Genomic DNA, 57,522 nt, shown 5'->3' on the forward strand with positions numbered 1-57,522 from the left:
GATCGGGTTGAAGAAAGGCAAGGCATGGACGCCGCCGAACAGGCCTTGTAGCCTCCCGTCGAGCAAAGCTCTCAACTCCGGGAAACCGCCTCCGCTTAACCGGTCGACGTAGGTGATAAGTTGTACACTGTTTTTCATACGGTGCTCTTCGTCTGGGGGCCTCCACTGAGGAGGGCGCATGGGTCATTGGGGTCTCTCAGTTGAACTGCCGGTGATGAGACGACTTTCTCCAAGCAGACCCTGTTCGTCCATGATCGGATGCGCAACGGAAACGATATGGGCGTTGATGCGTTTGAGATCACGCAGGATGTCGAGATGAAGGGAGCTGGTCTGCAGGCTTTCGGTCCGTCCGTCACGCAATCGTTCGAGGTGTCGCTCCGAAGACCGTTTCTCCATGTGGCGCACCTCGATCTTTCGCTCCATAAGTTGTTTTGCGAGGTTGACGTCACGGGTGATGAGAATCGTCTGGGCGATCCTGAGATTGTCGATGGTCAGCTGGAAAAGCTGCTGAAGCTCGGCAAAACCGTCATCGGAGAATTTGAGGCCCTGACCGATCTTCTTGGTGACCTCCGGTAAAAGGCCCTTTTCGATAATGTCACCGATATGCTCGAGGTTGATGGCATAGTCGATGATGACGATGGAACGGCGACCCTCATCTTCAGACAGTCCGGCTCGCCCGAGTTTCGAGAGATAGACTTTGACCTCTTGCTGCAGCCGGTCGACCTGACGTTCAAGCGGCGAGATATCCCTGAGCCTTGCGGCATTGTTCCGCTCGAAGGCGTCCGACACTTTCAGGAGCATTCGTTCGATCAGATCTCCGACACCAAGCACCTCGCGTGAAGCGCTGGTGAGGGCCACGATCGGCGTCGAAAGTTCATCCGGATCCAGAAATTTGGGTGTGTTCTCCGTCTGGGCCTCCTCGGGAATCAGGATGGTCATCCAGCGCGCGAGGAGTTTGGAAAATGGCCAGGCCAGAAGCGCCAGAGCGATGTTGAAGGCCAGATGCGCATCGACTGGTAGCTTGGCGTAGGGGAGGGGCAACATCGAAAGCCAGTCGGCCAAAATGCCGGCCGCAGGCAGAGTGAGCACGCAGCCTATCGCCCGAACGATGAGATTGCCCAACGTGACGCGTCTGGAGGCTGCCGGCCCCGACAGAGCAGCAATCACTGGCGGGATCGCGCCTCCCAGATTGGCCCCCAGAACCAGAGCGACAACAAGGCCACCAGACAGAAGGCCGGTCGTAGCCAATGACAGAATGAGGACGACCGCGGCAAGGCTTGAGGATGACACAAATGCGATCACTGCGGCTAAGATCATCGCGACAGGCCACGCGTCGTCGAGCAGCCCGATGAAGGCTCCAAGCGCCTGAGAATGACGTAAGGGTTCGGTCGCTGCGCTGAGGAGATGCAGCGAGAGCAGCATCAGCGCGATACCTATCATTGCCGTGCCGGCGCCTTGGCGGGAGGTTGAGCCGCCTCGGTAAAGAACGATGCCCACAACCAATAGAAACGGCGAAATCCACTCAATGCCGGTCGCAACGATCCAGGCTGTGACAGCCGTACCGACATTAGCCCCAAGCAGCACGACCTGCGCCATGCGTGGCTTTATCAATTCCCGCTCAACGAACGACGAAACCATAAGCGCGGTCGCTGTGGAACTCTGAAGCGCAACGGTCGCAACGAAACCCGTCAGGAACGATCGGACGCTGCTTTTCGTCCCGGTAGCGAGACTGGTTCTTAGCTTTGAGCCAAGCGCGCGCGATGCCCCATCCTTCACCTGAGCCAGGCCGAACAGAAGCAATGCAACGGCGCCGGACAGGTTTATGATGACGATCAGTGATTCCAATTCTGACTCCGCAACTGAAAACAGGCTAGTCCGTGGGCCTTCAATGGTTGACCTTCTGCAGTCAAATCAAGGTGCCGGTGGGCAACCGGGAGGAATGCTGCCCACCGGCGGCCCGCCCACGCCGCCGCGCGGGCAGGTTACCCGACATATCATGCACGGTGTCATTCTGCCTTGAGCCGGCAGTCAGCCGGCTAGAAACAAGGGGCGACGATGCGGTGAATGTCCTCGGTAGCCGCGACGATATTCTGGCCGGCTACCTCGTGCGATCCGCTGGTTACCACAAGGAGGCCCGCTTCTTCGCAGATGACGGATCCTGCGGCGATGTCCCAGATACTCGTGTTCTTTTCGACATAGCCATCGGTCATTCCAAGTGCCGCGAACCCAAGACCGACCGTTCCACACCGATATTCCGTCACTCCCCATCCTGCCTCTCTAAGTGCGAGCTCGACCTCGGCAACTTCTCTGGCGGGCCAGCGAACACTTTCACCGACAGAGGCGAGACGGACGGAAGGGAAGTCGACCCTTCTTTGGTAGGGAGCGCCATTTTTAAAGATGCCCGTCCCTGTCGCGGCCCCAAGTCGTAATCCAAGGCACGGATAAGCGATAACGCCGACACGGGATAATCCGTTCTCCACGAAGCCGATTGAAACTCCCCAGAGCGGGGAGCCGCGCAGGAAGTTCACCGTGCCGTCGATGGGATCGATAGACCAGAATGCGTCCGATCCGCCTCCGCCCATCTCTTCTCCCATCACGTGGTCGTCGGGAAACCATGTAACAAGCGTCTCTCGAATAAGTGCCTCAACGCGCCGATCCGCTTCCGAGACAAACTCGCTTGCCGTCTTCTCCTCCGCAACGAATTGGCTACGCTCGTGAAAGAGCTGTAGAGCCAACGCCGAAGCCTCGGTCATGATCGTGTTTGCCGCATCCAGGCGTTTGAGATAATCCATGGTTTGACCTTCAATGCGCGTCAAGAAGGTCAGGGATATCAGTCGAAATGGTTTGCGCTCCAAGATTAAGCAATCTCCTGGCAACAAGCGGATCGTTAACGACAGAAACCGCAAATTCAATGCCGCTGTCCGCCAGCACCTTCATTGCTTCGTCGTCCAGCACGTCTTTCGTGACGTGAAGCAACTGGCATTTTGTCTCTTTGAGTAGCGCAACCGGATCCTTTGGAGGAATGCATACAAAGTATGCCCGTGGCACGTCAGGCAGGATGCGGGCGGCAGCGTGGATCGAGCGAATCGAGAAACTTCCGACAAAGAGTCGTTCGCGATCTTTCGGCCACAAGGCTTTTAGCACATTGAGCGCAATCTCCGCAGTTTCGATGTCGTCGCCCGGTGTGGGCTTCAATTCAAGCTGCAAGCCGACGTCAAGGTCGAGAACGGTTTCGATCAACTCCTCGAGCGTTGGAACCTGAATGCCCGAGAATTCCTCGCCAAATGACGCGCGGGCATCGAGACGTCGGATCTCTTCAAACGTCATGCCTGCGACAAAACCCTTGCCATTTGTCGTGCGGTCTACAGTATCATCATGGATGATGATCGGCTTCTGATCACGCGTCAATTTAACGTCGACCTCAACCCATCTGGCGCCTTTTTCAACAGCAGCCCTGATCCCTGCAAGCGTATTCTCAGGCGCAAGGCGAGGTGCGCCGCGATGGGCGATGATGGGTTCGGGAACAACGAAATGGCGGCCGGTGTCTGTTGCGCGTTTGAGCGCCGAGCTCTGAGACATGGAAGATCCTTGCTTATACGAAAAAAGGACGCGAAGAGCGGCTGAACCGCCCTTCGCTCTTCGGTTACTGAAGGGTGACGTTCTTGATGAATTCGTTTTTGATATCGTCACTCAGCGGCTGGGCTGCCCAGGTGAAGCTGGCCTTTCGCTGCGTGGCAGGAACGAGCGCTGCGGTGCCGTCTGCATCCGTGTTTTGCGGGGCCGAGCCAAATTCCTGAGTGAATTGAGTTTGGGTCTTCGCACTGGTCAGCCAGTTGATGAAGACAAGGGCTGCAGCCTTGTGCTTTGCATTGGCCGGTATGAACACGACGTTGCCTCCGCCGGGCATGCCGAAATCAGGGACGTAAACTTTAATAGTCTTTGGCACTTCACCCCTCTTCTGGAGCGCAGCGATATAGTCCTCCCATCCCGCGACGATCGTGAATTCACCCGAGGTGAGCCGGGTCACGCTGTCTGCATAAGACGCGGTTATCACGAACTGGTCTTTTCTCTTGTTGAACCAGTCCCACGCCGGCGCGAACTTTCTCTGTGTCTCTGAATTGGTCGTTCCGGCGGCATAATCCACATCAGGCGCAAATTGGCGCACGACACCCTCAATGAACGCTGGTCCTGCGCCCCCGTTTTCAACGTTGAATCCGAGTTCTCCGGGATGATTTTGCAAGAACGCCGAGAATTGGTCGAGCGTACGCGGAAGATCGGCTTCCTGGGTCCTGGCGGAATCATAGGCAATGACTGTCTGGTTGCCCCAGAACGCCACTGCATATCCCTTGCTATCCGTGCCCTCGATGGAATAGCGAAGCTTGGCGGCCTCGGGCAGTTGCTTGCTCAGCGGCCCATAGAAGCTGTCTTCAGGGAGTTTCTTGATTTCCTTGCCGGCGGTGGAAAGGACGTCGATATCGCCCTCGGCGCGTCCCCTTTCGGCAAGGAATTTGTTCATGTTGGCTTTCGAATCTCCATCGGGGATCGTCACTTTGATCCCGTATTCAGACTCGAATTGCTTCACCTGTTCGCGAAACTTTGCTTGATTGAACCAGTTGAACCAGGTGAGTTCGCCCTCCTTCTTTGCCTGCGTGACGATTTCATCCCACGACATCGACTTCAAGTCCTGTGCCTGGACCGGCACGCTCATCGTCAGTACCGCTACACTTATTGCGGCGAGTTTCTTCAGCATCGCACTTTACCTCCCGTTTGGATTGACTTGCTTGGTGGTCACCCTCGTCATCCCTTGCCGGTGATTGCCGCTGGGTTATTGCTTGCGAGGAAGCGTTCGACGAGCAGCATCAAAAGGACGTTGGGGATTACGAGGATCAGGGAAACGACCGCGGCATTGGGTCGAATGAAGTTGTAGCCAAGATAAGAGTAAAGAATCGTCGGGACGGTCGTGAAATCCGGTGCGCCAACAATATAGGCGATGCCGAATTCTTCGATTGAGAGGATGAAGACGATAATAAATGCAGCGATCAGGCCAGGTTTAATAATTGGCATATAAGCCGTGCGGAATACTGCGATGCGAGATGCACCCATGTCGCGTGCAGCATCGATGAGGTCCTGTCGAATAAGTGAGAACGACACCGTCAGAATGCGGATCGCATAAGGCAGCAGAACAACCGTGTGTCCGATCAGAATACCCAGGAACCTCGAATAGAGCCCGAGATTTATAAGCAGCGAGGAGAAGAAAATTGCGACCACAAAACCCGGCAGGACGAGCGGCAGTAGCGTCAGCGCCTGCAACACCGGCTTTCCCGGAAATTCCAGCCTGCCGAAGGCATAGGCCGTGGGTAGAGCAAGGACGAGAGTAACCGCGGCAACGCAAGGGGCCAGCGTATAACTGTTTCTCAACGCCTCCGGCAGCGCCGTGGTATTCCAGACCTCAATCCAGCGTGAGAAGGAAAGTACCGGCGGCAAAACGTCAGGATAGGCCCATGGATGATTGATATCGACAAGCGACCACAGGGCCGCCATTGCAAAGGGCAGGAGAAGCCATACTGCCCCGACGATAATGACGGTTGCAACAAGAAGGCGGTTAAACCAGTGATGGTTCTTGAGGTACATGCTCGCCATCGTCATGCCCTCCCAAGACGGGATAGAAGCTGCGCAACACCGGCCAGCAGGATTGCCCCGAAAAGAGAAAGGGCCATCAAAAGCATCGCGACGACTGCCGCAAGGTTCCACCCGTCAGCGCTTGCGTCCTGTGTCCGAAGCATCAGCTGCGCCAGCGAGTTGATGGTGGTCGGTCCGGCAACGACCTGGAAGGAAAAGTCACCGGCAGCTCCGATGAAGATGAGGACAAGAGCCGCCTGCAAAGAGCGTATTGTGAGTGGCACGATGATCTTTCGGAACCGGTCCATAGCGCCTGCGCCCAGATCTCGGGCAGCATTGAGAATGTCATCCCCGATCGACTGTACAGCGCCGGTGAGAAGAAGCAGTGCAAATGGCATCTGCTTCCAAACCTGAAGGAATATCACGCCGATGCCATAACTGTCGTTTTGCATTCGGATCGGCCGGGCGACGATGCCGAGCTTCACCAGCGCGAGATTCAAAAATCCCTGAAATGAGATAAAGTTGATAAACAGGAATGCGGCGACAAGCCCGTGAACGAGCAGTGGTGCTTTCAGAACAGCACTTATCACTCCGGATCCGAGAAACGGTTTGCGAAGCCATAATGCAAGCGGATAGGCAACCGCAACTGCAAGGACTGAACTGATGATTGCAATCCGGGCGGAATACCAGAAGGCGCGCCAGACCTGGCCGTCCGACAGCATGGTCTGCCAGAACCGAAGGGAAAATCCGCTTGAACCAGCAAAATTCAGAAAGCCGAACGATTGTGAGACGGCCATTCCGATGACGACGCTGGTGAATACGAGGATGACGCCAAGACCGGGAAGAAGGAGAAGATAGGCCTGCAGACTGTTGCGGAGGGTCATTCGACGGCCTCCTTCAGGAAACGGATCTTCTCCGGCGCAATCTCGAAGCGGTATGTGGAAGCTTCGTTGATGGATGACTGTCCGAGCACCTGAATTCGGAAAGTGCTCTCCTGTTTTTCCGGAGCAGCGACTGTGAGGTCAGTGAGGTTGCCAAGGAAGCTGCGAGTTCGCACCTCGAAGGAATAGATATTGGCGCCCGGGCCATCGTCCGGGCGACTGACGGCATCTTCCGGTCGCCAACTGGCGTAGACACTTTTAGCCACTGGCGGCGTTTCCGAAGCGATCAAAGTCTCGCCAAGCGGCGTGGTCGCTCGATAGTGACCGGTCGCGTCGTCCCGTCCGGTGACATGAGCAGCCATTATGTTTGCCGTCCCGACGAAGTCGGCGACAAAGCGGTTGACCGGCTGATAGTAGACCTCGTTCGGTGTGCCACTCTGTTCGATCTTTCCTCCGTTCATGACCACCACGAGATCGGACATCGCCAAAGCCTCCGATTGATCATGTGTGACATAGACTGCAGTGAAACCATGGGTTTTCTGAAGTTGGCGGATCTCGAAACGAACCTGATCGCGAAGCCGGGCATCGAGATTGGAAAGCGGTTCGTCAAAAAGGATGACGCCTGGTCGCACGGCCAAAGCACGCGCGAGCGCGACACGTTGCTGCTGTCCGCCCGACAGTTGGCCGGGTAGCTTGCTTAGTTGAGTTTGGAGTGACACTTGTGCAGCGGATTCGGCCACGCGCTTCTCGATCTCGGCCTTTGGTGTCCGCTTTTGTCTCAACCCGAAAGCGATGTTCTCAAACACCGTCATATGCGGGAACAACGCGTAAGACTGGAAACACATCGCGGTGTTCCTCCTCTCCGGAGAAACGCCGGTCATATCGTCGCCATCGATCCCGATCCTTCCATCGTCAAGATCGATGAAGCCGGCAATGGCGCGCAGTAGAGTGGTCTTCCCGCAGCCGGAAGGTCCGAGCAGCGTTACGAACTGCCCTTGCTGAGCTCCAAACGTTATCCCCTTCAGGGCTTCATAAGACCCAAATCGGATCCTTGCATTGGCCACATCGAGTACGCTCATTTGTCCTCCCAGACTGGTAATTCCTTTATAATGCGTTGTGTATAATAAAAATTAGCGCCTGAAATGCAAATGAATTTTCGATCATATTGCCGATATTTCGCGCAAGCTACGAAATTCATTGGATAAAAATCTCTGAAAGGATACCGGTGTCCAAGGCGACTTGAAACCTAGGTTAGTTTCACATACGCTGCTTATGATATTCGAGTTGGAGCTACGTAAGAAGGCAGTTGGAGAATGGCGGACAACTTATCCTTGGTTCCGGTCAGTCCGCAGAAGGCTTTCAGCAAGCCACTCTCGCAAAATGAGAGAATGATCCTCGAGATCATCCGACGAAATAACGGGATAAAGAGATCGGCGATTGCGTCGATGACCAATCTTACCCAACCGTCGGTCCACCGGATCATTGATAGCCTGATTGAGAGCAGCTATCTGATTTTCGGGGACACCGTCATTGAAGGGCGAGGCAAGCCAAGCAAGGGGCTTCAGCTTAACGCCAGGGCAGCTTACTCGATCGGTATTTCGGTGAACACTGACAGCGCCTCGTTTTGTCTCTGCGATCTGCGCTGCAATGTCATCCACGAAGAAATACTCGACATCCCTCCTACTAATCGTTCCCGAACTCTGGTGCTCCTTAAGGAGCGTGTCTGGCGGGCGATGAAGTCTAACGATGTGCCACGTGACAAGCTTGTTGGAGCGGGCTTCGCGATGGCGGGTTTTTTTGTTGGCCGGGATCACTACTTCAATGCACCGGAGCCGCTCGCTGATTGGTCTCTGGTCGATCTCCAAAGCGAACTGGCCGCGCTTTTTGAGGTGCCGATCTGGACCGAGAACAACTGCACAACAGGCGCGGTGGGCGAAGCCATTTTGGGTGCCGGCCTGACCTATCCGACGTTCGGATATCTCTCTTTCAACTATGGTTTTGGGGCAGGCGTGGTCGTTGACGGGAAACCCGTATTCGGATCTTTCCGCAACGCGGGCGAGATTAGCCGCATTTACACGACGGAGGAAGGCGTGCATCGGCCGGCACTGGGAGGGTTGTTGTCGCAGCTTCAGCAACGTGGTGTCGTCGTGGAAGGAATCAGAGACCTTCGTAGAAACTTCGATCCCGAATGGCCGGGTGTACGCAAGTGGGTTGAGGAGGTTTCGCCATTCCTCAATCGCGCCATCGACGCAATGTGGGCTGTCATCGACCCGGCTGCGATTGTCCTTGGCGGGGAATTGCCCAAGGGACTGGGGGACCTATTGCTAGAGGTTCCACCAACTCCGCGCTTTGTTCGAATGAACACCCCCCCAGAGTACCCGCGAATTCTTCTAAGCGAGATTGAAGGCGATCCCGCCGTGATTGGTGCGGCGCTTGTTCCACTAAAGGAGTTGTTTTTCAACTAACCGGATATCTGCGGTCAGGGGATCCTTCGCGGGCACCAGACTTCCTCAGATGAGCTTTCTACGAATTGCGAGCGCGGTGAGATGGGCTTTGCTTCGGACATCGAAGCGCTTCATGGCCTCGCGGAGCTTGACGCGGACGCTGTTGTATTTGACCCCTTCGACATCAGCGATCTCTTCCATTGTCTTGCCGACGGCGATCCATCTCAGATAGGTCGCCTCTTTCGGATCGAGCCATGCGGCATCTTCGGCGGTGGGCGTGATCAGAAGGAAGGAGATGCGGGCATGGAGCTGCCCGACGGCCGCCGCTGCTGCAACCGCATCGATTTCCCGATCAAGCGAGATTGCCGGCCTCTCCGACGCCAGCGTGAACATCGACATGGAACCGTTGGCGGTCCTGATGGGAATGGTGATGCCCGAGCGAATACCGAAGTCAGCTGCTTGCGCATAGAAGGCGCGCTCTTCCTTCGATAGCTTCGGCCTCTCCTGTTCGCCCGACCAGGCAAAGACATGCTTCATGGATCGCGCACGTTTGACGACCGGGTCGAGCGCGTCGAATTTCTTGTCGAAATAGGTTGATTGCCACTCGCGGTGATAGTTGGTCACCGCGATGACATGCTTGTGCTGGATATGGAGATAGGCGTACCCGGTGAAGCCGAAATGTTCGGCAAGGTCGGCAAGGCCATTATTCAGGATGCACTCGTCGCCCTGAATTGCGGCAAGATCGGTCAGCTTTTCCAGCCAGTGCTGCATTCCACATCTCCATTTGAGCGATGTCGGGATCTCGCCCTTTGCTATGTGACCCAACAGATGGTCGACCTCCAAGGTGTTAGGAACGCATTAAGGGGTCTGCTAGCGCGCACTGATCCCGACACCATCACTCTGGTTCAGATGTGTCAGGGTCTGACAATCGCGAGAGTCGCGCTATGATGTCGGTCCCACGTTCGATGCCTTTTCGTTCTGAGGCGGGCGAGGACTTGGGGTCGCCTGTCGCCGTGTCGTTCTCTGCCCGCTTCGATATGGGAAGGCGTTCGTCTGACTTTACGAAAACGCAAGCCGCAACGACCGCCTTGATGCCGAGCGGTCGGTAGTTGGTAGTAAGATCTGGCTGGCTTCGCAGGTCGTTCGAAGAGAACTGATTCTTTTGAATGTCGCTGTCCATTTGCCTCCCTTTTCGCGGGTCTTTATCCCGTATTGCCTTCAGCCCATTGCGCGGTGAAGCGGGCGGCCGAAGTCAGGTTCATCGTCGAGCGGCTTCGCGAGGCTCTTTCTTCGCGAGGAGTCGTTCTCATAGGGGATAAGCTCGACAATGAAGATCACAGCGTACCTGCCAAGCGGACGAAGTGTAATTTCACTGGATGTCAATATGACGAGATCGAGAGGTTGAATTTCAGCTTTAGGCTGAAGAACAATATAGGGAGAATTACCGATCAGCATCGTTGTGCCAGCACCGGGCTGTATCGAAATCGTGTCGTCGATGACGCGACGCTGCACTCTGTGCGTGAAGCGTCCTCGTCTACTCATCACGTTCAGATCTGTAATGGGCCCATTCAACAAGCGACCGTTTATTCCCAGATCTGCAGCGAAAGAAAATGGTTCGCTACCGCGCTGTAACTCGTTCATCGATCCCGTCTCGGCTACGAGCTCGATACCGTCACCATCAAGGAGACTGAGCGTTCGATCAATGTCGGGGAAGATAGAAAAGGGGCCGTCGGCCGCCACTTTTGCAATACTGACACGCCAATCGAAATCGTTGACCGAGGCTCCGGGAGGATGTACGGCAACCTCAAGCGTTTCGCCACCACCGTTCTTCCATGGCATCGAGTGATAGTCGCCCTTTCGGATAATCTGCATACTTCGTCTCCTCGCTTCGCGGAGGGCCGGTTGGCGACCCCCCGCTGGCGGTTCCCTCAATTTCCCAGAATGCCGGGCAGGCGAAGACCCTGCTCCTTGGCGCAATCGATAGCGATGTCGTAGCCGGCATCGGCATGGCGCATGACGCCCGTCGCCGGGTCGTTCCAGAGAACACGTTCCAAGCGGCGGGCCGCATCGTCAGTGCCGTCGGCGCAGATGACCATGCCGGAATGCTGGGAAAAGCCCATGCCGACGCCACCGCCGTGGTGCAGGGAGACCCAGGTCGCACCGGACGCCGCGTTGAGCAGCGCGTTCAGGAGCGGCCAGTCGGAAACGGCATCCGATCCGTCCTTCATGGCTTCCGTTTCGCGGTTCGGCGAGGCGACCGAGCCGCTGTCGAGATGGTCGCGGCCGATGACGATCGGGGCGGAGAGTTCGCCGTTACGGACCATTTCGTTGAAAGCGAGTCCGAGCTTGTGGCGGTCTCCCAGACCCACCCAGCAGATGCGCGCCGGCAGGCCCTGGAACGCGATGCGTTCGCGCGCCATGTCCAGCCAGTTGTGCAGGTGCTTGTTGTCGGGCAGCAGTTCCTTCACCTTGGCGTCGGTCTTGTAGATGTCTTCGGGATCACCGGAAAGCGCTGCCCAGCGGAACGGGCCGATGCCGCGGCAGAAGAGCGGGCGGATATAGGCCGGCACGAAACCGGGAAAAGCGAAGGCGTTTTCCAGTCCTTCATCCTTAGCGACCTGACGTATGTTGTTGCCGTAGTCCAATGTCGGCACGCCGGCATCCCAGAAGGCGACCATGGCTTCCACATGCTGCTTCATCGAGGCGCGGGCGGCGACTTCGACCGACTTCGGGTCGCTTTCGCGCTTGGCCCTGTGTTCGGCAACCGTCCAACCGATCGGCAGGTAGCCGTTCAGCGGGTCGTGGGCCGAGGTCTGGTCGGTGACGATGTCTGGACGCGGCCCGCCTGATTTCATACGCTTGACCAGCTCCGGAAAGACTTCTGCAGCGTTGCCGAGCAGGCCGACAGACTTGGCTTCGCCCGCCTTGGTCCACTGGTCGATCAGCGCCAGCGCTTCGTCGAGCGTCTTCGCCTTGGCGTCGACGTAACGAGTGCGCAGACGGAAATCGATGCGCGTCTCGTCGCTCTCGACGGCGAGGCAGGAGGCGCCGGCCATGACGGCGGCCAGCGGCTGGGCACCGCCCATGCCGCCGAGGCCGCCCGTCAGGATCCACTTGCCCTTGAGGTTGCCGTCATAATGCTGGCGACCAGCCTCGACGAAGGTTTCATAAGTGCCCTGGACGATCCCTTGCGTGCCGATATAAATCCACGAGCCGGCGGTCATCTGGCCATACATAGCGAGACCCTTCTTATCCAGCTCGTTGAAGTGATCCCAGGTCGCCCAATGCGGCACGAGGTTGGAGTTGGCGATCAGCACGCGCGGCGCATCCTTGTGGGTGCGAAAAACACCGACCGGCTTGCCCGATTGCACGAGGAGCGTTTCATCCTCGTTCAAATCCTTCAGCGTTGCGACGATGCGGTCAAAATCCTCCCAGGTGCGAGCAGCACGGCCGATACCGCCGTAGACGACCAGCTCATGCGGGTTCTCGGCCACGTCAGGATCGAGATTGTTCATCAGCATACGCAGCGGCGCTTCCGTCATCCAGCTCTTGGCATTGAGTTCATTGCCCTGCGGTGCGCGGACGTCGCGGATATTGTGGCGTGGGTTGGTCATCTAGTTTTTAGCTCCTCGCTTCGTTCTTGAGATCAGCTGCAACGTGCTCCAGGCGCGTCAGTATTTCGTTCAGATGGACACGAAGACGTTCTGCCTTCGCCGGGTCGTAGGCGAAGGGCGGTGCTTCGGTCTGGAGATGCGTCGACTGGGCAAGCTCCATTTGGATCGCATGCACGCCCGTCTCCGGCCTGCCATAGTGGCGCGTCGTCCACCCGCCCTTGAAGCGGCCGTTGAGGTTGCCACTAAAGCCTTTGGCCGACGCAACGACGTCCACTGTGGCCTCTTGGATCCGCGGATCGCAGGTCACACCTCCGTCAGTGCCGATGTTGAAATCCGGAAGCCTGCCTTCGAACAGAAAGGGGATATGTGATCGGATTGAGTGGCAGTCATAGATGATGGCGATACCATGGATCGCCTTGATCCGTTTTATCTCCGCCAGCAGAGCGGCGTGATAAGGTTCGTGGAAGCTGGCGACACGTGCTGCCACATCCTCGGCGCTAGGCTCGGCGCCGATAGTCCAGATAGGATTGCCGTCGAAATCTGTCGTCGGAACGAGTCCGGTCGTATTCTGGCCGGGGTATAAGGACGTCCCAGCCGGATCGCGATTGGCGTCAATGACGTAGCGATGGAAGGTTGCTCGAACGACAGTAGCGTTTTCCAGCAAGCCATCGTACAGATTATGTATATGCCAATCGGTGTCAGCAAGCCGTCGACCATTGTCGTTCAGTTTGTGCCATATATCACCTGGAACATCGGTTGCAGTATGCGGCACACCAAGAATGACGGGGGAAGTACCTTGTTGGACTTCAAAAACGCTCATCGATTGCTCTCTATTGCAAAAGACAACTCATGGGGTGCTGATCGCGACGCACGAGTAGTCATGGTTTTTGATTTCAGGGCCGCAATCTGCGGCCTTTGAATATTCGGGCATGCAGCGGATTGAACCCGATGCGATAAACGAGTTCGGCCGGTCGCCCGATATTCCACACAGCGAAATCGGCGGATTTGCCAACTTCAAGCGTGCCTGTGGTCGTGACCAAGCCGAGTGCACGCGCAGCTTCCCGGGTCGCCCCAGCAACGCATTCGTCGACACTCAATCCGAAAAGCGTGGCCGACATATTCATGGCCAGCAGCATGGACGTCAGAGGCGAGGTTCCTGGATTACAATCTGTCGCGATGGCGATGCTGGCACCTGCGTCCCTCAGCGCCTGAACCGGTGGTAGCTGCTTTTCCCGCAGGGTGTAGAAAGCTCCGGGCAGGAGGACGGCAACGGTCCCAGACGCAGCCAACGCCCTGGCGCCATGTTCATCGAGATATTCTAGATGGTCTGCCGAAAGCGCCCCGCGAGAAGCCGCGAGTTTTGCTCCACCGAGATTGCTCAACTGCTCGGCATGCAACTTGATAGGCAACCCATGCCTTTCGGCAGCGTCGAAAACGCGAGAAATCTCGTCAGGAGAAAAGGCAATACCCTCACAGAAGCCGTCGACAGCATCAACCAGCCCTTCTCGTCTGGCTGCCTCGAGGCCAGGAATAACAACATCTTCGATGTACCCACCGTTGTTACCACGATAAGCTTCCGGCGTCGCGTGCGCTGCCAGATAGCTCGTTACGATCCGCACAGGGCGTAACGCCGCGAGCCGCCTCGCGGCTCGAAGCATCTTCAATTCCGTTCCGACATTGAGGCCGTAGCCCGACTTGACCTCCACGGTGCCGACTCCTTCGGAGAGGAGAGCGTCCAATCGGGGAAGTGCCTGAAGGACCAATTCGTCCTCCGAAAGCGCGTTAGTCGCCTTAACAGAGGAGACAATGCCGCCGCCGGCTCTCGCAATCTCTTCATAGGTTGCGCCCGAAAGCCTCATCTCGAATTCCAACGCCCTGTCGCCGCCGAAAACCAGATGTGTATGGCAGTCGATCAGGGCGGGCGTTACCCACCGACCTCCCAAATCAACCTCAATCGCTCCCTTTGTCAGGGAGGCGGGGAGATCATTGTCTGTACCGACATAAGAAATCTGCTCGCCTTTGACGATGACTACGCCACCGTCGATGATGCCAAGGCCATCCGTTCCTTCCGCGACGGTTGCCAGTCGCGCATTCCTCCAGATGACGACTTCCTCATCCGATGTGGGTTTTGCCTCTGACACCTCGATCCCCATATCAATTGGATTTGTCTTTCCTTATCTGTATTTTGTATATACCAATGGCGTAAATTGCAAGAACCAAGTTGATCGTTTTGGCGATCGCATCAAGCTCGGAGAAGAGGTTATGGGAGAGTTGGATCGCACCACACTATTTGCGAAGAGCGCCCTTTTGCCCACCGGTTGGCATAAGAACGTTCTGCTGCGGATCGAGGGCGGCTTTATCGCGTCCGTCGAAACAGGTACGGCGGCAACGTCGGCCGACGAGCGCCACAACCTCATCTTGCCCGCGATGGGCAATCTTCATAGCCATGCCTTTCAGCGCGCCATGGCAGGCTTGGCCGAAACACGCGGACCAACCGATGACAGCTTCTGGAGCTGGCGAAATGTGATGTACCGGTTCGCTTTGACAATGAGCCCGGATGATGTCGAGGCCGTCGCTTCGCAGCTATACATGGAGATGCTTGAAGCGGGCTACAGCCGTGTCGGTGAGTTTCACTACCTGCATCACAGCCCAGATGGCAGCCACTACTCAAATATTGCCGAGATGGCGGAACGCATTATCGCGGCGGCCAGCGCCACAGGAATAAGTCTGACATTACTGCCGGTCTTTTACGCTCATTCGGGGTTTGGTGGCCTTGCTCCGGTCGAGGGGCAACGGCGGTTCATCAACTCGCTCGACAGTTACGACCAACTGATGAGCGAGTGCCAATCGCTAGTCGGGAAAATTGCTGGCGCCGAACTCGGCGTGGCGCCCCACAGCCTGAGAGCCGTCACGCCGCAAGAGTTGCTTCAGATCACTGAAAGGTGGGCCAGAGGGCCGATCCACATTCACATTGCCGAGCAAATGAAGGAGGTCACAGATTGTCTCGCCTGGTCCTCCGCCCGCCCCGTCGAATGGTTGCTGGACAATGCGCCGGTCGACCAGCGCTGGTGCCTCATTCATGCGACCCATATGACCGAAACCGAAACGCGTAGAGTTGCGCGTAGTGGTGCAGTTGCGGGTCTTTGCCCGATAACCGAGGCCAATCTCGGGGATGGCATATTTCCCGGCCATGCATTCGTTGAGGAGGGAGGCAGGATCGGCATCGGATCGGATTCGAACATCCTGATCTCCCTCGCTGGTGAATTGCGGCAACTCGAATACTCGCAGAGGCTGGGACGTCAGATGAGAAACGTACTGGCGGCGCCGAATGAATCCACGGGCCGTCATCTTCTTGAGTCAGCAGGCCGCGGTGGCACTGTGGCTTTGGGATCGGAGATTGGCATCGAGGCCGGCAACTCAGCCGATTTGCTGTCGCTCAATGTCGATGCCGTTTCCTACCTTGAGAGAGATGAAATTCTGGACCACTGGATATTTGCCGACGGGGTGACGATCGACAGCGTCTGGGTTCGCGGCCGCAGACAAGTCGTTGCGGGACGCCATGTCGCTCGCGACGAAATCAATCGTCGCTTTCTCGCCACGATGCATAAGTTGCTTCGTCGATAGCGGGCTGCAAGTGCGAGCGCGGGAAACACTTCCCGTAACGCTGCGAGGATATTTGGCCCGGCGTCCAGAACATAACTCCTTGGCAGCATCAACTGCAAAAGGGGCGTCGAGCGCCCCTTTTGTCTTTTATGTTGATCCGGTCGATCTAGTTGCGCCGGCCGGTAAAGACATTCAGGCCTACAAGGCGGTCGATGATCAGAACGACAATTGCCGAGCCAATGACCGACCAGGTGGAGACGGCAGCAATCAGCGGTCTATATTGGTACAAGAGATATTCGTAGATCTTGATGGGCAACGGCTGCAATTCGCGCGGCGTGAGAAACACGGAGATCGAAAAGTCGTTCCATGACGTTATGAACGCAAACAGGAAGCCGGCAATGACTCCGGGTTTGATCAAGGGCAGTGTCACCGAAACGAAAGTCCGCCATGGATTTGCCCCGACGCTGCTGGCTGCATCCTCCAGCGCAGGATCAAGATGCTCGGTAACCGCCGTGATGGTACGAACCGGATACGGCATGGTGATTATCACGTGGCCAATCATGAGGATGAACAGATTGGTCACACCGAACACGTAGATCATCACGGAATAAAGGGACAAGGCGAAGATCACCGAGGGCACCAGCAACGGTCCCATGAACGACAAGGTCAGGATTTTCGCCACCGTCGGCGGGGCTTTTCGCAATTGCAACGCAACGGGAAGGGCAAAGAGCGTCGAGACAGAAGCTGCCACCGATGCGACGACAAAACTGATGAGCGCACCATTAACGAAGCTGCCGTCGGTCAGCGCCGCAGTCATCCAGTGCAAGGTCAACTGTCGCGGTGGGAAAAACATCGCTTCCGCGTTCAAGGCTGCGCCCGCGACCACGATAAGCGGGGCGATAACAAAGACAAATGCACAAAATGCGGCAATTCCCAGTGCCGAAGGAAGCGGTAACCGCACTTTCCTGCCTGGAGCTATTAAGGTGGTGCTCATGCCGCTCTCCTCGCCGTTCGGAATGTTCGATTGATGGCGAACAAATAGATTGCGGTAATCAGGATGCTCAGGATTGTCAGGCTAATCCCGATCGCGGCGGCGAAGGGAAAATTGCCTTGCACGGTTGCCTGTTCGTACGCCATCATCCCCATCATTCTCACTCGACCACCCCCCATCAGGGACGGGATGGCGAATGCTGCAGCGTTTAGCGTGAAAGCAATCAGGGTGCCCGCGACCACTCCCGGCAGCGAGAGCGGAAATGTCACGGCCCAAAAAGTCCTGTACTTGTTCGCACCGACGCTCTCTGCCGCCTCTTTGAGCGCCGGGTCGATCGCGGCGATTACGCCGATAAGGGGCAAAACAACGTAAGGCACGGCAATCTGGATCAAGCCGATCAAGACGCCAAGCTCGGTATACATAATGCGGACCTTTGGCATGCCGATAAAGGTCAGGGCGCTGTCGACAAGTCCGCCGCTCATCAGAAGCACATTCAAGCCGAAAATCCGAATGACAATGTTTACCGAGAGCGAGACGACCACCATGCTGGTGAGAAAACCTCTCCGATGCGGGGGAAGTTCAGCGATATAGTAGGCAAGCACATAGCCAATAATTAAAGCAAAGACCGTGGAGACAACCGACAGCCTTACGGTCGTCCAAAGCGCTGTTTCCAGATAGAAGGGATCTGTCCAGAACCGCGCATAATGCTCGAGTGTGCCGGTAAACACAGGCGCACTGCCAACCTCATGCGTGGACATGCTTGTTCCGACAAGCCAGCCCATGGGGACAAAAAAGAACAGGATGACGAAGATGAAAGGCACGAATAGCGGTGCACGCGCGGCCCAGGCAACTACCCGGCCCCGCAGGCCGCCCTGATCGTCAGTCTGCGGCAATGACGGCATTGGTGACATTGATCCTGACCTTATCTCCGGGGTTCAAAATATCGGCGTTCGATCGCTCCTGAAGGAAGATCGGCGCCTCGGGGTCGTGCGTGAGATGGATACCGTAACGGATCGCCGATCCCTCATAGACCACGTCACTCACGGTGCCTTCGAGCTGGTTTGCAGTCAGATCGGTTCCCTGCCGCTCAAGCACAAGCCACTCGGGTCGAACGATGACGGTAACCTTCTCGCCTGTCGGCTTTGCCGCGGGCGCATGCGCGGTCACGATCGCACCATTGCCAAGCTTGATCTCGGCTTTGCTCTCCTGAGTATTCTGCACCAGTTCGCCATGCATGAAATTGGCGCTACCAAGGAAGCCCGCGACGAAACGGTTCGCTGGTCGTTCGTATACGGTCCGTGGGTCTGCTATCTGCTGAATTTTGCCGGATTGCATGACGACGACCTGATCGGACATCGAGAGCGCTTCTTCCTGGTCGTGGGTGACGAATAGCATCGTCACGCCAAGAGACCGTTGCAGCCGCTTCAGTTCAATGCGGAGTTCTTCACGCAGCCGCCTATCCAGATTGGATAGCGGCTCATCGAGAATGATGACCTCCGGATCAATGGCAAGGGCGCGCGCCATTGCGACGCGCTGCTGTTGGCCTCCGCTCAATTCGCGCGGATAGCGATCCTTCAACCCGGTCAATTGTACCATGCCAAGCGCCCGATCTACACGACGAGCAATTTCTTCTCTGGGTAGTTTGCGGATGCGAAGACCAAACGAGAGTATCTCCGCGACCGTCATATGGGGCCACAGGGCGTAATTCTGGAAAACCACGCCGATGTTGCGTTTGTATGGAGGCAGATGGGTTACTTCTCTGCCTCTGATCGACACGCGACCGCTATCGGGGATGATGAACCCACCGATCATGCGCAGCGTTGTCGTCTTGCCGCAGCCGCTCGGACCAAGAACGGTGATGAACTCACCGTTCTTGACCTGGAGAGAAACGTCATCGAGAACGATGACGTCGCCGTAAGCCTTGCGGCAATGCGAAAGCTCAATGTCAAAATTTTCAGCCATTAGCGTTGAATTTCCCGTTCCCAGCGCTGCTGCCATTGATCATAGACCGACACGATGTACTTCCAGTCGGCACTTTGAAGGTCATTGACGTTGTCCGGCGTGATCATGATCTTGGCCTGAACATCCTGCGGCAACTTGGTTTCTTTGTTCGTCGGGAAGTAGCCAAGGCGGGTTGCCATGTTGAGGCCGGCTTCGGGGCTCAACAAATGATTGACCAGCTTCTCTGCCAGTTCGGTGTTCGGCCGGCCAGCAACTACGCTGAGTGTCGAGGCAAGCGGGAAGAACCCTTCCTTCGGAATGGCACCCTGGATTTTCAGGCCTTCAGTGTCACGCGCCCAGGCAATTCGACCATCGGTCCACATGCTCATGGAAATCTGATCGTTGCGGTACAGTTCGAGATGGTTGGCATGGGAATCGACCCAGACATCGATGTTCTGGGCAATTTTTGCCATTTCAGCGAAGCCGGCGTCCGGACTGCGCTCACTGCCGCCGGCGCGCTTTGCGAAGAGCGTGATCAGATCGATGTTTTCGGGTCGGAAGCCGCGCAGTGCGATCCGGCCCTTATATTCCGGCTTTGCGAGATCGTACCACGATTCCGGGGCCTTAACTTCGGCCGGATTGTAGGCGATGACGTATGCTCCGAAATTCGCGGCAACGACCGCATCGGAGTAGATTGCCTTCGGGTAGATGTTTTTGAGATTGGGAACAAGCTTCGGGTCGAGGGGCGCAAAGGCCTTCTCAGCTTCCATACGGAGGGCGAAGACCGGATCGGAAACGATCACATCGACTTCCTTATTGCGGACGCGCGCGATGTTGCTGGCACCGGAACCCGCAACGATTGTCACCTTCACCCCGTTTTCCTGCTCGAAGGACTTGACGCTCGCAGCCATCGCCTCGTCGTAAGCGCCGCCGAAGCCGCTGAGAATAAGTTCTTTCTGTTGCGCGAGCGCTGCCGAGCTCAATGCGCAGGCTGCAACCAGCAACATGCCACCGGCGATGGCTTTACCAAAATGCCATTTCATATCAGTTCCCCTTTGGTTGAAGTTCGACCCGCACTAAGACGAGACAAACCGCTCCGCGCCGGAATCTTTGCCGCGCGCAGACACTCAGTTGAGTTCGGATTTCATGACTGGCCCCTCCTGGGGCGCGTCAACTCGCAAACGAGCGGCTCGCTCGAGGCGTCTGTTGCCGGCGACGGGCGATAATCAGCGTGGTCGGGCAAGTCCTGCATGAGCCCTGAAGCTCAAAAGTCTTTCGAGACCATTCCGGATCGAGCGGATTGTCAAACTGTGTACACGCCCAGACACCCACGGATCGCCGGCGATTAGTCCGGCGCGCAGCGTCTTGTTCGGAACTTCATTGATCATTTCGAATTCGAACCAGAATGCCATTTCCTGTTCTCCTCTTTCCGCATTCTTTGCTGCGGTTTGGTCTATACATATTAACAGATTGGCATGGCCAATCAAGTCAATTTTTATGCAGGCCTAAACGTAAGGCGGCCCCGCTATCGGGGGCCGCATGGTTGAACGCATTTACGCGAGTTCGACCGTCAACATGATGGGCGTTTTGTCGCCAAAGTTGCTGTCCAGAACCGCCCGGCCAACCTTGGCGAGGTCTTCGGCGTATTGCGGCAGGATCTCACCGAGCACCGGCGTTGCGATGTCTTCGGTTACTTCGCCGTATTGCACGATGACCTTGTTGCCGGTGCCCTGCGAATAGCGGATACGGCCGACCGGAGCGTCACACTGACGTTCCTTCACATGAACCGGCGAAGTGCTGACCACGGGAGCCCAGGCGTACATGGATTCACCGCTGACAACAGCGTGGTCCTGAACGACGGTGAACGGCAAAGCCTCGATGAGGTCATTGCAGAGTTCCGGGTTTTCCTTGGTAGCAAGATAGGCAATGACGCTGATGCCGAGTGGCTGCCATGTGAGGCGTACCTTCTGGCCTTCGTTGATCTTCACGCGCCGCGAGAGATCGGCCAGTGCCGCGATAGAACCTTCGGGGGTCTCGTAGGTGAGATGCTTGCCGATGCTCCAGGGGAAATAGTGGAAGGACCAGGCAGCCAGTCGGTTGAGATATCCGAGGAACGCCTTGACCGCCTCAACCGCTTCCCCGCGGCTGGAAGCTGTCGGCAGGTGCTTCGTGATCGCTTCGGCGAACGCGCCCATTTCCTGCAGGCCGCTATAACGCAGGTAGTTGCTGTATGCGTAATCAAAGCGATGAACCAGTGCGCAGCACTGCTCGAGGGTGAAGCGCTCGTCCTGGAACGTGAGCAGGAGGGGGTACCATGTGTACATCGACTGGTCGCGAAGCATGCCGTTCACGAAGTCCAGGTTGGTGAAGTACTGGTTGTTTGTGCCGACCGCGAAGGTCCCGGTGCGGATATCGTGAAGTTCCTTCGGCTCGGTGCTTTCATAAGCACGGGTCGCCTCCTTCACCGCCTTCACGACGTCACTCAAGCTATTATACGACATTTCGCAGATCCCTATCGTTGATCGTGCGGCTACGAGGCCGCACGGGGATAAGCATATCCAATAATGCCATTTTGTATAGACCATTTATCCATTCTGGTTTGGACGATGATGCTCTTAGCTTCCCGAAATTGGAACGTACGGCGAACATAAGTGCCGTGAAGCCACGCCGGGCACTCTAGGTCGATGTCCTCTGGGTGACTGCTTGGGGAGAAATATTTTCCATAAACGGTCAAAATTGGGGGATAAGTAGACAAATATGGCATTATGTATAGCATAAATCTGCGAGAACGACTATTTTTATCATCATTTCGGCTTGAGATCGGCGAATAAACAAATATGGTCTATACCTATTCAGGTTATGGCTTTCGGTTTGACCTGAAAAAATTCCAAAAGGGGAAGCGAAATGGGAAGATTGGTTGAGATCGCGTGGCCAGAGCTCGACATCGTCGTGGTGGCCGAGCTCGCAGACGAGGAAAATCCCGAACTCTGCGAGGAGTTTTGGCAGGACCTGCCATTCAAGGTCATGCAGGCGCATCCGGTCGTGTCGGGAGAGTCACTTTATGCGTGGACGCCAACGATCAGCACGGCACCAGTTCGGTTGCGCCGACGCATTGTCGATTGCGCAATCGGTGACCTGAGATACTCCCAAGCCACCGGCAACAAGTTTTCGATCCAGTACGGCAAGGGACTTGAGCCGCTCGCTCAGCCCGTCCTCGGAAAAGTCCTGGAGGAATATCATCATCTGCTGCCAGTCGTCGGCAAGGCGATCTGGAACAACCTGTTTTTCGCAAAGGAAAAGATCTTCGTGGAGGTAAGGCCGCACGACGTGTCACAGGCGTTCAAAGGCGAAGGCAGGTTTGCAAATCTGAAGGGCGCTGCTGCGGTATTTTATGCGGAAGCCAAAAGGATCCAGACGGACGAACCGGAAGACTTGCGTCGCATACGGACGGGTGAGATTGGTGACACTGGAACGTATGGTCAGTATTTCACTGCGTGGGACTTCGCCAACGGCATGCTCCGCGACTACATCATGTACACTGCGTATCCACTTCTGAAGCTGATCGACACACTCTCGCATGAGGATTTTGTGGCGGCGGTCGAGGCGTTTGATCCTGCCTATTCGGAATATCTTGGCTACTCCGGACTGAACACGCTGCTCGACTTCTCCAACAAGCTGCGTGCCGCCATCCGTGAGACTGACGACAAGGAAGAGCTCCGCACGCTGCTGCGAACCTTCATTATGTATGGCAATCGGCTATGCGCCTGGTCATATCATTACTTCCCCTGGTACCTTGGGATGTTTTATGGGCGTGCAGTGAACGGTCAGGAATTTCCCGGTCGATTCAACCAGATTAAGCCAAACTAATCAGTCTCATAGAATATATCCATTCCTCCGGGCGGCCCGTTTCGACGTGGTCGCCCGCTCCATTTTTTGGGATGGAGCTTTACACAGGGGCAGATTTGGTATGGTATATACAAATATGGGGCCACAACGCGAATATGTCTGCCCCTCCCTCATCCTAAAGGTTTGAATATGCCCAACACGCTCGTCCCAGGAAAAGTAACGCTCGAAACATTGGCAGCCGTCTATGAGAACGCATTGATCCCAAAGCTGGATGCGGACTCCCTGAAAAGGGTACAGGCATCCGCCGACAGGGTGGCCGAGATTGCGGGAGGAGATGAGGCGCATTACGGGATCAATACCGGCTTCGGAAAGCTGGCGAGCGTGCGCATTCCCGCCGACGACGTCGAAACCTTGCAACGGAATCTGATCCTTTCTCATTGCTGCGGTGTCGGCGCTCCACTCGCCGACGGCATCGTGCGCCTCATCATGACGTTAAAGCTGATTTCGCTAGGACGGGGCGCTTCGGGCGTCAGGCCGCAAGTCATTCACGTGCTCGCCGCCATGCTCGAGAAGAATGTCCTTCCGATCATTCCCGAAAAGGGATCTGTGGGCGCATCGGGCGACCTCGCGCCACTCGCTCACATGACGGCGGCTGTGATCGGTGAAGGCGACGCCATGTTCGATGGCGAAGTCATGTCGGCAAAGCAGGCGTTGGCCAAAGCCGGTATCACCCCGATTACGCTAAAGGCCAAGGAAGGCCTGGCGATGATCAACGGTACTCAAACCTCAACCGCCCTCGCACTTGTTGGCCTCTTTCGGGCTCACAGGGCACTGGTATCGTCGCTGGTATCCGGTGCGCTCTCAACCGACGCCGCGATGGGATCGACCGCGCCTTTCCACCCGGAGATCCACACTCTTCGCGGCCATCAGGGTCAGATCGACGCTGCACAGGCGCTGCGCTCGCTCATGGATGGCTCCGAAATCCGCGCAAGTCATGAAGAAGGCGATGAGCGGGTTCAGGACCCGTACTGCCTGCGATGCCAGCCACAGGTGGCAGGAGCCTGCCTGGACCTCCTGCGTCAGGCTGCCAACACTTTGATGATCGAGGCGAACGCTGCCACCGACAATCCCCTCGTGCTCTCCGATGGAACGATCGTCTCTGGCGGCAACTTCCACGCCGAGCCCGTAGCCTTTGCCGCGGATCAGATTGCCATCGCCATCTGCGAGATCGGTGCAATCGCACAGCGACGTATCGCCCTGCTGGTGGATCCGGTTCTTAGCTACGGTCTCCCCGCATTTCTGACACCCAGACCAGGTCTGAATTCCGGCTTCATGATCGCCGAGGTGACCTCTGCTGCTCTCATGTCGGAAAACAAGCAGATGTCGCATCCTGCTTCGGTTGACTCCACACCAACTTCCGCAAACCAGGAGGACCACGTGTCCATGGCTTGCCATGGTGCCAGGCGTCTCCTTCAGATGACCGAAAACCTGTTCTCTATCGTGGGGATCGAAGCTATCAGCGCCGCTCAGGGCATTGATCTCAGGGCTCCTCTTTCCTCGAGCCCGGCGCTTGATACGGTCCGCAAGGGAATCCGCGCCGTAATACCCAAGCTCGAAGATGACCGCTACATGGCTGACGATCTCAAGCGCGCAACCGAGCTTGTCGCGAGCGGTCGCTTGATTGCTCCGTTGACGAAGGGCCTCCTGCCGGTTCTCTGATTGGCAGTGATATTGTCCTGGTGGCGGCGACGTTAATCTCGCCGCCATGCATTTTCACATTTCGGTCGAAAACCCTTCTTTCCATTGACCTTAGCAATCGCGATCTGGCCTTCGTTTGGTGTACGATTAATCAACCATATGTTATAGACCATTGATACGGTTTTTGCAGATGGTGAAAGAGGTACGATCGTGAGCAGTTCCAATATTTCAAAGGCAGCGTCGCTTGCCCATGGATGATCTTGCAATAGAAAAGCATGCCGCATCTCGATACTCGGAGATCCAGCGTGACATCGAGAACAAGATTGCCACGGGTGAGTGGGGCCCAGGTGCCCGGATTCCGCCGGAGCGTGAGTTGGTCGACATCTATAACTGCTCTCGGATGACGGTGAACAAGGCTCTGTCGAGCCTGGCTGCTTCGGGAATGATTACCCGGAAGCGCCGATCCGGGTCCTTTGTAGCTCCGCCGCGGATCGAAGAGCCGTTGATGCACATTCAGGACATCCGTGCAGAGGTCATGGCGATTGACCGGACCTACACGTTTGAGATCACGGATCGGAGCATTCGCAAGGCGACCGACCCTCTAGATGCGCGTCATGTCGGCGTTCCTGTCGGGACGCGTCTTTTGACCCTTGAAGTCATGCACTACGCTGACAATCTCCCGTTCACCATGGAAACCCGCCAAATCAACCTCGACGCGGTTCCCCAGGTGGAGAGACTTCAGTTCAAGGACGAACCGCCCGGCAGTTGGCTCCTTCATAACGTTCCGTTCACAGACGGAGAACATTCGATACGAGCGGTGTCGGCTGACGCCATACTTGCTCGCCGGTTGCAAGTGGTTGAGCGAACTGCATGCATATCCATCGCGCGCCGGACCTGGCTGGATGAACAGCTTATTACCTTCGTCCGTCTTATTTATCCTGGCGACCGCCACCGTTTCGTGGTGCGCTTCAAGCCGTCAGCACAACCGGGCGTGTCCTAGGCTGCCTCGTCGGGCGATAAGCCAAACTTTGTAAGTTGGTGGGTTGGCGAAGCTGCCGAACTTTTTCGGTGGCTTCGTCGCGGTTTTCCACTTGAACTGCGTTTCCGGGCGAAGACAAATCGCCGGCCTCTTTCGCCCTTGGGAACAGGCTGCAATGCAGCCCTGATGGTTCGAAGAAACTATTCGCCCATTTCAATGAAACCCCGCTATAAACCATTGGCCATTCCGACATAACATAATCCTCATCAAAGCCGATTGCGACAGATTAGTACGCCCGAGCATTTCGCCCGGGAAGGACGTTTGTTGCCGTTGCAAAGGTCAAGATAGGAAGTGTTTGATGGCTCTCGTCCGCATAGGAGTGGATATCGGCGGAACGTTCACCGACTTTGTCGGTTGGCGTTCTGACAGCTCCCAGGGAATTACTCGTCTGAAGGTACCCTCTACGCCTCCGCACTTTGCGGAAGGGTTCAAGGACGGGTTTGAGCCGCTTCTCGACCAGCTGCGAATTTCGGATGATGACGAAGTCGTTGTCATGCACGGTACGACGGTTAGCACCAATACGGTGATCGAACGATCCGCAGAACCCATCGCGCTTTTCGTGACGGAGGGTTTCCGCGACATCCTTGAGCTCCAGCGCCTTCGTCTCAAGAATCCCGTAGATTTATTCTCCTCCCGCGCAATTCCGCTTGTAGCTCGGGACCTCGTTTTCGAGATCCCGGAACGTCTCGATGCCGATGGCGAGGTGCTTACACCGATCGACGCCGAAGCAGTTCGCCGGGCAGTGGCTGGCGTTAAGGCCGCCGACGTTAAGGCAATCGCCGTCGTTTTTCTTCACAGCTTTCGAAATCCTAAGCACGAGCGCGAGATCCGTGGCTTGATCAATGAGATCGACCCGGAAATGGACGTCTGTATTTCGAGTGAAATATGGCCGCGCATCGGGGAATACGAGCGTGCTGTCAATGCAACTTTAAACGCCTATGTCAAACCCCGCGTCCAGGCATATCTGCAGGAGATTGAGCGCTACGTCACTAACAGGCTTTCATCTGTCCGGCTGTTTGTGACGCGCTCCAATGGTGGTGCACTTGGGCTTGCGGACGCGGCGAAGTTTCCGGTTCACACGCTGTTGTCGGGGCCGGCGTCCGGGGTGACCGCCGCACAGACTGTCTCTTCGCTCAGCAAGCATGAATACTTGCTCACCTTTGATATGGGCGGCACGAGCACAGATGTGTCGCTGGTCCGTCAGGGCAACCCGACGGTCACCTCGCAGGGAGCAGTAGGCGACTTTCCCATTACCTTGCCCGTAACCGAGATTGAAGCGATTGGCGCCGGTGGCGGCTCCCTAGTCCATCTCGAGGGACCCGCGATGCGGATCGGCCCTGAAAGCGCTGGCGCCTATCCTGGCCCGGCAGCCTTCGGGAGGGGTGGCGTCCGCCCAACAGTGACCGACGCTTATCTTCTATGCGGCTATCTCAATGCCGGCAATTTCCTTGGCGGCGCCATGCCTTTGGACGTGAACCGCGCTGCGACAGCATATGACAGTATTGCCGGCCGGCTCAGCGTGACGACTGCGGAAGCTGCCGATGCCTGCCTTTCCGTGACAACCTCGACGATGGTCAGCAGGATTCTGCCCTATCTCGCTGCGCACGGACTCGACCCGCAGAACGTGACGCTTGTGACGTTCGGCGGAAACGGAGCTCTGCATGGACCACTGCTTGCGGACGAGGTTGGAATAAATTCGGTCATCGTGCCTGCCGCGCCTTCGGTTTTCTGCGCCTGTGGCGGCGTGGTCACGACCCTCACCCACGATGTCGTCAACGTCATTCAAGGCACGACGATAACGCATGAATCGCTCTCTGACGCATTCAGGCACCTCGCATCGGAGACGGTCGACTGGCTCAAGCAGCAGGTGGAACTCGATCGCCTGACGTCGATCGATCACGAATTTTGGGCGGAACTACGATATAAAGGGCAGTCATTCCAGGTTCCGGTCGTCGTCCCGACCAAAGCCGATGGCAGCTTCCCGGATCTGGCAACGATTTCCGATCGCTTCCATGACGAGCACAACAGGCTTTATGCCCATTGCGACCGGAATGCTGCCGTCGAATTTGTAGAGTTGCGCGTTCGCATCCGCGGAAGCCTGCCCTCTCCCTCGCAGGTGAATATCGAGGGGAGCTCCAGGAGGGGCGAGGTCTCAGCCATCGCCAGGCGCGACCTCCGTATCGCGGGGCGGCTTTATCCAAATACTCCGATCTATGCCCGCAGTGACCTCGAAAGAGGAAGCAGGGTGGAGGGGCCATGCATCATCGAAGAGGATGACTCAACGATCCTTGTCCCGCCTGCCTACACGGCCGAAGCAATCAGCTCCGGTGCTATTTCTCTGGATCGGAGGGGCTAAAACATGGATCCCGTTCAAACCGCCATCATGGCAAATCGCTTCAACGCAATTGTCGAAGAAGCGTCGTCGACGCTGCAGCGCACGGCGCACACGACCTTCGTGAAGCTCGTCCAGGACTTTCAATGCGCGCTCGCCAATGCGGATGGAGAAGCATTTGCCTACCCGATCAATACTGGCGTCAGTGCGTTCATAGGCCTGTCGGTGAAAGGAGGGCTAGGGGATATCCCGCTCTCTTCGCTCAAGCCAGGTGATTGCATTATCACGAATGACCCGTTCTCCAGCGACGGGATGGTTACTCACATGATGGACGTATCGCTTGTCCGTCCGATCTTCCGGGATGGCCAACTCATCGCATTGGCGTGGGCATTCGTACATGCGTCCGATATTGGCGGCGCAGTGCCAGGTAGCATTGCTCCGACCCTGACCGAGGTCTTTCAGGAAGGGCTGCGACTTCGCCCGGTCCTACTCTATCGGGAAGGTGTCCTCAATGAATCTGTGAAGAACATCCTCCTGGACAATAGTCGCATCTCCAGCGAACTCTGGGGTGATATCCAGGCGATGCTCTCGGCATTGAAAAGCATGGATGTCCGGCTGGGCCAGTTGTGCGATCGCTATTCGACCGACGAGGTCCTGAAGGGAATGGACGCGACCCTCGCGCTGTCGGAGGCGCGTGCACGGGAAGTGATCTCGGCCATCCCGGATGGCACCTACGAGTTCGCTGACTACATCGAAGGAATGCGGCCTGGTGAGTACATCAATATTCACGCGCGCATGACCGTCGACGGAAGCAACCTGATCTTCGATTTTACGGGTACAGATCCACAGGTGCTCGCGGCGTTCAACTACGTGACGGGGACGACAACCCACCCGTATACGTTGCAATCGCTCATCTACTACATTCTGACGAAGGCGCCCGATGCGCCACGAAACCGGGGTCTCCTCCGCCCCGTCAGGATCATAGCGCCTCGCGGCACCATCATTAACGCGAACTTCCCAGCGGCCGGGGGATCGCGTGTTACTGCGTCGACACGCGTATACGACGTTGTCCTCGGTTGCTTGAACGCAGCAATACCCGACGCGCTGGCAGCGGCGGGTCCTGGCATGTCCGGCATTATAGTCGTGACAGGCCGCGACAGGCTGCATGGTGGTAAGCGCGTTAGTGTAATCAATCCGATTTGCGGCGGCGGCGGTGGTCGAATCGGACAGGATGGGATCGATGGCATCGACAACCGTTCCGGTTCGTTGCTGACGGTCCCCGCGGAAACTGTCGAAGTCGAAACGATCATGCGCGTGCGGCGCTATGGTCTGCTCGCAGACAGTCAGGCGCCGGGACGCTGGCGCAGTGGCGCGGCCGTTGTTCTTGATCTCGAGAATACCGATGTCGAAGCGGTCATGACCGTCCGCGGAATGGATCGTCTCAAATTCAGCCCTTGGGGCGTCGAAGGCGGAGCGCCGGGATCGCTCGCCCGGGTCATCATGAACCCAGGCCGCAAGGATGAGCGCGACATCGGCAAGATCGATGTTCTGCATTTCAAACGCGGTGACGTGGTTCGCTTGATCACTCCAGCCGGTGGCGGGTTCGGCCCTGCTGCAGAAAGGGATCCCCACCAGGTCGCCAGCGACGTCAAGCGTGGCCTGGTCTCAGTGGATTGGGCTCGAACCGCCTACGGGGTTGTCGTTCGTGATGATTATACAATCGACGATGCGGAAACCAAAGCCGCCCGATCGCAAATGGCAGCTCGTCAAGGGCGGTTCTCCGTTTGCGAGACCCGGCGAGCATTCGATGCGATCTGGCCAACCGATGTCCGAGCCGCGCTTGCGGTTGGAGCCTTCGCTTATGACGCTTCGGTAAGACCAATCCTCGTGCGAAACACAGTTTCGCGCTTCATGGAGAGCAGCAAAACCGCGACCATTGAAGCAATATCCGACGCTCTGGCCGAGGAAAACAGAAAACTGCAATTGTAGTGGGATGCGGGAGCGGTCGGCAGGCCGGCCGCTTCAACTATAATGGAGAGTCCAATGCCGTAATCCGTTGATACACTTCGCTCTATGTGAACAACACCAAGCCTGACTGTTGTCGAAACTGGGAGTTTTAAACAGTTCGGCTTTGACGCAATGAAAAGAAAGGGGAATACAATGAATACTCGTTCGTCCGCAATGATCATGAGCCTTTGGCTCGCCGCCGGAGTGGCCTTGACGACTTCGATCGCCAGCGCCCAGGAGGCAAAAGAAGGTACCGCCTACGAGGTCAAGCTTCCGACCACGCCCGCGAAGAGCGTCGAGCCGACCGAGAAGCTGGCTAAGGCCGGCAAGATCGTGATGTGCACGGAACTGGGCAATCCGCCCGGTGGTTTCCTGGCTGAAGACGGGGTAACCCCCAAGGGATTCAACGTTGACGTCATGTCGGCAATCGGCCCAGTCATGGGCATCAAAAGTGAAGTGGTTCACTACCCGTTCGCAAGTATATTCGCTGCCCTCGACACCGGCAAATGCGATGCGGTTATGTCCAACAATTCGAAAAGCCCGGCCCGTATTGCTAAGTACAACTTCGTCGAATACATCCGCGAACGCATGGGGCTTCTCGTCCCGAAGGGAAACCCTCTTAATATCAAGACATATGAGGATCTTGCAGGCCATCGCGTCGCGGTACTTGTCTCGAGCACGAATGAACGGTTGCTGAAAGAGGCGAGCGCGAAAGTCGAAGCTGAAGGCAAGCCAGCTATCGAAATTCAATCCTACCCCCAGAATACAACCACGTTCCGCCAGCTCGATCTGAAGCGCGTCGACGCATTTGTCAGCGACGCTATGACGTTGTCCTACTTCATGAAGCTTACGGACGACAAGTATGAGATCGGCGGCCTTCCGATCGATCCCCTAACGATCGGAATCGTCCTCAGAAAGGACGATCCTGCATTGCACGAAGCAGTGCGTAAGGCCTACGTCGCTCTTTTTGAGGGCGGCTATGTCGAGCAAGCGGCCAAGACCTGGGGTATGGATGGCCACGTCGAGCTGTGCCGCGATGACAAGCAGTGCCCGTGATCGGGCGATGACGCTGTAAGCTCCATGCGTTCGGGCAGCTGTAAGGCTTTAGCTTGCCGCCGCGGCGGCAGGCTTCCGTCATAAGAGGACCATCTCTCGGCGCGGCGGACTCAAACAAAATAAATGGGGACCATTATCGAAATGCAGTTCGATATCACCTTTTTCCTGGATTTTGTCTTCAATCCTCGCCCGGCGCTTCTGCGAGGCATGCTGACGACGGTGCTGGTGGCATTCGCCTCCATGGTCATCGGCGTCGTGCTGGGACTGGTGCTTTCGCTTTTCGGGCTTTCGCGATTGCGTGTGCTTCGCTGGTTCAACAGTGTTTACATCTTCGTGTTTCGAGGCACCCCACTTCTAGTGCAGGTCATTATCATCTATTTCGGGCTGCCCTACCTCACCAATATTGACCTTTTTCCACAAGACTTTCACCTGTTCGGGTTTATTTCACTCAGCGGCACAATAGTCGCGGGAGTGACCGCGTTTGCATTGCATGAGGCCGCATTTTTCAGCGAAATATCCCGCGGCGCGATCGCGTCGGTAGATCACGGGCAGTGGGACGCTGGCAAGGCCGTGGGAATGACACCGAGGCTGCTGATGCAGAGAATCATTCTGCCACAGGCGATCCGCATCATGCTGCCACCGCTGGGCAACCAGATGAACGGCATGTTCAAGGCGACATCACTCTTATACCTGATCGCAGTTCCGGAGATGTTGTTCATCGCCGATGCAGTCAACTCTGTGACATTCAAGACTTTCGAGGTCTATCTCGGTGTATCGATCTATTACCTGGCCCTGACAACCGCGTGGAGCTTCGTCCAAGCCGCATTGGAGAAACGCTATTCAAAGGGGTTCGCATCGATATGACACCGCTCCGTCCCCCATTCTGCAAGCGTCTTCGCGCTAAGCCACAAATTTCTCGTGAACGCAGACAAGTTGCTCCGGGAGCTCAACCATGAACTTCGATTTCAACTACTTCCTTGAGCTGGTTTTCTCGCCGCCCTCGCAGCTTTTGTATGCTGTTTGGATCGCAGTCTCCGTCACACTTACCTCGATGATAGCTGGCGTGGTGGCCGGCTTGTTTCTGGCCCTGTTCGGATTGAGCCGCTTCGGTGTGCTCAGGGGGTTCAACTGGCTCTACGTCTGGTTCTTCCGCGGTACGCCAATTCTTGTCCAGCTGTTTCTGATTTATTTCGGGCTGCCATACCTCATCGGCGTCGATATTTTTCCGTCCACGATCAGCACACCGGTCTTCTCGATCAGCGGCGCTATTGTCGCCGGGATTTTAGCCTTTAGCCTCCATGAAGCAGCTTACATGAGCGAAATCACGCGTGCTGGTATCAGGTCGGTCGACAATGGACAAAGCGAGGCTGCGAAGGCACTCGGCATGATGCCATCGATGGCGATGCGTCGTATCATTCTTCCCCAGGCGCTGCGCATAATCCTGCCATCGCTCGGAAACCAGTGCAACATGATGTTCAAGACCACCGCGTTCCTGAGCGTTATCGCCGTACCGGAACTCGTCCATGTTGCTGACAGCATGCGATCGCAAAACTTCAAGACATTTGAAGCCTATGCCGCGATTTCCGTCTACTACCTCGTCCTGACCGGAGTATGGACTGGGTTGCAGCAATGGATCGAGAACCGGCTTTCCTGGAGCCCGCGAACCGCCGCGCGAAGACCAGACGCAAAAGCTGCCAACCTCTTACAAATGGATACCTGATATGGCCGATCATTCCGAAGGCAGCGTCGCACCTGCCGTTGAACTCCGCAACGTGAGCAAATCATTCGGCACCTTGAGCGTGTTTGAAAATATCTCGATGACCGTTCGACCCAAAGAGACTGTTGTCGTGATCGGTCCGTCTGGATCAGGCAAGACGACGCTTATTCGGTGTATAAATCATCTCGAAGAAATCCAGAACGGCGAGATATTTATGAATGGAACCCTCGTCAGCAACAAGATTGTTGGCGGCAAGAAGGTTGACCTCAGCGAAAAGGAGAAGGCCTCTATACGACGCAACGTCGGTATGGTCTTCCAGCGGTTCAATCTTTTCCCACATCTGACCGCCCTTCAAAACATCATTGAAGCACCGGTCCATGTGCTCAAGCAGACAAAACGGGAGGCGACCGAGCGCGGGTTGGCGCTCCTCGATCGTGTGGGTCTGACAGACAAAAGAGATCAGTATCCCGCTCAATTATCAGGAGGACAGCAGCAGCGTGTCGCGATTGCACGTGTCCTCGCCATGAATCCAGAAGTCGTGCTGTTTGATGAACCAACCAGCGCGCTTGACCCTGAAATGGTTGGCGAGGTTCTAGCTGTTATGAAGGAACTGGCGGGAAAAGGAATGACCATGATTGTCGTGACACATGAGATGGGATTTGCCCGTGAAGTGGCTGATCGTGTCGTTGTTATGGACAAGGGCTCCATTATCGAGGAAGGACCACCTGAGCAGATTTTCTCGGCACCGAAAAACGCGCGTACAGCGTCCTTCCTGGAACGTATTGCTTGACCGCAACAGAGGTCGAGTAATCGAGCCATCATTGGCTCCGAACCGACTTCCTGGGCGATCAGGGTTGGAAAAACAAGGTCGCTGGCCCGGAGAGGCTTAAATGACGGTCCGAAACCCTGCGGATCGACGCAATGGAACAATCGTCATGGCTATCTCCGCAACTACCCGCCTTTCGGAATTCATCGCGAACGTACGCGAATTGCCGACGGAGGTTTCGGAAAAAGCCAAGCTACATATCGCGGATACTCTGGCATGCATCTATGCCGGTTCCGCTTCTGAAGCCGTAGCGCTTTTGGAGCGGGTCTGCGCACCTTCCGACGACAACGCGCCATTTATCGCCCCCGGTTTGGGACGCTGGAGCGATCCGGCTCTGGCGGCCATGCTTATCGGTGTCTGCGCGCACGCGGACGATTTTGACGATACCAGCGAGTATTCGATGAATGGTCATCCCAGCGCGCCCATCGTCAGCGCGCTGATACCGACCGCCGTTGCGACAAAAGCGAGCGGTATGGCAATGGTTCGCGCCTATGCTGTTGGGATCGAGGTAGCTTGCAAGCTCGGCAGCGCCATCGGCACGGCACATACGCGTCGCGGTTGGCACACTATGTCGACCCTCGGAACTCTCGGCGCCGCGGCTGCCGCCGCCCATCTTCGTGGTCTTCATACCGGTCAAACCGAGCGTGCCCTGGCAATCGCCTCTTCTTTCGCTGGAGGGCTTCTGGGTAACACGGGAACCATGACCAAAAGCCTCCATTGTGGGCGTGCGGCGCAGGCCGCCTATCTCGCCGCCGCGCTTGCCGAGCAAGGTTTCTCCGCCGGCGCGGATATCCTGGAGGCCGAGAATGGGTTTCTGGCCGCACTAACCGACCGATCTAAGGACCGCATCGACCTCTCTGGAATTGGTGACGTTTGGGAACTGGTTTCTCCTGGCCTCGCTGTAAAGCTTTACCCATGCTGCAGTTGCACCCATCTGGCCATCGACGGGGCGATTGAAATTCAACGCCGTCATGCGATCGACCCGGAAAGAATTGAGCAAGTCACGTGTGCGGTTCGCGAAGAATGCACGCATTACTTGTGCTTCCCCAATCCGGCTACCGGCATCGAGGGCAAATTCAGCATGAACTACACAGTCGCCGTGGCGTTGGCGCGCGGCAAAGTGACACTGGACGATTTCGAAACGGCCGCTCTGGGGCATGACGATATCGCATTGCTCATGCCTAAGGTTCACATGGTCGTTCGCCCAGACGAGAAGGACGCTGGGGAAATCGAGGTAATCCTGAAGGGCGGATTACGTTTGACGGCGTACCGGGACGTTCCCCGAGGATCTCCAGAAACCCCCGCAGATTGGGAAGATATCATCGGAAAGCTGCGGGACGGCCTGGCGCGAGCCGGGAGACTTAGGCCGGTCCATCCTGAAACGCTTTTTGCAGGATTGCGAGAAATGGATAAACAGTCCGAATTTCTCGATCTCTTGCGCACATGATTTTCCAGCAGGCCTTGCCGGGAATACTGGCCAGAACAATAGTGTCCTGGGTAAGTGAATCCGCGCCTTCAGTAGCAACGCTCTAGCACGCGCACATCGTCAGGCGTTTCAGAGAGTTAGCGAGGGGACGCGCTTTAATAGTCAATGCGTCTAGAATGTGAGGAGTTGGGCCAGGATGACCACGCCGAAAATAGACCTCTCACATCTGGCAGCTTTTATCACCGCCTGCGATAGTATCAGCATGTCGCGAGCGGCGGATGCGATTGGACTCACAACCTCTGCCTTCAGCGCACGACTGCATGGGTTGGAAACGCGGCTTGGGTTGAAACTCTTCGCTCGCCACGGTCGGAACATGTGGCCGCTGCCATCAGCCGTTTGGCTGTATAATCGGAGTGTCCGCCTTCTGCTGGCGGAGGAATTTCTGCGCCTGCGCCTGCGCGTTCGCTCGGGCGCCGAAGAAACTATTCGAAGCGTTATCATCCAATTGGACGAAGCATATACAGGAACGTATATGGCGCTTGCTATCCAGGACGCGATCCGACGCGTGCATTCCATCCAGCAGGATTGCTTTCTCGATCTTATTTCGTCGCGTCATTCGCCTTTTGAGTCACGCGCCGACCAGCAGCCTATGATTGCAAACTCCTCGTCAATATTGGAGTTGTCCGTCCGGTGCACCAAAGGAAATAACAGACCAGACGAACCTTCCGTGATGCCCATCGGTACGTGGATGGCGGTAGGTGAAGGTGCGTTCGATCCGCAGATGAATAAGGATGCGCTCAGAGACATGATAGTTCCCGAACTCCCGGGAACATTGAGCGATGACATAGCACGACACCCTAATTGGCCCCGGCTGTCGCACAAAGTCGGTACAGCGGCAGTTGGCCTTCAAGACTACTTCGGCATGGCACTTCTCTTTTCCAGTCATGACCTTCTGTTGCCGCGGCCGCTTATGCCGGCCCGTATTGCAGATATTGCACCACGAATGTACGCGGTGCCTGATGGTCCACCTTGTGTCATTCATGCGCGCGAGTCGGGATTGGACCCCGTTATGCAAACATTCCTGGCAGAGTTGCGGCGGTCTCTTTCAACAGACGGCTCGTCCGGCGGCCGCTTCCAGCCCTTCAGCCCTGCGGCGACGCTAAAGCAGATAGCAACGTTCAACCTTGTCGTGAAAACGGGCAGCATGGCCGCCGCTGCGCGCGCTGTTGGCCTGACTGCTCCTATGGTCCCGACGCAGATCGCTCTGCTTGAAACTGCCCTGGAAACCTCATTGATTGTTAAGGGCCGCGGGGGTTCCACTCCAACGGAATCCGCCATGAGGCTACATCCTATCTGCCTTGGGATCGAACAATGCTTCAATGATGCTCTCGCAAAGAGCGGCAAGGTGGCTGCGGAGTTCCGGCAGTCTATTCGCATCGGTCTACCCCCGAGCTGGAGCAGCGATTCGCGCACGTCCGAATGCATGGCCGAAGCGTTGAGCGCGTTTCACCGTGAATTTCCAGATTGCCGGATTGAAGTCGTTGAAGGTCCCCGTGACACTCTCCATGGAGGAGTACGCAGCGGTCAACTTAATATAGCTGTCGTGGGGAGAGTTGACCTTCAAGTCGGGAGTTTACCCGTAGGCGCGAGCGAAGACATTTCGTTAATCGTAAATAAGAACGTTGGATTTTGTCCACAATCCAAACGCGTGTCTGCCGACGAGCTACGGGGAATTCCGCTCATTCTGGCACCGGCACAAGTGACGATGCATCAAACTCTGATTACGGCGCTTGCCAAGGCGACGGTGCAACTCGAACCAGTCATGCGACTTGGCTCAATCCCGTTGATTGTTTCGGTCATACGGCGCTCGCCATTCGGGACGATATTGCCCGCTTCTGTCGTGCGCAAGGAGCTTGAGGATGACTTGGTAGAGGCCTTCCCCCTCGACCATATCGTGCCCAGACGGCGTCTATGGGCGATTTTTTCCACCGACAATCCACTCAGTGAAATCGAACGTCGGCTAGTTGGGCATATAAAGGACGCGTTTGCCGGCACGTTCTGAGCGCGATACACCAAGAAACAAAAAGATGGGCGACCGTTTGTCCGGCCAAGCGCTCATCGATATGTCCCAGGAAAAACGATGTCCTGGTCGACAAGGACATTGAACTTGTAACCCGGCCGGATCTCGAGAGTCGGCTGCACGTCCATATTTCTCTGGATGGTCCGGTCTGCGACACGACCGAAGGTCTCGGCAAAATTCCGCCGGGCGGCATCCGAGGCGGTGTCCTGTGTCGCCAGCGTCGAACTCTGCGGAACGGCCATGTCGATCCCCGTGCCGATCACCGCAATGAGGATCGCCGAACCAAACGTCTGGAGCCACTTCCGATCCACCTTATCGCGGAAACCGCTATAGCCCTGCGCGTCCGTCCCGGCCATACCGCCGATCTGCAGCGTCGAGCCATTCGGGAAGATGATGTCGGTCCAGACGACCAGAACACGGCTCTGGCCAAACGAGACCTTGCTGTCGTACCGACCGAACAGTTTCGTTCCCTGCGGGATCAGAAGCCGATGTCCCGTCGCTGAATCATAGACGTTCTGGCTCACCTGGGCGGTGATGCGACCGGGAAGGTCGGAATTGATCCCGGTGATCAAGGTCGCGGGAACAACCGAGCCGCGCTTGAGTTCGTAAAGCGACTGCTGGGGCACGACACGGTTCGGAAGATAGCCGAGCTCCTTGAGGTCGGCATTGAAGAAATCCTCCTTGGATTTCTGGCCGTTCGGATCAACATTTTGACCGCCGAGTCCCGCACGAAGAGCGGCCGAGTACAGGTCGGATGCGCCCGGTGTCGTCGCAGTGGAAACGCCATTCGTCTTCGTCGCGGCGGTGTCGTTTGTATCTGATCCCTGCCTGTCGAACTTGCCGCGGTCGACAGCGATCGGTGAGTCATAGGCGGCGTCATTGGCCTGCAGCCGGGCCATTCTCTGGCGCTGCCGCTCACGAAGATATTGCTCTTCCTGCTCGCGCTGCAAACGGGCGCGCCAGGCCTGTTCAGATTCCAGTTGCTGTTCCGGCCGTGCCTCTTGCCTTTGATCGGGCTGCGGGGTGAACGGATTGACCGAGCGCTTCTCTTCCTGCGTCTCGACCGGCGTCGGCTGCAGCGTCGTCACCTGCTGCGGCTCGCCGATGATGCCGTCGGCAACGCCGCGCTTGATCTGATCGGCGAAGGTTGACGCCGGATTGCCGGAGCTTGTGTCCGGTCCGGTGTCGCGGAAATAAAGCCCGCGCGACGTCAGGCCGAAGAAGATGACGGCGAGGAAGGCGACGACCAGCACGACCACGACGATGATCGGCAGACGGTTGATCCGGCGCATACCGGAGCCCGTCTCCTCGTTCTTGGCGCCGCCGAGCTTGAGCGATTGAACCATGACCGCCCTCCCCTAACCGCGCTTCATGACCGAGAGCGCGCTCGCCGGCTGCGCCCCCGTCGTCGTGACGGTAAAGGCGCGGCCGAGCTCGACACTATTGGTCGACAGCCGCGCGAGCACCTGGCCCTCGAAGGGAATGACGACATAGGCAAGCGGCACGGTGCGCGCGGCACCATCCGTCTTCTGGTCGGTCACAACGGCATAGCCCCAGCCTTTTAGAGCCGCTTCCAGCGCTTGCCCGAAGGGCGAACTGTCCTGCTTCAGTGAGACGGTCGCGGTTCCGGGGCCGATCTGCTCGGCGAGCCTGCTCACCATGTCGCCGGCGATGGCGCTTGCTGCCGGCCCCGAGATCTCGGCAGGCGCGTTGCTGGAGGTCAATCCATCCGTTCCGAGCGACTGGCATCCGGAAAAGAGGAGCGCGAGGCCGCAGGTTGCCGCTAGGCTGCGGAGGGGGCGCAAAGGGCGTGGGCGGGAGGGCAAGCTGCTTCGCATCACCGCCCTCCCCGCCGGATCGTCACCTTCTCCTGTTTCCAGCCGACGCCTGAAACAAGAACCGCGCGGTCGACGTGATAGTCGACCACCATCATGTCGCCCTTCATCCGGTAGTTGACGATGCGGTTCTGCCCACCGGAGACGACAAACAGCACCGGCGCATCCTGGCCGGAGATCGAGCGCGGGAACTGGACGTAAGTCTTTTCCCCATCGCTATAGACGCGCGTCGGTCGCCAGCCGGCATTGCCGGAGACCGAGTATGAGAAATTCAACTGCTCGGCCGGAACGCCGGCGCTCGGAATGGTACTCGCCTCCATTCGCGCGTTGATGTCGGCGAGCTTGGTGGAAACGTCTTCCGGATATTCGAAGCCGACGCGGGCCATGTATTGGTTTGCATGCGACTTGAGCTGGATATGATAGGTGCGGCGCGAGGTCGTCACGACCATCGAGGTGACGAGGTTCGGCTCCGATGGCTTGACGATCAGGTGGATCGCCTGCCCGCCCGCAGCACCTGACGTCGCCGGCTCCACTTTCCATCTCACGGTGTCTCCGACCAGCACGTCGCGAACCACCTCGCCGCCCTGGAGCTCGATATCGCAGACCTGCAAGGGCGAGCAAACCACGGAGGGCTGCACCTCGCCGTAGAGAAAGATCACCTTCCCGTCCGGTCCTTTCGTGACAAGTCCGCGTGATCCACGCCACTGGGTGGAAATCCCCATCCCCTTCGCCTCGTTAGCGCTGACGCCATCGGCCGCGAGAGCGCGGGAGGAAAGAGAAGCCGACAGGGGCACGAGAGCGACGACGATCGTGGCAGCGGTCAGCGTGGCCGGAAAACGTCTCAGTCGAATGTTCATGTTCGGGGCCATGCCTTTCAAAGCTGCGCGGTCCAGTCGAGATCCCTAAGATAGAGTCCGATCGGGTTAAGCCGGATGATGCCCTCGTCCTGCGGCGGTGTAAGCGTCACGGTGGCGATGCCGCGGAACCGGCGTGTGGCCGTCTCCTTGCCGCGGCGATCGCGCTCGAACTCGGTCCAGTCGATCTGGTAGGACTGGTTCGACAGCGCGACGATGTTGTTGACCTCGACGGCGACCGTTGCGTTCTTTGCTTTCTCGAATGGTGAGGAGGAGCGAAACCAAGCGTTGACCTTTTCTGTCGCAGGGTCCGAGGTCCGAAGCAGCGCATAGGTGCGGTCGATATATTGTTTCTGCACGACAGCATCCGGCGACACCGACCGGAAGTTCGAAACAAAACTGCCAAGCGTGGCGCGCACCACGCGCGGATCGGCATATTCGATTTGCTGCGGGAAACCGGCGCTTGAGGCCGTGCCGAGCTTGTCGACCTCGACGATATAGGGCACCAGCTTGACCTGCGTGCTCTGGTAGAGAGCGTAGCTGAAGCCGACCACCGCCATGGTCATCCCGGTGACGCCGACCAGACGCCAGGCCGCGGCCGTCTTGACATAGGAGCCGTAGCGCTCGTTCCATTCCGTTCTCGCAGCGATATAGGGATTGTCGGGCGGGGTGCGTCCGGCCATGTGCGGTCAGCCTCTTACTTGTTTTCGTTGACGGGTGGAGGCGGAGGAGGCGTCGAAGGCCTGCCGGTTTGCGGGGTCTGGTCGAGCTTGGCGTTTGCAAGACCGAGCAGTGAGCCGGCATAGGCGCCGGGCGATCCGATTGCTTTTTCCCTTGCTGCCGAACCGACTGCGCTGCTCGCGCCGCCGATGCCAGCTTCCATGCCGCGCATGGCGGCAGAGCCAAGTGACGCTCCCCCTGCCCTTGCGGCGCTCGCCGCCTGAAAACCTTTGCTGGCAGCGCCTGCCGTGAGGAAGGCGGCGCCCGCCGCGAACGAAGCCGCCTGCCCGCCATGCCGGATCGCCTCCATGCCGCCCGAGACCGATGCTCCCTGGACGACGCCCTGGATGATCGGCGGGACATACATGGCGATGATGAACACGACGACGGAGATGCCGGCGATGCCGATTGTGGTGATGAACTGGTCGGAGGTCGCCGTCGGCGCTTCGGCCAGCCCGATCAGGATGTCGGAACCGATCTTGGCGATCATGACCAGTGCCATCAGCTTCATGCCGACGGAGAAGGCGTAGACGAGGTAACGGACCGCGAAATCCTTGGTATAGGAGCTGCCACCCAAACCGAGCATGATCATGCCGGCCAGCAGTCCTACATACATTTCGACCATGACAGCGACGAAGATCGCTGCGACGAGCGAAAAGGCGACGACGACCACGATCATTGCAAAGACGGCGGCGATCGCCAGTGCGTTATCCTCCCAAAGCCCGAACTTCGCCTGTTCCGACATTTTGGAGGCTACGCGGATACCGGCATCGAAAATGTTGGCCGGCGAAGCGGAGCCCCCGCCGGCGCCGATCTGGAACAGGCTGTCCACCACCGCCTTCGCGAGCGCAGGGGCGCGATCGAGGATGAAGGCGAAGAGACCGATGAACATGATCCGACGCACGAGCTCGGCGAACCAGGCGTCGAGGCTTGCCGCATTGATCGCCAGCCACACGGCTGCGATGCCGATCTCGATCCCGGCGAGGATCCAGAACAGGGAGCGCGCCGCGTTCATGATCGTCGTCTCCCAGCCCTTGGCGGCGGTGACGACCTGGTTCTCCAAGGTGGTGAGCACGGAACCCTGTTGGGCGAGCGCCGGCGCTGTCGCGAGAGCTAGGATCGCGACGACGATGAATGCGGTTTCGAGCTTGCGGGACGGGCGAATGACTACCATCGCGGCTTCATTTCCTGCCCGCCACGCACGTCGCGATCCGGGTCGCCCCCGAAGAAGCGCTCCCGGTGCTCACGGTGCGCTGCGCCAAAACGCGACGTCCCGGCCGGTGTTTCAGTCGCAGCATCCGGTTGGACCACCACCCAGACGATCATGCCGGCTCCGAAGGCGACGACACCCGCGACTGCGAGGGCGATGATGATACGCGGGCTCACCAGCGGGGCTCCATAGTCTGCCCGCCGCGGATGTTATTGGTTGGCGCGTTGAAGAATTTCTCGCGCCGGGCCTGGGCAAGATCCTTCTGTGCCTGTTCCGACTGGAACCATGTTCCCATCATCGTGGTCTGCTGTGACACCAGCCCGCGCAGCTTCTGCATCTGCGCCACCTGCTGCGTTGCGATCTGGTGCCCGACCTGCAGGGCCTTCATCTGGCCGTCGGCGCTCTCCGACATCGAGCGCAGCGAGGACATGGTGGATTCCTCGCTGGAAAACTGCTCGGCCGTGAGGTTCGCCGCCTTCAGCGTGCCGGCGATCGTGTCGCGATTGGTGTCGGACCAGTTCTGATAGGTCGACGAAAAGCTCGCGCCGTCCGGCAGGTTGCTCTTCATGTCGGCGAAACTCTGAAACCGCTGGTTCAGGACGTCATCGACGTTGCCCATCGAAAACGCGACGCCCTGCCCTTGCGCGACGATGTTCTGGAGCTTGTTGAGGTCGTTCTCGACCTGACCCCAGATATGGTTCGGCAGCTGCGCGGTGTTCTGCAGCAGGTTCTTGTAGATGTTGATCTGGTTCTGGATCTGCTCTGCAAGCTGGCTGATCTGGGTGATCTGATTGTTCACCTGCTCGGCCGACTTGCCGACAAGACTGATGAGCTCCGCATTGTTGGCGAGTTGCGTCCATTCGGTTGCCTGTCCGGTAACGCCGCCGGCAAAGGCCGGAACCGGGAGAGCGACCGGGATCATGATGGCCGTGATCATAGCGGCGCGCGCCGCTTCAAGCGGCCTGGAAAAGTGTTTCGGCATGGGCGATCCCCCTTTGCTGGAGCCAGTGCTTGGGCCAATCCGCCCCGTGTTCGAAGTGAAGGGCGCGGATGCGCTTCAGGTCCTCCTTGCCGGAAGCGCCGACGAAGGAAAGCGCCACGGGACCAAGCGACATATCGAACAGCCGGCGGCCCTCGGGGGAGGCGACGTAATTTTCGCGTTTCGGCAGTGCGGTGGCGACGATCTCGATCTGCCGTTCGTTGAAACCGATGCGCTCATAGAACTCGCGCGTCCCTGGCTCGCGTGCCGCGCCGTTGGGCAGACATATTTTGGTCGGGCAGGATTCCTTCAGCACGTCGATGATCCCGGAACGCTCGGCGTCCGAGATCGACTGGGTCGCGAGCACTACGGCGCAGTTGGCCTTGCGCACCACCTTCAGCCATTCCCTGATTTTGTTGCGGAACGTCGGATGACCGAGCATCAGCCAGGCCTCGTCAAGAATGATAAGGCTGGGCGCCCCCGTCAGCCGCTTCTCGACCCGCCGGAACATATAGAGCAGGACCGGTACGAGATTGCGCTCGCCCAGATTCATCAGCTCCTCGACCTCGAAGCACTGGAAAGCGCCGAGCGCCAGCCCGTCCTGCTCTGCATCGAGCAACTGGCCCATCGGTCCATCGACCGTGTAGTGATGCAACGCGTCCTTGATCTCGCGCATCTGCACGCCTGAGACGAAATCCGAAAGCGAGCGGCCGCGGGATTCCGCCATCAGGGCAAGCTGCCGGGAAATGGCGTTGCGATAGTCAGGCGTGACCGTGACGCCCTGCAGGGCGACCAGCGTCTCGATCCACTCCGCCGCCCAGGCACGGTCGCCGTCGGACGCGAGTTCGGCGAGCGGGCAGAAGGCTAGTCGTGGCGAGTCCCTCTCCCCTCCTTCGGCCGCGTCCCCGCCGATCTCGTAGTGATCACCGCCTATGGCGAGCGTTAGCGGCAGCATCGACCGCCCCTTGTCGAACGCAAAGATCTGCGCATCCGCATAGCGTCGGAACTGCGCCGCGATCAGCGACAGCAAAGTCGATTTGCCCGAACCGGTCGGGCCGAAGACCAGCGTGTGTCCGACGTCATCGACATGGAGGTTGAGCCGGAACGGCGTCGAGCCGCTGGCGACCTGCATGAGCGGCGGCGATCCCGGCGGGTAGAATGGGCATGGCGCGACGGGGCTTCCCGACCAGACCGAGTTCAGCGGAATGAGGTCCGCGAGATTGCGCGTGTTGACGAGCGGCTCGCGGATATTGGCATAGGAAACTCCCGGCAGACTGCCGAGAAAGGCATCGGTCGCGTTCAGCGTCTCGATCCGGGCGCCGAATCCTTCGGCCTGGATCAATCGGCGGATCGCCTCGCACTTTTCCTGAAGCCGTTCTTGCTGTTCATCGAACAACACGATGACCGGCGTGTAATATCCATAAGCGACGAGCTGCGACGATGCCTCGGCGATTGCGTCCTCCGTCTCGGCGACCATCATCATCGCATCCTGATCGAGCGAGCGGCTCTGGGTCTGGAAAAGCTGATCGAAGAACGGACGGACCTTCTGCTGCCATTTCTTGCGGGTGCGCTCCAGTTTCTGGCGTGCCTCCTGCTCGTCGAGAAAAACGAAGCGCGACGACCACCGATAGGTGAGCGGCATCAGGTCGAGGCTGTTCAGGATCCCCGGCCAACTCTCCGCGGCTAAGCCGTCAATGGCGACGACGCCGAGGAATCGGCTCTCGACCGTCGGCGTCAGGCCGTGCTGGAGTTCAGCCGTGACCAGCCAATCGAGGTACATCGGGATATCCGGGAGCCGGACCGGATGGTTCTCACCGGTAATGCAGAAGCGGATGAACTGGAACAGCTCGTCATAGCGGGCGATCCGGAAGCCGCCGCGTTCTTCGGTTTCGCGCGTCACCATGCGGCGGATGGAGACGACATTGGCGAGGTACTGTTCGACCTCGCGGATGGAGGTCCGGAAGCTCTCAAGCGCCGTGTCGGCATAGGTGGCCGAACGGCTGGCGGTGTCAGAATAGACGTAGCGCGCCAGGCCGGAGCGCCGAGGCTCGGGCGGCCGCCAGGTCAGGATCAACGCGTGCCGGCTCTCGAAATGCCCGCTCTCCCGCTCGAAATGAGTCCGGCGCTCGGTATCAATCGCACGCGTGACGGGATCAGCAAAGTGGCAGGCGTCGTCTGCCGGATAGTCGATCGTCGGAACCCGCAAAGCCTCGACCTGGATCATCCAGCCCGAACCCAGCCGCGACATGATCATATTGATCTGCCGCGACACCTCGTTGCGCTCTGCATCCGTCGAGCTTTCGCTGTCCGGGCCGGCAAAATACCAGCCGGCCATCAGTGAGCCGTCCTTCAGAAGGATCACGCCATTGTCGACCAGGCCCGCATAGGGAACCAGATCGGCGAATGACGGTCCGGAGTGTCGGAAGAGGTTCAGTGCCACCATGTCCGCCTCTTCAGAACTTGCGCCACGGCGTAGAGGTCGGCCGGTAGAGAGATCGATAGGACACGTGCCGCAGATATACGCGGCGCATCAGCGGATCAGTCTTCGCCATCATACGAAGGGCAGCGACCGCGATCAGCCAGATGGCCACGCCGAACAGTGCGGCGTACCAGGTCAGCACCACGAAGATCAGGATCACGGCGGTAAGGCCGGTGAGCAGCACCAGTTCGCGGTCGGCGCCCATCAGCAGGTTCGGGCGTGACAGCGCTCGATGGACCCGTGAGCGGGCGAGGTTGGAGCCCGGTTCAGCCATGAGCCCCCTCCCCTTCCGGTCGAGGTGCCGCCGACATCTTGACATTCCCAGACGCGGGTCGGGCCTCGAACTTGCCGATCGAAGCGCCTGTCGCTCCGAAGAGAGCGACGATCTGGGTCGCGCCGAGAAGTACGCCGCCCACGAGGGCGACGTAGCAAAGCCTCCTTGCGAAATCATTCAACTCGCCCCCGAAGATCAGCATTGCGCCGGCGATCGCCACCGCTGCGAGGGCGATGAAGCCGGCCACCGGTCCCGTGATCGACTGCTGGATTTGCTGGAGCGGAGATTCCCACGGCAACCCACCCCCGCCCGAAGAGGCGAAGGCTGGGTCCGCCAGATTGACGCAGAAGACAACGGCGAACGCCGCAAGTGCAATGGCAGTCTCGGTCTTACGCGACATGGCTGTCCTCATCGATCTGGGCGTAATGTTCGGTCTGGTAACGGGAGTTGGTGAAGCCCTCGACATGGATCACTTCGCGAACCCGTCTCCCCTTCCCCGTTCGTTCGATCGAGACGATCAGATCGACTGCCTCGCCGATCACTTCCTGCATCGGCTGCTGGCTCGCTTCTGCTGTCAGCTGTTCCAGTCGACGGAGAGCGGACATCGCCGTGTTCGAGTGAATGGTGGTGACACCGCCAGGATGGCCGGTATTCCACGCCTTGAGCAGTGTAAGCGCCGCCCCGTCGCGGACCTCGCCGACGATGATGCGATCGGGCCGCAAGCGCATCGTGCTCTTGAGCAGGCGGGCCATGTCGATCGTTTCACTTGTATGGAGCGCCACGGCGTTCTCGGCCGCGCACTGAATCTCGGCGGTGTCCTCCAGCATGACGATCCGATCGTCCGGCGCATTCGCGATGATTTCGGCAATGACGGCATTGGCGAGCGTCGTCTTGCCGGAGCCAGTACCGCCGGAGATCACGATATTCATGCGAGACGCGATTGCGCTGCGCAGAACCGACGCTTGCGCCTCGGTCATGATCTTGTGTTTCAGATAGTCGTCGAGCGGGATCAGGCGTGAAGCACGCCGGCGGATCGTGAAGCTCGGCCCGGAAACGACCGGCGGCAGCAAACCCTCGAAGCGGTGACCGCCGATCGGGAGTTCGCCAGAGATGATCGGTTGCTCGTCGTCGGCCTCTGATTGTAGTGCGTGGGCGACGCTGCCGATGATAACTTCTGCGGCGGCGGGGCTGAGTTGGCCAGCCGGGGCCATGCCATGACCCAGGCGCTCAATGAAGAGCTTGCCATCGGGATTGAGCATGATCTCGACCACCATCGCATCATCAAGCGCGACGCAAAGCTGATCGCCGAGGGCGTCCTGGAGTTTCCGGACCAGACGCGAATGGGAGCGCAACTGGGTCACGCGGCACTCCTGATCGCTGCCACGTCGATCCGGGGGATCGAATGATAGCCCGGTGGGCAAACCTGCCGGAAGCTCGTCCTATCTGCCGGCAGGCTGCCCGCAATGGCGATGGTGTTGCCGATTGCGACCGGTGGGCCGAGCCGTTGCATTGGCCAGCCCGCCCGCTTCAGGATGCGCTCGAAGCGAAGATCGGTCGCGGTGACGATCTCGTTGTAGCCATTGGCCATAGACCATTCGATGATGCCGGCGAACAGGGTGAGCGTGGCGACATGCAGTTGGCTTGCGTCCCTCCGCGAGACAAGCGCGGTATCGACACAGAAGCGCGAGCTCTCGACCATCCCGGAATGCGCGACGAGCGAACCCGTTTCGAGGAGTTGCGGAAAAGTCTGCTCCAGCATCGTAGGGCCGAAAGCCGGAAGAAGACGGGCGCAACCTGCGACACGTCCACTATCGGTAATCGCCAGAAGGTAGGTCGGCTTGTAACCATCGTACTGGTCGCGCTCTTGCCCGGCTGTAATGGAGACTTCCCATTCCAGGCGGCCGCCGAACACCGTCGCGCGAAGACGGTGCATTTGTTTGAGGAAGCTTCGACTACGTTCGTATTGGTCCGGCGAGACTGTCAGTATCTGCATCACGATCTCCACATGAACAGGTCATGCGAACAAAAAATCATCTCGCGGCGCGTGTGCCTACGTGCAGATTTGCACCTGAGGTGATTCTACCGAGTCGGTGTTCCAGGGCATAGAATGCGAGTGGGTGAGAACGGCTAGATGCCGACAAGGTTGTGCAAATCTGCACGTGGTGACACGTCGCACAGAAGGAGGGAATCTGTCTAACTAACAGATAGCATTTGAAGAATCGGCATTTTTTATGATTTCGATTGAAACGTGTTTAACCTTTCATTAACCAAAAACGTCTTGCAACCTCACACGCATTGGGTAATCGTCACGGATAAATGGCAATACGCGCCAATTAACCGTGACAAGAGATTACACCGTGAGCAAAGCCGCTGCCATATCCCGAAATGATCGCCCGTCGGTAGATGTTACCATTGGTGAGCATGCTGAGCAGCTCAGCTCTCAGCTTCAAGCGATGAGCGAGGCTTTGTTTCCTCCGACGTCGCACAAGAGCCTTCGCAAATTCACCTCGGGTGAAGCCGCACGCTTGATGAAAATATCTGACTCAACGCTTCGAAAGATGACGTTGGCAGGCGAAGGCCCCCAGCCTGAGCTTGCCAGCAACGGAAGACGCTTTTACACGCTCGGTCAGATAAACGAGATCCGGCATATGCTCGCAGGTTCGGCTCGTGGACGCGAAAGCATCGAGTTTGTGCCTCATCGCCGCGGTTCTGAGCATTTGCAAGTCATTGCCGTAACCAACTTCAAAGGCGGCTCCGGGAAGACGACGACGTCGGCTCATCTTGCACAGTATCTGGCGTTGCAAGGTTACAGGGTGCTCGCAGTCGATCTCGACCCGCAGGCCAGTCTTTCAGCACTCCTCGGCGTTCTGCCAGAAACTGATGTCGGTGCGAACGAAACGCTCTATGCGGCTATTCGGTATGACGAGACACGTCGTCCGTTGCGAGATGTGATCCGACCGACGTATTTTGACGGTCTTCATCTGGTTCCTGGAAATCTCGAGCTCATGGAGTTCGAGCATACCACGCCGAAAGCCTTGACTGATCGTGGTACACGCGACGGATTATTCTTTACTCGCGTGGCCCAAGCCTTTGACGAGGTGGCCGACGATTACGATGTCGTGGTCATTGACTGCCCTCCTCAGCTTGGGTTTCTGACGCTCAGCGGGTTGTGTGCTGCAACATCAATGGTAATCACCGTACATCCTCAGATGTTAGATATCGCTTCCATGAGCCAGTTTCTCCTCATGACACGCGACCTTCTGGGCGTCGTGAAAGAGGCGGGTGGCAATCTTCAATACGATTTCATACGCTATCTCTTGACGCGCTATGAGCCCCAGGACGCGCCGCAGACGAAAGTGACGGCACTACTGCGCAACATGTTCGAGGATCACGTCCTTACAAATCCAATGGTTAAGTCGGCAGCGGTGTCTGATGCCGGTTTAACCAAGCAGACGCTCTATGAGATAGGGCGAGAGAACCTTACGCGGTCGACATACGACCGGGCGATGGAATCTTTAGATGCGGTGAACTCGGAGATCGAGGCTTTGATCAAGATGGCGTGGGGGCGGGTCTGATGAAAGGCTTTGCGTTCCTCACAGGTCTGTTGGGAGCTCCCAACCGAGAGGTGTTGAGTCGCCCCTTGGACATGGGGCACTGGAGAAACCGGAGAAATTTGAGACAACGATGCATGCCAATCGCTAATTGGCCAGGGTGCAATTGTCTTCTCTTGTTGGGAGCTCCCAACCAAGCGCATTTGCAATCAAAAATGCGACGCCACGACGCCAAACCCAAGAGGCCAATAACATGAGCCGCAAAGACGCAATCGATACCTTGTTCCTCAAGAAGCAGCCTGCAACCGATAGAACAGCAGTCGACAAGTCAGCCGTTCGTGTTCGTACAGGCGCGATTTCGGCCATGGGTTCGTCTTTGCAAGAGATGGCCGAGGGAGCAAAAGCTGCAGCTCGGCTGCAGGATCAACTGGCTGCGGGCGAAGCCGTCGTGTCCCTGGATCCATCAATGATCGACGGGTCTCCGATCGCGGATCGGCTGCCCGCGGACGTGGATCCGAAGTTCGAGCAGCTTGAGGCGAGCATTTCGCAGGAGGGGCAGCAGGTACCGATTCTTGTCAGGCCGCATCCTGAGGCTGCCGGTCGATATCAAATCGTATATGGAAGGCGGCGACTGCGCGCGGCAGTAAATCTGCGGAGAGAGGTTTCTGCAATTGTCCGAAATCTCACGGACCGTGAACTAGTCGTGGCCCAGGGCCGAGAAAATCTTGACCGTGCTGACCTTTCCTTCATTGAAAAGGCTCTCTTCGCCCTGCGCCTCGAAGATGCGGGTTTTGATCGGGCCACCATCATTGCCGCGCTTTCCACTGACAAGGCCGACCTCAGCCGTTACATAACTGTTGCCAGAGGCATACCGCTGAACCTCGCCACACAAATCGGTCCAGCGTCGAAAGCGGGTCGATCGCGTTGGGTCGCACTTGCCGAGGGGCTTGGGAAGCCCAAGGCAACAGACGCAATCGACGCGGTGCTTGAGTCGGAGCAGTTCAAGCACTCAGATAGCGATACCCGCTTTGCCCTCATTTTCAATGCCGTTTCAAAGCCGCCCGCTAAGGCTCCAAAAAAGGTAAGGGCCTGGAGCACGCCAAAGGGGAAAAAGGCTGCGACGATCCGACAAGAAGCCGGACGAACGGCTCTGGTTTTCGATGAGAGATTGGTGCCAACTTTCGGCGAATATGTCGCTGACCAGTTGGATGGCCTGTACGCCCAATTCATTGAAACAACAGGAGGAGGCAAGCTCGACCAATAGCCAGGATTTCATCCAATTCAAAGCTTCGCTCGATTGAGATGGACTGGCTCTCACCGCAAAAGAAAAAGGCCCCCGAAACGGCGTTCCGGAAGACCTTCTCTGTAGTCTCGCAGCTAAGAGAATCGCATTTCCAGGAATCGTAGTCAAGGGTCCCGTGAGGGAAAGCGTCATTTCGACGGGCGGATTTCTATTGCCTAACAAAAGGTAAAAGGAAATGCAGACGCATATTTCAACGACGTCCTTTGGGCGGCGGCCGATGACACTCGGCCATATTGCAAGCCAGATGGCAGCAAAAGCGGTCGCATTGGACGCTGTCGCCCACAAATGGCAGGTCTTCCAGCACATCCGTGAATCCCGGGAACAGATCGGAGCCACGGACCGCTCACTCTCGATCCTGAACGCGCTGTTGACGTTTTACCCGGAGACCGCCTTGACTGGTGGCGCCGAACTGGTCGTATGGCCTTCTAACGAGCAGCTGATGGCTCGCGCAAACGGCATGCCTGCCACGACACTGCGCCGGCATCTTGCCGTACTGGTTGACTGCGGGCTCATCATTCGCCGCGACAGCCCCAACGGCAAGCGGTTCGCCCGCAAGGGAAGGGGAGGGGAGATCGAGCAGGCCTACGGCTTCGATCTGTCGCCAATCGTAGCGCGGGCCGAAGAGTTCCGAGATTTGGCCCAGGCGGTGCAAGCTGAAAAGAAGGCTTTCCGGGTGGCGAAGGAGCGATTGACTCTTCTTCGCCGCGACATCGTCAAAATGATCGAAACTGGCATTGAAGAGAGCGTTCCGGGAAACTGGGGAAGAGTTACACAGACCTATCAGGGGATCATCGGCCGCCTGCCGCGCTCTGCACCCCGTCAGCTTATAGAGAGTATTGCCCAGAAACTTCAGGAACTCTGCGCTGAGATCCGTGACGTATTGGAATCGTTTACGAAAACAATGAATCCGGACGCCAATGAGTCCCATTCCGGTCGTCACATACAGAATTCAAAACCAGACTCTAAATCTGAATCTGAACACGGCTTTAGAGAAATAGAAGAAGCGTGCGGCGGCGTTGCGGAAACCGACAACGTGCGGAGCTTGCCGAAACGCGAGCTGCCTTTGGGAATCGTGCTGGATGCCTGCCCCGAAATGCAGGAACTGGCCCAGGCAGGGACAATCCGGCACTGGCGCGACTTGGTGGCGGCGGCTGACCTTGCCCGGCCGATGCTGGGGATTAGCCCCAGCGCCTGGCGGGAGGCCCGAGAAACCATGGGTGAGCAACACGCGGCGATCACGCTGGCGGCGATCTATCAGCGGGCCGGTCAGATCAACAACGCCGGCGGCTATCTGCGCAGCCTGACCGATCGGGCCAGGGACGGGAAGTTTTCGACCTGGCCGATGGTCATGGCGTTGCTACGGACGAAGCTGGACGAGCAGAAGAATGCAGCCAGCGTCGGAAAACCACGAACGGATGAGGATGCAGAAGACGATAGCCGCGTCCACGTATCGGATTCGCTGCTGAAAAGCCTGCAGAAGCCGAGGTCGTGGTGATCTCCTCGTTACTCGGCCGCGGCGATGTCGACGTCGGTGATCAACCCCGAACGTCGGGCGCGATCGATGAGGTTCTTCACGGACGAGGGCGACCATTTGGAGCCGCCGCGCGGGGTGCGCTCGTGCAGCCTTTCGAGCTGGGTGGCGATATCGCGCAGGGTGAGGTCTGCGTTCGAAGAATGGATGCCGGCCACAAGCGTCATCAGGCGATCCTCGGGAAGCCGGGGCGGAGATTTTTTCAGCAGCGCTGCGTCCGCCATGCGTTCAGTCACCATCCACTTCACAGCCCGGCGAAGCCGTTCCGGCGTCCAGTCGAGGCCCTGCTGTTTGAGCACTCGGGTTATGTCGTCCCATGTGTGATCGGGCCGCATGCGCCGAACGGTCGGAAGCCATTGGTTCGCGGAGGCCTGAATGCGATCGCCGTATGCCGCTTTCTGGGCGGCCGTCATCCTGGCCAACGCCTCGGGGCGTTTCTCTCGTATGCCGGGGTTGCCGGGAAGTTTTCCTTTGGACTTGGCTGCCCGGATGCCGGCCTTCGTTCGTTCGGAAATGAGCGCGCGTTCGAGCTGCGCGACGGCGCCGAGAACCTGGAGCGAGAACATGCCCTGCGGCGTGGTTGTGTCGATAGGATCGCGAAGCGATCGGAAATGCGCGCCCCTCGCCGTCAGATTCTCGATCACCTCGAGCAGATGGCTGACCGAGCGCGCCAGACGGTCAAGCCGAACCACAACGAGCGTGTCTCCGGCGCCGATCTCGCGAACGAGTTTGGAAAGGGCAGGCCGGGCACGCGACGCGCCGGATCCGTGTTCCTGGACGATCACATTGCACCCGGCCGATCGCAGCTCGATTTCCTGGGCTTCTGTCGCCTGCTCGTCCGTAGAGACGCGGGCGTAGCCGATCAGGCGATGACTGGCGCTCGGACGCTTCATTGGGCAAGCTTCGCCGACGGTAGATCGCTGAGAAGAGCAAGCAGCGCCGGATTGATGTAGAGGTTCTCCCGGCCGGCTTTGATTTCCTTCAGCAGGCCGAGTTCAGCAAGGGATTTCAGGTAGACCGATGCGGCCTGTCGTTTCGCAATGTCCGCGGCCACCAGATCGCCGATACGGCAATAAGGGTTCACGAAGATCACTTCGGCCAGCTCGCGCGAATAAATCTTCGGCAGATCCCGCCTGATGCGCTCCGCGGTCTGATCGAGCAAATCCCGGATCGAACGAATGCGCGCGGTCGACCAGTTTGCAGTCTCACGGATCGCCTCAAGCATGTAGAGGATCCAGTCCTCCCAGGCAGCGTCTGTCGTCACGGCGAGCAGGCGGTCATAGTAGGCGCGCTTGTTGCCGATGATGTAACGGCTGAGATAGAGGACCGGAATGTCCAACAGGCCCTTGTCGACGAGGTAGAGCAGGTTCAGCACCCGGCCCGTTCGACCGTTGCCATCGGTGAATGGATGGATGGCTTCGAACTGGTAGTGCATCACGGCGAGGCGGATCAGCGGATCGATGTCCTCTGCCTCGTGAATGTACCGCTCCCAGTTCGAGAGCTTGTCCCGCAACAGTGCTTGCCCCTCTGGCGGAGTATAAATGACGGCGCCGGTCGCCTCGTTCATCAGCGCCGTTCCCGGCGTCGCGCGGATGTCGAGTTCGACGCCCTTGATGGTCCTGCAGACGGCGATCGCTGTCGACGTCGACACCGGACGTTGTTTGAGCGTTTGAAAGCCTTCACTGAGGGCGGTACGATACCGCAGCGCTTCCTTCGTCGCCGGATCAGCCTGGTTGTTGGCCTCATTGGCGAAGCGGAACAGTCTATCGGTCGTGGTGACGATGTTCTCTATCTCCGAGCTCGCCTGCGCCTCCAGCAGCGGAATAGAATTGATAAGGACCGCCTGGTTCGGAATGAGCTGGCCGGACACACGCAGTTCCGCCAGCGCCGCGCGTGCCGAGATGCAGGCTTTCAGCACGGCTTTCGTTTCCACGTCCTCGCGTGGCGGCAAGGTGGGGAGGTCGTTAAACGGGCGGTTCGGCTGAAACGGCATGTCGATTAATCCTCATGCGATCGACATGTCGGGTGGATATGTCGTCGGTATCGACATATCGTTAATTCATGTCGATAGAATCAAAATATAACGACACATTAAGCGTCTCGCAAGCGCCTTGTACAAATGCAGAAGATACTAACAAACGATCGTTTGTAAACGTCTCTTGGTCCTTTGGAGTGAAAGTAAACACGGCGCAAGTGGCTGGAAAACAGTGGTTTTCATCGATGTCACGTCCGTCGGCGCTAATCCTGTACAGTTCGAACGCCTTGGCAGCTCTATCTAGTACGTGCGCGAGAAAAAGTATCTCCTATGATTGAAGTGTATGCTATTATAGCTTCAAGGTTGTCTAAATATATGCATTAAAACAATGAGATATGAAATCGGTGATTTGCCACTGGCGGCGCTGCTTCCGGCCATCGCAAGGGCGGAAGATCAGCTCGCGCGTCTCGACGAGGTTGTTCGCCGCAGCCCCGTCAGGCAGGGCTTTACCGAAAGGTCGCACTTCATCGAGGCGGCCGCCAGCATGTGGGTCGCCGGCGAGCTTGTTCATCTCGAGGATCTCGTTCTCCACGACGCAAATAGGGATGTGCGCACCCCGACCCATGAAGTCACAATCGCACATTCAATCTTGAGGGCGCGGCGGCGCATCGCAAGCGCTGACCCCGGCTGGGCGACGAGCAGGGCTGGGGTCGTAAGCCTCGCGGGGCGATCAGAGGACTCTACGGAACGAGAGGTGGTAGGCGAAGGGAGCTCGCCATTGTCCATCGAACTGGCATTGAACGAAGACGAGAACGGTTTTGCGGCGGAGATGGCCGAAATCGATGCGGTCCTTAATCGATCCGCCCGTGTGCTCGAAGCGGTGGCAACGGGCGAGGGCCGCAAGGCGGATCCTTTGATGGTCGGTGAGCTCATTGTCCGGGATCCGGGTTGGAACGAGGAAGGGCGCCTTTCGGATTGGAGAGCGGCTCTGGCTGAGGCCGACGCCTTGCCGACCACGTTGGCGGCCGCAGTTATATGGGACGCATGGGAATGCATGGAGCCACTGCAGCGGCAGCATTGGCTTGGTGCCCAACTTGTGAATTCCTATTTTCGGGTGCGCGGAAAGGTATCTTCGCACCTGTTCTGCTTCTGCTCTGGTCTGAAGAGTGTACCTCGGGAACGGCGGCGATCGCCGAAACGAATATCACGAGTGCTCGCCGGGCTGGATGCGATGGCGAGCGGCGCTGAACTGGCCATAAAGGAAGTCATTCGGCTGGGACAGGCGAGGGAGCATCTCGAGCGCAAGCTGAAGGGAAAGCGCTCGTCCAGCAGTTTGCCGCGCGTTGTGGACTTGCTGATGGCGCGACCGATCGTGTCCTCGTCGATGATAGTCAAGGAATTGAAGGTGAGCCATCGTGCGGCGCTCGATCTGGTCGCCGAACTCGGCGTTCGGGAAATGACGGGGAGAGGAAGCTTCCGTGCATGGGGTGTAATTTAAAGGATGAGGTGGAGGCTATGCTTGCTGTTACTTCGCATCGAATATGGATTCGGTACCCGAGCGAACTGCATAAACCGCTCGTTTCTATGCCCGCGGTGTATTTGGCTTGACTTGTGCCCAACGGGCAACGACGATCACGCAATGGTTGATTGCCGTTTGCGTCGCGATGATGAGCTTCAGCCCATTTCCGTATAAGGATGCCAATCCAATGCCGACATGGCCGAAAGACAAGCTGCTGAAGCACGGCCCCGATCTTTCCCTGGAGGAGCGTATCCGTCGTTATCAGCACAATATCCGCACTATTCGGGAATCCGGCTGCAAAGTGCCAACGTCTGCTTTCATCGATACGCTTGACCCCGCCGAAATTGAGCTATGGTTTGCGGACAAGGCTTTCACAATCGATCGCCTCAAACGGGTCATGAAGGATGTTGCAGATTTGCCGGAGGGAACGCTGTTGCCATCCCCCTTTATCCCTCTCCGAAAGTAGCTGGTAGCCCGCTCCCCTATAGGCAAGGACGAATTCGGGTCGAATGTTGCGGCCGTGTCGGCGGGACGCAATAGAAAGCCTTATAGTTCCGCTCTACGACGCGACCTTTGGGAAACAATCTGGACAAACCGGACAATCTGCACTATCTTTGTTGTAGTCAAGAAGGAAGACGAAGATGGTTGCTGTCACCCGTAAATCGCAGATGCGTGCAAAGCTGGAAGTCAATCCGGCTGCGGTAGCCGATGTTCTCAAGGTTCTGGCCCGACACAATCCAGGCCTTTCAAAGCCGGCGCTTGCAGCGACTGGCAAGGTCATGGCCGTGGTCTCCGCGGCAGCAGCGCGCCTTTCTGTCGAGCAACAGCATCGGATTGCCGACGATGAAACGGAACTCGCCCATATTGTGGAAGCCGCCGTCGCCGAACTGGCTGCGAAGCCAGGTCATGTACTCGCGGAGGTATCGGTCGAAAAGCCTGTGGAGGTCAGCCGAGGTGCTGGTCTGGGGCAATCGGTAGACATGGAGGAAGGGCGCCGCAGGCTCGACGAATTTGCGACGCCAACCCGCATCGAAGACTGGGCCGGTCCGGTCGCTGGTCCGGGCGATATCGAGAAGAAGTTCGGCACGAAGCGATCGACCTTGCACGACTGGCACAAGCGCGGAGCTGTCGTCGGTCTGCTCAAGGGCGAGCGAAAGCATGTCTTTCCCCTGGCTCAGTTTGTCGATGGCCGGCCGGTCGAGGGCCTGCCTCAGGTCACGAGAATCATCCGCAATCCGCGTGTAGCGTGGCAATGGTTGATCCAATCGAAGCCAAGCATAGGCGGAACGCCGCTCGACAATCTCAAGAAGGGCAATCTTGACGAAGTTCTGGATGCAGCTGCGCGCGATTTTGGTTGAGCTGAATCGTGAAACTTGATCCTCAAACGGTTCGGGAGCTCGCGCTTGCGTTTCTCCCGCAATCCTATCTCCGCATCATCCCTGTAGCCCACATGTCGACCCCGCTCGGTATGGGTTTCGGTCAATCGCGATTCTCAAGTCCAAACCAGATGTTCCGACTGCTTTATGCCGCATATGATCTCGCGACCGCGATTGCGGAGACGATTGCGCGCGACCGCTTCGAGGGGACCCAGGAGCGAGTGCTGGATGAGAGTGAAATCGAGGACTGGTCGGTTACAGAAGTGACGGCCACGGATGCTCTTATCCTTCTCGACCTGCGCACGACCGGCCTCCTTAGGTTGGGCGTCAGCACGGACGCAGCCCGCGGCAAGGAGCACCAGGAAGGGCAGAAACTGAGCGAGACGATCTTCCGATCCTATGCTGTCGATGGATTGCTCTATTCCTCCCGCCTCACGGCGGCAGATTGCGTGGCGGTCTACGATCGGGCTGTCGCTGCGAAACTTGTCGCCTCTCCGGCGGTCGAGTTAGTTCGTCAAGCCGACCTCGTAGCCGCCCTGCGGTCTATCGGGGTGTCGATCCGGGCCGGGCGATAAGCATGTCCATTACAGTCACTTCCGCAAACTTCTCTGGGCGATTTACGGCGTTGAATGGCACGAGAACGTTGCCAGCAACACATGCCGACATCATCCGCTCGTTGCTGACCGTCGGCTATCCCAGCCGTCGAGCCGCTGTCCGCACCGTTGGCCCCTGGCGGGAGAAAATGCTGGTCGCGATGGCGACGGGCTATCTGGATGCCTCCTTGAACACGACGGCC

Annotated in this window: 53 protein-coding genes (1 of these 53 only partly in view); 21 read left to right on the forward strand and 32 right to left on the reverse strand. The window is 57.8% G+C overall.

What is annotated here, in order from left to right; translation table 11 throughout:
- Window positions 1-183: 183 nt before the first annotated feature.
- The 7 genes from DXT96_RS25555 to DXT96_RS25585 all read right to left on the reverse strand — a co-directional run bounded on the left by DXT96_RS25555 (window position 184) and on the right by DXT96_RS25585 (window position 7,579).
- Window positions 184-1,845: a Na/Pi cotransporter family protein gene (locus DXT96_RS25555; protein ID WP_071208159.1), complete on the reverse strand. Its 1,662-nt coding sequence runs from the start codon at window positions 1,843-1,845 to the stop codon at window positions 184-186.
- 191 nt (window positions 1,846-2,036) lie between these two features.
- On the reverse strand, window positions 2,037-2,792 hold the full coding sequence (locus tag DXT96_RS25560) for an inositol monophosphatase family protein (RefSeq protein WP_071208161.1): 756 nt from the start codon (window positions 2,790-2,792) through the stop codon (window positions 2,037-2,039).
- A 10-nt stretch (window positions 2,793-2,802) separates the two neighbouring features.
- Window positions 2,803-3,579 carry a glycerophosphodiester phosphodiesterase family protein gene (locus DXT96_RS25565; RefSeq protein ID WP_071208163.1) on the reverse strand — a complete coding sequence of 259 codons (777 nt, stop codon included), beginning with the start codon at window positions 3,577-3,579 and terminating at the stop codon, window positions 2,803-2,805.
- Between the two features lie 64 nt (window positions 3,580-3,643).
- Entirely contained in the window at window positions 3,644-4,750 is a 1,107-nt protein-coding gene (locus tag DXT96_RS25570) for an extracellular solute-binding protein (RefSeq protein WP_071208166.1), read from the reverse strand.
- Between the two features lie 47 nt (window positions 4,751-4,797).
- A complete protein-coding gene (locus tag DXT96_RS25575; protein ID WP_197523755.1) occupies window positions 4,798-5,640 on the reverse strand; it encodes an ABC transporter permease in 843 nt (280 codons plus the stop codon).
- Between the two features lie 2 nt (window positions 5,641-5,642).
- The gene (locus tag DXT96_RS25580) at window positions 5,643-6,503 is read right to left on the reverse strand and encodes an ABC transporter permease (protein ID WP_153517042.1); all 861 of its coding nucleotides are present in this window, start codon (window positions 6,501-6,503) and stop codon (window positions 5,643-5,645) included.
- On the reverse strand, window positions 6,500-7,579 hold the full coding sequence (locus DXT96_RS25585; RefSeq protein WP_060718054.1) for an ABC transporter ATP-binding protein: 1,080 nt from the start codon (window positions 7,577-7,579) through the stop codon (window positions 6,500-6,502). The genes DXT96_RS25580 and DXT96_RS25585 overlap by 4 nt, the downstream gene beginning before the upstream one ends.
- A gap of 234 nt (window positions 7,580-7,813) precedes the next feature.
- Here DXT96_RS25585 and DXT96_RS25590 point away from each other — a divergent pair, with 234 nt between their 5' ends.
- Complete coding sequence (locus tag DXT96_RS25590; protein WP_071208172.1) at window positions 7,814-8,965, forward strand: ROK family transcriptional regulator; 1,152 nt, start codon at window positions 7,814-7,816, stop codon at window positions 8,963-8,965.
- A gap of 45 nt (window positions 8,966-9,010) precedes the next feature.
- Here the strand turns inward: DXT96_RS25590 and traR are convergent, their stop codons facing one another.
- From traR to hutI, 5 genes are all read right to left on the reverse strand, one after another.
- Window positions 9,011-9,715, reverse strand: a complete 705-nt coding sequence (gene traR / locus DXT96_RS25595) for a transcriptional regulator TraR (protein ID WP_153517043.1) — start codon at window positions 9,713-9,715, stop codon at window positions 9,011-9,013.
- Between the two features lie 447 nt (window positions 9,716-10,162).
- The gene (locus tag DXT96_RS25600) at window positions 10,163-10,816 is read right to left on the reverse strand and encodes a HutD family protein (protein ID WP_071208177.1); all 654 of its coding nucleotides are present in this window, start codon (window positions 10,814-10,816) and stop codon (window positions 10,163-10,165) included.
- 56 nt (window positions 10,817-10,872) lie between these two features.
- Window positions 10,873-12,558 (reverse strand): urocanate hydratase, encoded by a 1,686-nt coding sequence (hutU, locus tag DXT96_RS25605; protein ID WP_071208179.1) that lies wholly within the window; start codon window positions 12,556-12,558, stop codon window positions 10,873-10,875.
- Between the two features lie 7 nt (window positions 12,559-12,565).
- Window positions 12,566-13,378, reverse strand: coding sequence for an N-formylglutamate deformylase (hutG, locus tag DXT96_RS25610; protein ID WP_153517044.1), 813 nt, complete (start codon window positions 13,376-13,378; stop codon window positions 12,566-12,568).
- Window positions 13,379-13,451: 73 nt separating this feature from the next.
- A complete protein-coding gene (hutI, locus tag DXT96_RS25615; protein ID WP_234617928.1) occupies window positions 13,452-14,699 on the reverse strand; it encodes an imidazolonepropionase in 1,248 nt (415 codons plus the stop codon).
- Window positions 14,700-14,820: 121 nt separating this feature from the next.
- Between hutI and DXT96_RS25620 the strand changes: the two genes are divergently transcribed.
- A complete protein-coding gene (locus DXT96_RS25620) occupies window positions 14,821-16,182 on the forward strand; it encodes a formimidoylglutamate deiminase (protein ID WP_153517063.1) in 1,362 nt (453 codons plus the stop codon).
- Window positions 16,183-16,327: 145 nt separating this feature from the next.
- On the opposite strand, the gene DXT96_RS25625 is transcribed toward DXT96_RS25620, so the two are convergent.
- From DXT96_RS25625 to DXT96_RS25650, 6 genes are all read right to left on the reverse strand, one after another.
- Window positions 16,328-17,155: an ABC transporter permease gene (locus tag DXT96_RS25625; RefSeq protein WP_071208187.1), complete on the reverse strand. Its 828-nt coding sequence runs from the start codon at window positions 17,153-17,155 to the stop codon at window positions 16,328-16,330.
- Complete coding sequence (locus DXT96_RS25630) at window positions 17,152-18,054, reverse strand: ABC transporter permease (RefSeq protein ID WP_060718524.1); 903 nt, start codon at window positions 18,052-18,054, stop codon at window positions 17,152-17,154. The genes DXT96_RS25625 and DXT96_RS25630 overlap by 4 nt, the downstream gene beginning before the upstream one ends.
- The gene (locus DXT96_RS25635) at window positions 18,032-19,114 is read right to left on the reverse strand and encodes an ABC transporter ATP-binding protein (protein WP_060718525.1); all 1,083 of its coding nucleotides are present in this window, start codon (window positions 19,112-19,114) and stop codon (window positions 18,032-18,034) included. The genes DXT96_RS25630 and DXT96_RS25635 overlap by 23 nt, the downstream gene beginning before the upstream one ends.
- On the reverse strand, window positions 19,114-20,136 hold the full coding sequence (locus DXT96_RS25640; RefSeq protein ID WP_071208189.1) for an ABC transporter substrate-binding protein: 1,023 nt from the start codon (window positions 20,134-20,136) through the stop codon (window positions 19,114-19,116). The genes DXT96_RS25635 and DXT96_RS25640 overlap by 1 nt, the downstream gene beginning before the upstream one ends.
- A 183-nt stretch (window positions 20,137-20,319) precedes the next feature.
- On the reverse strand, window positions 20,320-20,505 hold the full coding sequence (locus DXT96_RS25645) for a hypothetical protein (RefSeq protein WP_060718527.1): 186 nt from the start codon (window positions 20,503-20,505) through the stop codon (window positions 20,320-20,322).
- A gap of 141 nt (window positions 20,506-20,646) precedes the next feature.
- The gene (locus DXT96_RS25650; RefSeq protein WP_071208191.1) at window positions 20,647-21,594 is read right to left on the reverse strand and encodes a hypothetical protein; all 948 of its coding nucleotides are present in this window, start codon (window positions 21,592-21,594) and stop codon (window positions 20,647-20,649) included.
- Window positions 21,595-21,997: 403 nt separating this feature from the next.
- On the opposite strand from DXT96_RS25650, the gene DXT96_RS25655 reads away from it, so the two are divergent.
- The 11 genes from DXT96_RS25655 to DXT96_RS25705 all read left to right on the forward strand — a co-directional run bounded on the left by DXT96_RS25655 (window position 21,998) and on the right by DXT96_RS25705 (window position 37,102).
- Window positions 21,998-22,960, forward strand: coding sequence for a DUF3830 family protein (locus DXT96_RS25655; RefSeq protein WP_071208193.1), 963 nt, complete (start codon window positions 21,998-22,000; stop codon window positions 22,958-22,960).
- 168 nt (window positions 22,961-23,128) lie between these two features.
- Window positions 23,129-24,658 carry a histidine ammonia-lyase gene (hutH, locus tag DXT96_RS25660; RefSeq protein WP_060716468.1) on the forward strand — a complete coding sequence of 510 codons (1,530 nt, stop codon included), beginning with the start codon at window positions 23,129-23,131 and terminating at the stop codon, window positions 24,656-24,658.
- A gap of 229 nt (window positions 24,659-24,887) precedes the next feature.
- Entirely contained in the window at window positions 24,888-25,637 is a 750-nt protein-coding gene (hutC, locus tag DXT96_RS25665) for a histidine utilization repressor (RefSeq protein ID WP_060716469.1), read from the forward strand.
- A 337-nt stretch (window positions 25,638-25,974) separates the two neighbouring features.
- Window positions 25,975-28,032, forward strand: a complete 2,058-nt coding sequence (locus DXT96_RS25670; protein WP_071208195.1) for a hydantoinase/oxoprolinase family protein — start codon at window positions 25,975-25,977, stop codon at window positions 28,030-28,032.
- A 3-nt stretch (window positions 28,033-28,035) separates the two neighbouring features.
- A complete protein-coding gene (locus DXT96_RS25675) occupies window positions 28,036-29,997 on the forward strand; it encodes a hydantoinase B/oxoprolinase family protein (protein WP_060716471.1) in 1,962 nt (653 codons plus the stop codon).
- Window positions 29,998-30,168: 171 nt separating this feature from the next.
- Window positions 30,169-31,071 carry an ABC transporter substrate-binding protein gene (locus DXT96_RS25680; RefSeq protein ID WP_153517046.1) on the forward strand — a complete coding sequence of 301 codons (903 nt, stop codon included), beginning with the start codon at window positions 30,169-30,171 and terminating at the stop codon, window positions 31,069-31,071.
- 141 nt (window positions 31,072-31,212) lie between these two features.
- A complete protein-coding gene (locus tag DXT96_RS25685) occupies window positions 31,213-31,935 on the forward strand; it encodes an amino acid ABC transporter permease (protein ID WP_153517047.1) in 723 nt (240 codons plus the stop codon).
- 88 nt (window positions 31,936-32,023) lie between these two features.
- Window positions 32,024-32,791 carry an amino acid ABC transporter permease gene (locus DXT96_RS25690; RefSeq protein WP_060716473.1) on the forward strand — a complete coding sequence of 256 codons (768 nt, stop codon included), beginning with the start codon at window positions 32,024-32,026 and terminating at the stop codon, window positions 32,789-32,791.
- Window position 32,792: 1 nt separating this feature from the next.
- Complete coding sequence (locus DXT96_RS25695) at window positions 32,793-33,578, forward strand: amino acid ABC transporter ATP-binding protein (protein ID WP_060716474.1); 786 nt, start codon at window positions 32,793-32,795, stop codon at window positions 33,576-33,578.
- 145 nt (window positions 33,579-33,723) lie between these two features.
- Window positions 33,724-35,061 (forward strand): MmgE/PrpD family protein, encoded by a 1,338-nt coding sequence (locus DXT96_RS25700; protein ID WP_210251606.1) that lies wholly within the window; start codon window positions 33,724-33,726, stop codon window positions 35,059-35,061.
- Window positions 35,062-35,236: 175 nt separating this feature from the next.
- The gene (locus DXT96_RS25705; protein ID WP_153517049.1) at window positions 35,237-37,102 is read left to right on the forward strand and encodes a LysR family transcriptional regulator; all 1,866 of its coding nucleotides are present in this window, start codon (window positions 35,237-35,239) and stop codon (window positions 37,100-37,102) included.
- A gap of 53 nt (window positions 37,103-37,155) precedes the next feature.
- Here the strand turns inward: DXT96_RS25705 and trbI are convergent, their stop codons facing one another.
- The 12 genes from trbI to DXT96_RS25765 are packed head-to-tail and all read right to left on the reverse strand — an operon-like array spanning window position 37,156 to window position 47,464.
- Window positions 37,156-38,466, reverse strand: a complete 1,311-nt coding sequence (gene trbI, locus DXT96_RS25710) for an IncP-type conjugal transfer protein TrbI (protein WP_153517050.1) — start codon at window positions 38,464-38,466, stop codon at window positions 37,156-37,158.
- 12 nt (window positions 38,467-38,478) lie between these two features.
- Window positions 38,479-38,958, reverse strand: a complete 480-nt coding sequence (trbH, locus tag DXT96_RS25715; RefSeq protein ID WP_071208209.1) for a conjugal transfer protein TrbH — start codon at window positions 38,956-38,958, stop codon at window positions 38,479-38,481.
- Window positions 38,958-39,812, reverse strand: a complete 855-nt coding sequence (gene trbG / locus DXT96_RS25720) for a P-type conjugative transfer protein TrbG (RefSeq protein WP_071208371.1) — start codon at window positions 39,810-39,812, stop codon at window positions 38,958-38,960. Before trbG ends, trbH begins: the two co-directional genes overlap by 1 nt.
- Before the next feature lie 17 nt (window positions 39,813-39,829).
- Window positions 39,830-40,492, reverse strand: a complete 663-nt coding sequence (locus DXT96_RS25725; protein WP_153517051.1) for a conjugal transfer protein TrbF — start codon at window positions 40,490-40,492, stop codon at window positions 39,830-39,832.
- Between the two features lie 14 nt (window positions 40,493-40,506).
- Complete coding sequence (gene trbL, locus DXT96_RS25730) at window positions 40,507-41,703, reverse strand: P-type conjugative transfer protein TrbL (RefSeq protein ID WP_153517052.1); 1,197 nt, start codon at window positions 41,701-41,703, stop codon at window positions 40,507-40,509.
- A complete protein-coding gene (trbK, locus tag DXT96_RS25735) occupies window positions 41,697-41,915 on the reverse strand; it encodes an entry exclusion protein TrbK (RefSeq protein ID WP_060716496.1) in 219 nt (72 codons plus the stop codon). The genes trbL and trbK overlap by 7 nt, the downstream gene beginning before the upstream one ends.
- Window positions 41,912-42,676, reverse strand: a complete 765-nt coding sequence (gene trbJ / locus DXT96_RS25740) for a P-type conjugative transfer protein TrbJ (RefSeq protein WP_371419009.1) — start codon at window positions 42,674-42,676, stop codon at window positions 41,912-41,914. The genes trbK and trbJ overlap by 4 nt, the downstream gene beginning before the upstream one ends.
- Window positions 42,677-42,692: 16 nt before the next feature.
- On the reverse strand, window positions 42,693-45,161 hold the full coding sequence (locus tag DXT96_RS25745; protein WP_153517055.1) for a conjugal transfer protein TrbE: 2,469 nt from the start codon (window positions 45,159-45,161) through the stop codon (window positions 42,693-42,695).
- Window positions 45,162-45,171: 10 nt separating this feature from the next.
- Complete coding sequence (locus DXT96_RS25750; RefSeq protein WP_045023373.1) at window positions 45,172-45,471, reverse strand: conjugal transfer protein TrbD; 300 nt, start codon at window positions 45,469-45,471, stop codon at window positions 45,172-45,174.
- On the reverse strand, window positions 45,464-45,871 hold the full coding sequence (gene trbC / locus DXT96_RS25755; protein WP_060716499.1) for a conjugal transfer pilin TrbC: 408 nt from the start codon (window positions 45,869-45,871) through the stop codon (window positions 45,464-45,466). Before trbC ends, DXT96_RS25750 begins: the two co-directional genes overlap by 8 nt.
- The gene (gene trbB, locus DXT96_RS25760) at window positions 45,861-46,832 is read right to left on the reverse strand and encodes a P-type conjugative transfer ATPase TrbB (RefSeq protein WP_060716500.1); all 972 of its coding nucleotides are present in this window, start codon (window positions 46,830-46,832) and stop codon (window positions 45,861-45,863) included. Before trbB ends, trbC begins: the two co-directional genes overlap by 11 nt.
- Window positions 46,829-47,464, reverse strand: coding sequence for an acyl-homoserine-lactone synthase (locus DXT96_RS25765; RefSeq protein ID WP_060716501.1), 636 nt, complete (start codon window positions 47,462-47,464; stop codon window positions 46,829-46,831). Before DXT96_RS25765 ends, trbB begins: the two co-directional genes overlap by 4 nt.
- 364 nt (window positions 47,465-47,828) lie before the next feature.
- On the opposite strand from DXT96_RS25765, the gene repA reads away from it, so the two are divergent.
- The 3 genes from repA to repC all read left to right on the forward strand — a co-directional run bounded on the left by repA (window position 47,829) and on the right by repC (window position 51,820).
- Window positions 47,829-49,046, forward strand: coding sequence for a plasmid partitioning protein RepA (repA, locus tag DXT96_RS25770; protein WP_060716600.1), 1,218 nt, complete (start codon window positions 47,829-47,831; stop codon window positions 49,044-49,046).
- A 229-nt stretch (window positions 49,047-49,275) separates the two neighbouring features.
- On the forward strand, window positions 49,276-50,286 hold the full coding sequence (repB, locus tag DXT96_RS25775) for a plasmid partitioning protein RepB (protein WP_060716502.1): 1,011 nt from the start codon (window positions 49,276-49,278) through the stop codon (window positions 50,284-50,286).
- 214 nt (window positions 50,287-50,500) lie between these two features.
- On the forward strand, window positions 50,501-51,820 hold the full coding sequence (repC, locus tag DXT96_RS25780; RefSeq protein ID WP_060716503.1) for a plasmid replication protein RepC: 1,320 nt from the start codon (window positions 50,501-50,503) through the stop codon (window positions 51,818-51,820).
- 8 nt (window positions 51,821-51,828) lie between these two features.
- On the opposite strand, the gene DXT96_RS25785 is transcribed toward repC, so the two are convergent.
- Together DXT96_RS25785 and fic are read right to left on the reverse strand one after the other, a co-directional pair.
- Complete coding sequence (locus DXT96_RS25785; RefSeq protein WP_060716504.1) at window positions 51,829-52,749, reverse strand: recombinase family protein; 921 nt, start codon at window positions 52,747-52,749, stop codon at window positions 51,829-51,831.
- Entirely contained in the window at window positions 52,746-53,849 is a 1,104-nt protein-coding gene (gene fic / locus DXT96_RS25790) for a protein adenylyltransferase Fic (protein WP_060716505.1), read from the reverse strand. The genes DXT96_RS25785 and fic overlap by 4 nt, the downstream gene beginning before the upstream one ends.
- Before the next feature lie 370 nt (window positions 53,850-54,219).
- Here fic and DXT96_RS25800 point away from each other — a divergent pair, with 370 nt between their 5' ends.
- The 5 genes from DXT96_RS25800 to DXT96_RS25820 form a co-directional block, all read left to right on the forward strand.
- Entirely contained in the window at window positions 54,220-55,329 is a 1,110-nt protein-coding gene (locus DXT96_RS25800) for an RHE_PE00001 family protein (protein WP_153517057.1), read from the forward strand.
- Between the two features lie 166 nt (window positions 55,330-55,495).
- On the forward strand, window positions 55,496-55,816 hold the full coding sequence (locus DXT96_RS25805) for a hypothetical protein (RefSeq protein WP_234903527.1): 321 nt from the start codon (window positions 55,496-55,498) through the stop codon (window positions 55,814-55,816).
- A 175-nt stretch (window positions 55,817-55,991) separates the two neighbouring features.
- Window positions 55,992-56,708: a hypothetical protein gene (locus DXT96_RS25810; RefSeq protein ID WP_153517059.1), complete on the forward strand. Its 717-nt coding sequence runs from the start codon at window positions 55,992-55,994 to the stop codon at window positions 56,706-56,708.
- 8 nt (window positions 56,709-56,716) lie between these two features.
- Window positions 56,717-57,301 carry an RES family NAD+ phosphorylase gene (locus DXT96_RS25815; RefSeq protein ID WP_371419007.1) on the forward strand — a complete coding sequence of 195 codons (585 nt, stop codon included), beginning with the start codon at window positions 56,717-56,719 and terminating at the stop codon, window positions 57,299-57,301.
- A 2-nt stretch (window positions 57,302-57,303) separates the two neighbouring features.
- Window positions 57,304-57,522: the start of a hypothetical protein gene (locus tag DXT96_RS25820; RefSeq protein WP_194287747.1), read on the forward strand. It continues 738 nt past the right edge of the window; the window shows 219 of its 957 coding nt (coding positions 1-219); it begins with the start codon at window positions 57,304-57,306; the stop codon falls past the right edge of the window.

Source organism: Agrobacterium sp. ICMP 6402 (assembly GCF_009498615.1).
Classification (GTDB): domain Bacteria; phylum Pseudomonadota; class Alphaproteobacteria; order Rhizobiales; family Rhizobiaceae; genus Agrobacterium; species Agrobacterium burrii.

Excerpts from the sequence above, each read along its gene's own strand:
- DXT96_RS25560 (WP_071208161.1), bottom strand. The coding sequence starts at position 2,792 with ATGGATTATCTCAAACGCCTGGATGCGGCAAACACGATCATGACCGAG.
- DXT96_RS25565 (WP_071208163.1), bottom strand. The coding sequence starts at position 3,579 with ATGTCTCAGAGCTCGGCGCTCAAACGCGCAACAGACACCGGCCGCCAT.
- DXT96_RS25570 (WP_071208166.1), bottom strand. The coding sequence starts at position 4,750 with ATGCTGAAGAAACTCGCCGCAATAAGTGTAGCGGTACTGACGATGAGC.
- DXT96_RS25575 (WP_197523755.1), bottom strand. The coding sequence starts at position 5,640 with ATGGCGAGCATGTACCTCAAGAACCATCACTGGTTTAACCGCCTTCTT.
- DXT96_RS25580 (WP_153517042.1), bottom strand. The coding sequence starts at position 6,503 with ATGACCCTCCGCAACAGTCTGCAGGCCTATCTTCTCCTTCTTCCCGGT.
- DXT96_RS25585 (WP_060718054.1), bottom strand. The coding sequence starts at position 7,579 with ATGAGCGTACTCGATGTGGCCAATGCAAGGATCCGATTTGGGTCTTAT.
- DXT96_RS25590 (WP_071208172.1), top strand. The coding sequence starts at position 7,814 with ATGGCGGACAACTTATCCTTGGTTCCGGTCAGTCCGCAGAAGGCTTTC.
- traR (WP_153517043.1), bottom strand. The coding sequence starts at position 9,715 with ATGCAGCACTGGCTGGAAAAGCTGACCGATCTTGCCGCAATTCAGGGC.
- DXT96_RS25600 (WP_071208177.1), bottom strand. The coding sequence starts at position 10,816 with ATGCAGATTATCCGAAAGGGCGACTATCACTCGATGCCATGGAAGAAC.
- hutU (WP_071208179.1), bottom strand. The coding sequence starts at position 12,558 with ATGACCAACCCACGCCACAATATCCGCGACGTCCGCGCACCGCAGGGC.
- hutG (WP_153517044.1), bottom strand. The coding sequence starts at position 13,378 with ATGAGCGTTTTTGAAGTCCAACAAGGTACTTCCCCCGTCATTCTTGGT.
- DXT96_RS25620 (WP_153517063.1), top strand. The coding sequence starts at position 14,821 with ATGGGAGAGTTGGATCGCACCACACTATTTGCGAAGAGCGCCCTTTTG.
- DXT96_RS25625 (WP_071208187.1), bottom strand. The coding sequence starts at position 17,155 with ATGAGCACCACCTTAATAGCTCCAGGCAGGAAAGTGCGGTTACCGCTT.
- DXT96_RS25630 (WP_060718524.1), bottom strand. The coding sequence starts at position 18,054 with ATGCCGTCATTGCCGCAGACTGACGATCAGGGCGGCCTGCGGGGCCGG.
- DXT96_RS25635 (WP_060718525.1), bottom strand. The coding sequence starts at position 19,114 with ATGGCTGAAAATTTTGACATTGAGCTTTCGCATTGCCGCAAGGCTTAC.
- DXT96_RS25640 (WP_071208189.1), bottom strand. The coding sequence starts at position 20,136 with ATGAAATGGCATTTTGGTAAAGCCATCGCCGGTGGCATGTTGCTGGTT.
- DXT96_RS25645 (WP_060718527.1), bottom strand. The coding sequence starts at position 20,505 with ATGGCATTCTGGTTCGAATTCGAAATGATCAATGAAGTTCCGAACAAG.
- DXT96_RS25650 (WP_071208191.1), bottom strand. The coding sequence starts at position 21,594 with ATGTCGTATAATAGCTTGAGTGACGTCGTGAAGGCGGTGAAGGAGGCG.
- DXT96_RS25655 (WP_071208193.1), top strand. The coding sequence starts at position 21,998 with ATGGGAAGATTGGTTGAGATCGCGTGGCCAGAGCTCGACATCGTCGTG.
- hutH (WP_060716468.1), top strand. The coding sequence starts at position 23,129 with ATGCCCAACACGCTCGTCCCAGGAAAAGTAACGCTCGAAACATTGGCA.
- hutC (WP_060716469.1), top strand. The coding sequence starts at position 24,888 with ATGGATGATCTTGCAATAGAAAAGCATGCCGCATCTCGATACTCGGAG.
- DXT96_RS25670 (WP_071208195.1), top strand. The coding sequence starts at position 25,975 with ATGGCTCTCGTCCGCATAGGAGTGGATATCGGCGGAACGTTCACCGAC.
- DXT96_RS25675 (WP_060716471.1), top strand. The coding sequence starts at position 28,036 with ATGGATCCCGTTCAAACCGCCATCATGGCAAATCGCTTCAACGCAATT.
- DXT96_RS25680 (WP_153517046.1), top strand. The coding sequence starts at position 30,169 with ATGAATACTCGTTCGTCCGCAATGATCATGAGCCTTTGGCTCGCCGCC.
- DXT96_RS25685 (WP_153517047.1), top strand. The coding sequence starts at position 31,213 with ATGCAGTTCGATATCACCTTTTTCCTGGATTTTGTCTTCAATCCTCGC.
- DXT96_RS25690 (WP_060716473.1), top strand. The coding sequence starts at position 32,024 with ATGAACTTCGATTTCAACTACTTCCTTGAGCTGGTTTTCTCGCCGCCC.
- DXT96_RS25695 (WP_060716474.1), top strand. The coding sequence starts at position 32,793 with ATGGCCGATCATTCCGAAGGCAGCGTCGCACCTGCCGTTGAACTCCGC.
- DXT96_RS25700 (WP_210251606.1), top strand. The coding sequence starts at position 33,724 with ATGGCTATCTCCGCAACTACCCGCCTTTCGGAATTCATCGCGAACGTA.
- DXT96_RS25705 (WP_153517049.1), top strand. The coding sequence starts at position 35,237 with ATGACCACGCCGAAAATAGACCTCTCACATCTGGCAGCTTTTATCACC.
- trbI (WP_153517050.1), bottom strand. The coding sequence starts at position 38,466 with ATGGTTCAATCGCTCAAGCTCGGCGGCGCCAAGAACGAGGAGACGGGC.
- trbH (WP_071208209.1), bottom strand. The coding sequence starts at position 38,958 with ATGCGAAGCAGCTTGCCCTCCCGCCCACGCCCTTTGCGCCCCCTCCGC.
- trbG (WP_071208371.1), bottom strand. The coding sequence starts at position 39,812 with ATGAACATTCGACTGAGACGTTTTCCGGCCACGCTGACCGCTGCCACG.
- DXT96_RS25725 (WP_153517051.1), bottom strand. The coding sequence starts at position 40,492 with ATGGCCGGACGCACCCCGCCCGACAATCCCTATATCGCTGCGAGAACG.
- trbL (WP_153517052.1), bottom strand. The coding sequence starts at position 41,703 with ATGGTAGTCATTCGCCCGTCCCGCAAGCTCGAAACCGCATTCATCGTC.
- trbJ (WP_371419009.1), bottom strand. The coding sequence starts at position 42,676 with ATGATCACGGCCATCATGATCCCGGTCGCTCTCCCGGTTCCGGCCTTT.
- DXT96_RS25745 (WP_153517055.1), bottom strand. The coding sequence starts at position 45,161 with ATGGTGGCACTGAACCTCTTCCGACACTCCGGACCGTCATTCGCCGAT.
- DXT96_RS25750 (WP_045023373.1), bottom strand. The coding sequence starts at position 45,471 with ATGGCTGAACCGGGCTCCAACCTCGCCCGCTCACGGGTCCATCGAGCG.
- trbC (WP_060716499.1), bottom strand. The coding sequence starts at position 45,871 with ATGTCGCGTAAGACCGAGACTGCCATTGCACTTGCGGCGTTCGCCGTT.
- DXT96_RS25765 (WP_060716501.1), bottom strand. The coding sequence starts at position 47,464 with ATGCAGATACTGACAGTCTCGCCGGACCAATACGAACGTAGTCGAAGC.
- repB (WP_060716502.1), top strand. The coding sequence starts at position 49,276 with ATGAGCCGCAAAGACGCAATCGATACCTTGTTCCTCAAGAAGCAGCCT.
- repC (WP_060716503.1), top strand. The coding sequence starts at position 50,501 with ATGCAGACGCATATTTCAACGACGTCCTTTGGGCGGCGGCCGATGACA.
- DXT96_RS25785 (WP_060716504.1), bottom strand. The coding sequence starts at position 52,749 with ATGAAGCGTCCGAGCGCCAGTCATCGCCTGATCGGCTACGCCCGCGTC.
- fic (WP_060716505.1), bottom strand. The coding sequence starts at position 53,849 with ATGCCGTTTCAGCCGAACCGCCCGTTTAACGACCTCCCCACCTTGCCG.
- DXT96_RS25800 (WP_153517057.1), top strand. The coding sequence starts at position 54,220 with ATGAGATATGAAATCGGTGATTTGCCACTGGCGGCGCTGCTTCCGGCC.
- DXT96_RS25805 (WP_234903527.1), top strand. The coding sequence starts at position 55,496 with ATGATGAGCTTCAGCCCATTTCCGTATAAGGATGCCAATCCAATGCCG.
- DXT96_RS25810 (WP_153517059.1), top strand. The coding sequence starts at position 55,992 with ATGGTTGCTGTCACCCGTAAATCGCAGATGCGTGCAAAGCTGGAAGTC.